Here is a 56,115-nt window from a genome sequence, read left to right as displayed (position 1 = left end):
CCCTTGATGGAGGCTGGGGCAGCGGCAAATCCGTGTTTTTGAAATGCTGGGTCGGCGAACATCTCAAAACCCACCCCGACCAAGCGACCACGCTCTATTTCGACGCGTATGAGCATGACTATCTAGATGGTCCACTGATTGCACTGACAGGGGCGCTGGCAGATAGGTTAGACGAAGAAGAAACTTCCCCGGCCCTCTTGGCGGGGTTACGAAAAGCAGCGTATAAGCTGCTACCAATGATGGCCCGTGCTGGGCTTGCCGTCGTAACCGCAGGAAGCACCAAAATCGCAGACGAGTTAACCGCTGCGCTCATCAATCAATCCTCCGAAAACGTTGAAAAAGCTGCCGAAGCCTATTGGAAACAAGAAGACGGGCGCCGCGCTGCAATGGAAGAATTCCGCGTCGCCCTCACGGCACTCACAAAGCCAAACGAAAAAGACGAGCCACAACAAAAACTAGTCATCGTCATCGACGAACTCGACCGCTGCCGCCCCGATTACGCGCTACAAATGCTCGAAGTCATCAAACACTTCTTCGCCACCCCCGGCGTCCACTTTGTGCTGGGCACCAACATGCAAGAATTGGCGAATAGTGTGAGGGCAACGTATGGGGCAGGGATAGATGCGGATCGGTATCTGCATAAGTTTGTACGGGTACGAATGCCTATGCCCGCTGGTTCGGATCGCAGGCCGTCACACGGTTATGCGGTAGAACACTTTGGGACCATCGCCGAAAAACTTGCGATCCCCCAAGACGCTTGGCGCGTATTTAACAGCTACTTGTGTGCGCTTAATCAGGCCATACCGCTAACGCTCCGCGACGTTGAACAACTGACAACGCTAATCGCTGTAACGCCATGTCAACATTTTGAAGATAGTCCAGAATATCAGATTTTTGCGGGGCTGCTGATCATCAAGGTTCTCAAACCGGCTTGGATTGGTCTCGCGCGTACAAACCAACTGGAGTACGATAACCTCGATTCGATGTTCAGGATGCAAGAATTGCACGGAGGAAACACCCTCGTGCCAGACCCGCAAATGTGCTGGCAAGCCTGCCTAAATCACCTAGCCATTGCGGGGAATCAAGAAGTAAAAACTTCACTGGGCGACCATTTTATGAACAGGACCCGAAAAACAATTATCCCGGACCTTTCCACCCAATCCCTTGACGCCTTCGAACTCCCGTCTGATTAACCCTCCCCTTGCCTACGCCGCGCGCACCTTTTAAGTGGGGAACAAGCTTTATCAAAAGGAACCGCCGAGCATGGCCAGCAATCAATTTGTCTATTTCATGGACGGCGTGTCCAAGACCTATCCCGGTGGGAAAAAGGTATTTGAAAACATCCGCTTGAACTTCCTCCCCGGTGTGAAAATCGGTGTGGTCGGTGTGAACGGCACCGGTAAATCGACCCTGATGCGGATCATGGCGGGCCAAGACAAAGACTTCGTCGGCGAAGCATGGGCGGCTGAGGGCGCACGCGTGGGCTATCTGCCACAGGAACCCGAGCTTGACCCGAACCTGACCGTGCGTGAAAACGTGATGCTGGGCGTCGCTGACAAAAAGGCGATCCTTGATCGCTACAACGAAGTTGCGATGAACTATTCCGAAGAAACCGCCGATGAAATGGCGCAGCTTCAAGACCAGATCGACGCGCAGAACCTCTGGGACCTTGACGCACAAATCGACATCTCGATGGAGGCCCTGCGCTGCCCCCCCGACGATGCAGATGTGACCACACTTTCGGGCGGTGAAAAACGCCGGGTGGCCCTGTGCCAACTGCTGCTCGATGCGCCAGATATGCTGCTGCTCGATGAGCCGACCAACCACCTTGACGCCGAAACCATCGCATGGCTGCAACAGCACCTAATTGATTACAAAGGCACAATCCTGATCGTCACCCACGACCGGTATTTCCTTGACGCGATCACCGGCTGGATTTTGGAGCTGGACCGCGGGTCTGGCATCCCGCACGAAGGCAATTATTCAAGCTGGCTTGAAGCCAAAGCAAAGCGGCTTGAGCGCGAGGCAAAAGACGACAAATCCAAACAGCGCACGTTGCAGCGCGAATTGGACTGGATGCGCCAAGGCGCCAAAGCCCGCCAAGCGAAATCAAAGGCGCGGATCGCGTCCTATAACGAAATGGCCAGCCAATCTGAAAAAGAGAAAGTCGGCCGCGCCCAGATCATCATCCCCAACGGCCCGCGTCTTGGGAACAAGGTGATCGAAGTCGAAAACCTGAAAAAAGCCATGGGTGATAAATTGCTGGTCGAAGGGCTGTCATTTGATCTGCCACCGGGCGGTATTGTTGGCGTGATCGGGCCAAACGGTGCGGGTAAATCCACGCTCTTTGGGATGTTGACCGGGCAGGTTGAGCCCGACGAAGGGTCTGTGACCTTCGGTGAAACCGTGAAACTTTCTTACGTTGATCAGTCGCGCGATGCGCTGGCTGATGACACCACCGTATGGGAAGAAATCAGCGGCGGTGCGGAAATTATTGAGCTTGGCGACGCGTCTATGAACTCGCGCGCCTATTGCTCGGCCTTCAACTTTAAGGGCGGCGATCAGCAGAAAAAAGTCAGCCTGCTGTCGGGTGGTGAACGCAACCGCGTGCACATGGCGAAACTGCTCAAATCCGGTGGCAACGTGCTGCTGCTCGATGAGCCGACCAACGATCTCGACGTTGAAACGCTCCGCGCGCTCGAAGACGCATTGGTCGATTTCGCAGGCTGCGCCGTGGTCATCTCGCACGATCGTTTCTTCCTCGACCGGATTTGCACACACATCCTAGCTTTCGAAGGCGACGCCCACGTCGAATGGTTCCAAGGCGCATTTTCCGACTACGAAGAAGACAAAATATCACGCCTCGGCGCAGACGCGCTGGAACCAAAGCGGATGAAACATAAGAAGTTCGTAAGGTAGCCAGCTAAACAACGCCTATGGTTGGGCCAGCTTTGAAACGAATCAAGAAGGGTAGCACCTAGACTACCCTTCTTGGTTACAGGCCGCGTTAGCGAAGCTGCGCAATTGGTATTTGCTCAGCTAAAGAGCAGCTTTAGGGCTTACCAAACGTACATCGCTTGCAAGAAGCAACCTAGAGCGGTGCAAGCGTGTTCGGATAGCACCATTGTTACGTAATACTTCAGTTACTTTCGAGATCACCTCGACGGTCCTACGTGCGAAGCGGTAACCTTGAAGCAGGCATGATGGTAAGAGATTTGCATAGCTACCATTGCACCCAAAAGTATTTGGTCTATTTTTTACAACAGGACACACGAACAATGAAATTCACAGCTTTAGCAATCGCGACACTTTTAGTTGGCGCAACTACAGCGCATGCGCAATCCGCCCCCGCATACTATGCCGGTATCGCCTATTCATCGTTTGGCGGAGAAAACGATTATATCGACTACGACGCACAATACGACCTGATCGGAGATGTCGCCGAAGTATTCTTTGGCATCGACTATGAGATGAACGGCTATATCTTGGGCGGTGAACTCGCGCTTACGACTGATGCCGTCTACGAAGATGGTTATGAAGACGAGTGGGAATATACATCCATTGTCGACCTCAAAGGACGTGTTGGCTATCAAGTTGGCTCGTTTTTACCTTATGGTGTTATGGGGCTTTCGGTAAGCGAATTTTATGACGACGGTGATAAAACAACTCAATCTGGGTTGATTGTCGGCATAGGTACCGAATACAGCATCAACGAACAATTCAAAGTCGGCGTAGAATTTGCGAGACGCTCATACGATTTCGCTGCTGACGGAAGTGATCTTGAGGGCACAGTTGACAGCGGGTCGCTCCGTGCGGCCTACACCTTCTGATCAAGCGCAAGATTCAAGTGACAACGCGTCATAAAACCGCGTTGTCACATTTGCCCGTTATTCTGAAACCTCAATTTAATACAATTTTTACTTGATTTATTAGGTCTAAGGTCCCACATGGGGATTGCAGACGTTATCCAACTCGACCCGCTGTTTTCCAATACGGCTACAGTCTATCGATCTTGCACTGACTAAGCCAAGCTATCGCAATTCTGCGGATAGCATTGATAAATAAAGGAAAACACGATGGCTACTGGCACCGTGAAATGGTTCAACACAACTAAAGGCTTCGGCTTTATCGCTCCTGATGGTGGTTCTAAGGACGTATTCGTTCACATCTCCGCTGTTGAGCGTTCAGGCCTGACAGGTCTGCGCGACGATCAGAAAGTTACTTTCGACATCGAAGCTGGCCGTGACGGTCGCGAATCTGCGGTTAACCTCGCACTCGCATAAGCGTCTCAAAGAATTATGTGGCACGCGGTTGACGCGTGTCACAGCCCCGGCATGCGGTTTTGCGCTGCCCTTTGCTTCCCCTTCCCAAAATTGTTGATTTTGTCGCGCAGTCTGCCATGATTGACACGCGACGTTAAATTATCGACCGCTGTCTGCTTTTTCGGCCCAGTCCATCGATCTAACTTTGACTGCGCCAAACCGCTGCAGTTCCGCGAGCGGATGATATTGAAGGAAGACAAGGACATGGCTTCAGGCACTGTCAAATGGTTCAACACCACAAAAGGCTACGGCTTTATCGCGCCCGATGGCGGCGCTAAGGACGTATTCGTTCACATTTCTGCGGTCGAGCGCTCGGGCCTAACGGGTTTGCGCGACGATCAAAAAGTTAATTTTGATATTGAAGCAGGCCGTGATGGGCGCGAGAGCGCAATTAACCTCACCGTCGCTGACTAAAGACATAAGACCACAAAATTCAAAAGGGCGCCGCAATGATCTTCGCGGCGCTCTTTGCTAGTGCCTAGGCAACGCTGCGCCCGGCGGCCCAGACCGACTGTACAAGCGGCAGGTCGTTCACCACGGCAAAACGCATCACATCCGCGCGTTTTCCAATCGCCAACACCCCACGATCTTCAAGATGTACCTTCTGCGCTGGGCTTGATGTCACGGTAGCTATACCGCGCGCCCAGTCGTCCCAGATTTGCGCAACCTGCACAGCACCAAGAAGCAGCGCAGCCGGAACGTAATCGGATGAAAGAATGTCCAACCGGTCCAAACGCGCCAGCTCATGCGCCGCCACATTGCCAGAGTGTGACCCGCCCCGTACAAGGTTCGGCGCCCCCATGATTGTTGCAATCCCAGCATCGTAGCAGGCATTTGCGGCCTCAACAGTCGTTGGGAATTCAGCCAATGTGATGCCATGCGCGTGGCTGGTGGCCACCTGTACTGCTGTTGTATCATCATGGCTGGCCAAAGTCGCACCATAGCGCTGTGCGGCGGCAACGGCAGCTTCTTCATGATCTGCCCCCAAACGCGCTTGCAAGGTCGTCAAAAATTCCACATAGGCCGGAAACTCTGCCCGATCCATACCATGTTTCCCGCACACATAGTCTTCGTATTTTTGGATGTCGCTGAATTGGCGCTGTCCGGGGGTGTGGTCCATCAAAGACACGATCCCGATCCGGTCAGCCTCACCAAATTCGGCCAGCTCATCAACAAGCGTTTCAGAACAGACTTCGGCGCGCAGGTGGATATGGTGGCTGATTTTGAGCGCCCCAAGGTCGCGCATTTGGAGGATTTCATCGGCCATCTGCCGCGCGTATTTTCCATAGCGTTTGCCATTCCCCGACACGATGGATCCAACGCGGATCGCGTCAAACACAGTGGTAATCCCGCAGCCAGCCAATTCTCGGTCATGCGCCACAATGGCGGCGCGGTGCGGCCAGTCGACCTTTGGCCTTGGGCTTATGTGGCGTTCAAGATTATCCGTATGCAGTTCGATCATGCCAGGACTTATAAAATCGCCGTCGCAATCGATTGCCCCGTTGGGCACCTGCGCACCCTGCGCAATATCCGTGATGGTACCGCCCTGCATTTTCAGGCTTCCGGTGATCACCTCTTCTGCAAGAATGATCTGGGCATTGGCGAGGATTGTTTCATCTGTCATGGATCTGTCACGCTACCTTGGCAAAGAGTGGAATATGTTTGAACGATACGCAATTTTCTACACCCCACCGCCCGGCCCATTCGCTGATTTCTGTTCTGCATGGCTGGGTTGGGATAATCGGGCGGGGCGCGCTTGCCCCCATCCGCAAATCGCTGATTTTGATGTGGCTGCGCTGACGCAAACGCCGCGCAAATACGGCATCCATGCAACTCTGAAAGCGCCGTTTCGGCTGGCGACAGGTTGTAGCCCAGACGATCTGGAAGATGCGACGGCAGCCTTGGGCGCGACCCTGCCCGCCTTCAACTTGACAGGTCTTGCGCTGAAGCATCACCGCGGGTTCTTGGCATTGCGCCCACGCGGTGACGTCACCGTGCTGAACGCATTCACGCAAGCGATCGTTGAGACCCTCGATCCGTTCCGCGCCCCTGCGCCACCCGAAGAGCTGGCCCGTCGTCGCAAGGCGAACCTGACCGAGCGGCAAGAGGCGAACCTGATGACTTGGGGCTACCCCTACGTTGACGCCGATTTTCATTTCCACCTGACCCTGTCGGGACGCATTGACCCCGGTCTTGGCGCAGATGTGACCGACGCGCTGGCGCCGCATCTGCTGCCGCTGGTGCCGCGCCCGTTTCCGATCAATCAAATCTCGCTGATGGGTGAGGATGGCGCTGGTATGTTCCATGAAATCCACCGCTACGACCTATCGGGGTAAAGCAGGTTCAAGGCCGCGTTGACTGTAACATCGAGCGTCCCACTATTGTCGATCTCATGCGCGTGGATGCCATCGGGCAGTGCAAAACTTGCGCGGTCCAATCGCCGGGCTACTTGTTCTACTGTCTCGCGGCCACGCGCCAAAAGCCGCTTTTCCAACACGTCGCGCGATGCCGTCAGCGCAATAAATTCGGTATTCGCGAACCGCCCCTGTGCGGCGGCCAACTGCGCACGTGACAGATTCGCCAGCACGTCTTGCCCAGATGCAAGCACATCATCTACGCCCACAGGGATGCCATAGCGCAACCCATGTGCTGGCCATGACAAGGCAAATTTACCAGCGGCTTCCATCGCCGAAAACTGCGTCTCGGTCACACCGTCAAAATCTTCGCCACCTGCTTCACTGGGCCGCGTGATCACACGGCGCACCGGTACAAGCCGGGGTTCAGCCGCGGCCATGGCGTGCATGACACTGTCTTTGCCAACCCCCGATGGGCCAACAACGCAGATAAAGCGCGCGGTCACGCCGCCGCCTTTGGGGTAAAGCCCGTCACGTCAATCTCGCGGTCACACACGCGGTCTCGTGCAGCTTCGTCATGGAAAATCCCGATAATTGCAGCGCCGCGCGCCTTGGCCTCTTCGATCATCGTCATCACGACTTCACGATTTTTGCCGTCAAGGCTCGCGGTCGGCTCATCCAGCAATAAGGCTGGATAGTTATAAGCAAACCCACGCGCAATATTCACGCGTTGCTGTTCGCCGCCAGAAAACGTTGTCGGGCTAAGTGCCCAAAGCCGTTCGGGGATATTCAGATTTTCAAGCAAGACCTGCGCACGCGCCAAGGCCGCACCGCGTTCAACCCCGGTTGCCAACAAAGGATCAGCCACAACCTCGACCGTCGGGACACGCGGCACGACACGCAAAAACTGACTGACATAACCCAATGTATAACGGCGCAACTGCAATATTTCGCGCGGCGCGGCAGAGGCGACATCCACTTCATCGATCATGATCCGGCCAGCCGCGGACAAATAGTTTCCGTAAATCATCCGCATCAGCGTTGATTTGCCCGAACCAGATTGCCCGACAAGGGCCACGCATTCGCCCGGTGCCACCTGTAATGACGCGCCATCCATGACCGGGATCGTCGCGGCACCTTGATTATGCAGGGTGAACGACTTTGATACGTTTTCGATACTGATCATCGTATAATCCTTATTCAAACCTGCAACACCGACGACACCAACAGCTGGGTATAGCCGTGCTGTGGATCATCAAGCACCTGATCGGTTAGCCCGGTTTCAACCACATGCCCGTCTTTCATCACCATCAATCGATCGGCAAGCAGGCGGACAACAGCCAAATCATGGGTGACGATAATTGCGCTCAGGTTCATTTCGCGCACCAATCCGCGCAATAGATCCAGCAAACGTGCCTGCACAGACACATCCAAGCCACCCGTTGGTTCATCCATGAACACCAAGCGCGGCCCGGTCACTAAGTTCCGCGCAATCTGCAACCTCTGCTGCATGCCGCCCGAAAATGCTGTGGGGCGGTCATCAACGCGGTCGGCGTTAATCTCAACCCGGCCAAGCCAATCAGTCGCCTGGTCGCGGATGTCGCCATAGTGACGCGCACCAACAGCCATCAGCCGTTCGCCGACGTTGCCGCCAGCACTTACATTCATGCGCAGCCCATCGCGCGCATGTTGATGCACGAAGGCCCAATCCGTGCGCGACAGCATCCGCCGTTCTGGTTCAGACATCGTGACCGTGTCACGCATGCCATCCACGCGCGTGTCAAAATTCACCGCGCCCCTGTCCGGCGCGAGATGCCCCGCGAGACAATTCAATAGGGTCGATTTACCTGATCCGCTTTCGCCAACGATACCCATAACCTCACCGGGATACAGATCAAACGATACATCCTTGCAGCCAATTCGGTGGCCGTAGAACTTTGAAATTCCACCAACATTCAACAGCGGGTTCATGCTGCATCCTCCGCATAAGGGACACCTTGCGCACCGATATGGCCAGCCTTACGCCGCGAACAGCAATAATCCGTGTCTGAACACATAAACATCCGTTTACCTGAATCGTCGACGATCAGCTCATCAAGATAGCTGTCAGTGGCGCCGCATAGATCACAGGCGTGATCGGCTTTGCTGGCCTCAAACGGGTAGTCTTCGAAATCAAGGCTGACAACATCCGTATAGGGCGGCACCGCATATATGCGTTGTTCGCGACCCGCGCCAAACAGCTGGATGCCCGCCATATTGAGTTTTGGATTATCAAACTTAGGGATCGGCGACGGGTCCATGACATAGCGGCCTTCAACCTTCACCGGGTACGCATAGGACGTCGCAATCGCGCCGTGCTGCGAAATATCTTCATAAAGCTTCACATGCATCAGCCCGTATTCTTCAAGCGCATGCATCTTGCGGGTTTCGACCTCGGATGGCTCTAAGAACCGAAGCGGCTCTGGGATGGGCACCTGATAGACCAAAATCTGATCGGCGCGCAGGTCTTGCTCTGGGATACGGTGGCGGGTCTGGATGACGCTGGCCTCGCCCGTGGCTTCTGTCACGGCAACATCTGCGGTCTTTTCAAAAAACCGGCGGATCGACACGGCGTTCGTCGTATCATCGGCCCCTTGGTCAATCACCTTAAAGGTATCGTCGGGCGTCAAAACAGCCGCTGACACCTGCACGCCACCCGTGCCCCAACCATAAGGCATCGGCATTTCGCGGCTCGCAAATGGGACCTGATACCCCGGAATCGCCAACCCCTTAAGGATCGCGCGGCGGATCATCCGTTTCGTTTGTTCGTCCAAATACGCAAAGTTATAGTCAGACATGCGCAGCACCCCATATCATCTTGCTAAAAATACTCTCGCCGAAGGCGTTGGCGCTTGCGCCAAAACAAATACTCACTCTGCCGCCTCCTGTACCGCTTGCGCTTCGCGGCGCAATTTCCGGATCAGTTCCAGCTCGGATTGGAAATCGACGTAATGCGGCAGTTTAATATGCTCCAAGAACCCGGTGGCTTGGATATTGTCCGCGTGATACAGCACAAATTCTTCGTCTTGCGCAGGCGCCCCGACATTGTCTTCTCCCAACTCTTTCCAGCGCAGTGCGCGGTCAACCAAAGCCATCGAAATCGCCTTACGTTCCGTCATGCCGAACACCAGCCCGTAACCACGGGTGAATTGCGGCGGCTCTGTTTTGGACCCTTGGAATTGGTTAACGGTCTCACATTCGGTCAATGTGACCTCGCCGATATCAACTGCAAATCCCAGTTCAGGGATGTCCATTTCAACGGGCACAGCACCGATCCGCAATTCCGCGACAAAGGCGTGGTTGCGCGCGTAGCCGCGTTGCGTCGAATAGGCCATGCCAAGGATGAACCCTTCGTCGCCGCGTGTCAGCGCTTGCAAACGCAGCGCACGGCTCGCGGGCAGTTCAAGCGGGGCGCGGGTCAGATCGTCGGGCACTTTAGGGCCGGCAGGTTCATCTTGGATCAGATTTTCACGATCCAAGAACGACATGATATGTGGCGTCTCAGCGGGTGGCGCATCTGTCATTGGCGCTTGCGGGGCCTCACCATCGGCGGCGAGCTTGAAATCAAGCAGACGGTGCGTGTAGTCAAACGTCGGCCCAAGCACCTGCCCACCCGGCGCGTCCTTAAACGTCGCAGAAACACGCCGATCACATGCCATTTTTTCGGTATCGACGGGTTCGGACCCGCCAAACCGCGGCAACGTCGTGCGGTAGGCGCGGATCAAAAAGATCGCTTCGATCAGATCGCCGCGCGACTGTTTGATCGCAAGTGCCGCCAAATCAGGATCATAAAGCGATCCTTCCGCCATCACCCGATTCACTGCCAAGGCCAATTGTTCGCGAATTTGGGCGACCGATAATTCAGCGACGGATGTATCCCCACGCCGTTCTTCTGCAAGCCACGCATGGGCGTTATCAATCGCCTTTTCGCCGCCCTTTACTGCAACATACATCTAAGAAACCTTTGTCGTCCGTGGCAAAGCGGCAAGATCGCTTTGGCAGGTGAATATGAAATCAAGCCCCAATGGGAACAGCAGCGCATTGTTCCGAAAGGCCGCAACATCAGGCAATGAAAGCGTCGCCTTGTCCTTAATCCCTGGCCCGCGCAACGTCGCACCTGTGACACTCAAGTGATCTGTTTCTACAATCAATGTGGCCGACCGATCTGGGTATTCAGACGTGCCAATCGCAAAGTCATGCAACGGCAGATCATCCCATGCGCCCACGGCAAAGGCGGCGTTGTTGGCCTCCGCAAATGGTGCACCTGTATGAAAAGTGATCCACGCCCGCACTTCGTCTGTGTCAAATTTAGGCGTCAGAAACACGGGCGTTTCGGGGTCGCACATCGTCAACAAGACAACCCCCGTTGCAACAGAAAGCGGCGCCGGCGGCTGTGCACCTACTACCGTGTTAATCGTGCCAGGCTGTGCCATCGCGGTCATGATTTGGCGAAACGCGCGGGCTGAATCGGTGGGGGCCTCGACGAACCCTCCCTCTAGAATTTTGGCCTGCATCAATCTTCTCCTCGAACCATGGTAAAGAAATCGACCTTTGTTGCAGCAGCTTTAGCAGCGCGGGTTTGCTTGGCCGTTTCGGCGATCTTGCGCAGCGGTGCCAAAACGGCAGCCTCCACTTGTGCGGCCAAATCGGTTTGCATCAACGCATCAATCTGCGCCGCAACTTCGGCCTTTTTCTTATCGCGACCCTGCACATAGGCGTGACCAACGGCCCCGCTGTTCAGCGTCACGGAACAGCGCGTCACCGTCATTTCGCCTAAGTTAAATGCAGCACCAACGGCACCCGCCCGCCCGCGCACCATCACGCCGCCAATCTCGGGGGCGCGCAGAAACCGGAAGTCTGGCGCGATATCAGCCTTGTCCCAAATCTGAGACAAAACGCCCGCATCGGATTTTGCCAGAAGGCTCATCCATGTTTTGCGAGCAGCGTTTGGATCGTTCTCTTTTGTCATCTAGACACCTTGTGTGTTTGTCTAAATTAATATACAACTAGACAAATATTAGGCTATGTCATTCGTGACTGGCAATCCCCTATGATGTGAAACTTTTGTAACGCTATGGCTCGCACTGCAATCTGGACGTCGATCAGCGCCGCGCTGACAAATGATATCGCCGAAGGGCGCTATGCCCCGGGTGACAAACTCCCGACGGAGGCCGCGCTATCGGCGCGTTTTGGTGTGAACCGTCATACGGTGCGTCGCGCACTTGCCGCGATGGCAGACGAAGGTCTGGTCCATGCGCGACGCGGCGCCGGGGTGTTTGTGGCGCTGACGCCAACAGATTACCCGATTGGCCGCCGCGTTCGGTTTCACCAAAACCTGACTGCGGCTGGCCGCGCACCAGCCAAACAAGTCCTCGCACTTGAAACCCGTGCAGCAGATGCCCGCGAGGCCGAAGCGCTTTCCCTTCACGCGGGCGACCCGGTGCATGTCTATGACGGGTTATCTTTGGCCGATGACCAACCCATCGCGCTGTTTCGCAGCATTTTCCCAGCGTCGCGATTTCCAGACCTATGTGACCATATCGCCGAGACCAACTCTGTGACCGCAGCGCTTAAACGGCAAGGCATCTCTGACTACACCCGCGCCACGACCCGGTTGACCGCAAAACAGGCCAACGCGACCCAAGCCCTTCATCTACGTATAACAGAGGGTGCACCGATCCTGCGCTCAGTCGGCATAAACGTCGACACTGATGATACCCCGATCGAATTTGGTCACACATGGTTTGCTGGCGACCGTGTGACCCTAACTGTTAACAATTCATAAATAAAACTGTCATACGGGCGATACATCGCCGCTTCATAGTAGGGCAAAACAACCTACAGGCGATACGTTTATGACACCCCCGATTGCATTCTTGTCCATGACTGGCGCGCAGATTTTGCGCGGTGGCCGCATTGAAACCGGCAATATATCGGTGCGTGAAGGTTTCATGCGCGATGACCCAATTGGTGGCGGCCCGAGCATCAACCTCGCGGGATACTATATCCTTCCGGGCATTATTGACCTGCACGGCGACGCGTTTGAACACCACCTTGCCCCGCGCCCAACAGCACCGTTTCCGATGGCATTTGGGCTTGCGGGCACAGACCGCGACGCCGCAGCGAATGGTGTCACCACGGCCTGGATGGCGCAAAGCTGGTCATGGGAAGGCGGCGGGCGTGGTCCTGACTTTGCCGAGGACTTTATGCAGGCGCATGCAGATTTCCGCGATCAGATGTTGACTGATCTACGAATCCAAGTCCGCTGCGAAACCCACACGGTCGACACGCAAGACCGGCTGATTGCCGCGATTGAAAACTATGGCATCGATTACGTGATCTTTAACAATCACCTCGATGAGGCGCTTGAAATCGCGAAAACCCATCCCGACCGGATTGCAGCATGGGCGGCCCGCGCCGGACGCACAGCAGCCGAACATGTCGCATTGGTCGAAGCAACCCGCGATCAAAGCGAACAGGTTCCGCGCTACCTGTGTAACCTTGCAGCGGCCTTTGACCGGCTCGCTGTGCGCTATGGTAGCCATGATGACCCCGACGGGCATACCCGCGAATACTATTCCATGATCGGCGCGAAGGTTTGTGAGTTCCCAACCCAACGCGCCGCTGCCGCACTGGCGAATACATGGGCTGACCCAGTGATTATGGGCGCGCCGAATGTGGTGCGCGGCGGGTCCCAATCGGGTAATATTGCCGCCGTCACATTGATCTGCGATGGGCTTTGTGATGCGCTCGTGTCTGATTACCACTACCCAACTTTAGCACAATCCGCCTTTGCGCTTGACGACGCAGGGATCCTCGATTTGGCCAAAGCATGGGCGATGATTTCAACCCGCCCAGCCCGCATTATGGGTCTTGGCGATCGCGGCACGATCGCTGACGGAAAACGTGCTGATCTGGCCATTGTCAACTCCACAACCCGCCAGATCGAGGGTACAATGGCCGCGGGCCGTTGGTCGCACCTGTCGGCGGGCCTTGCACATCGGTTGACCCAAGCGGCCCCAAGGTTGCGTGTCGCTGCCGAATAGTCAGGCGTATTTCTCAAGAAACGCTTCGGCCTTGAGCCCGCGAAAATCGTCCAGCGCTGCGCGTAACCGGTCATGCGGCCAGTCCCACCACGCAAGCGCCATCATCCGGTCTGCAATACCATCCGTGAACCGCGCGCGTAGCGGCACCGCGGGGATACCCGCGACGATCATATAGGGCGGCACATCTTTGGTCACGATGGCGCCGCCTGCAACAACGCAGCCATGCCCAAGGGTGACCTCTGGTCGGATCTGTGCACCGTGCCCGATCCAAGTATCATGGCCAATCACCGCGCGCCGGGACTTGCGGTGCGCGAACCAATCTTCATCATGCGTCGCATCATCAAAATAGTCGGCAGAGCGATAGTGGAAATGATGCAGGCTTGCCTTATCCATCGGGTGGTCCGTCGCGCCTATGCGCACGTAGCTTGCGATGTTCGCGAACATACCAATTTCAGCGTTCGCAATATCGGCAAAGCGGTCGCAGTAAGAATAGTCGCCCATATAGCTATGCGCCATCCGGGTGCCGCGCCCGACCTCCGTGTAGCGGCCAAATGTCGTGTCCGCGATTTCGCAATCGGGGTGGATGAATGGCGTGTCCGCCGTTAGCCGCGCCATGTCAAAACTCTCGCTCTGAACCGTTCCACTTGAAGAATTTGCCAGTGTCCGCCAACGTCAACCGCGTGGCCAGCGCCCAAATGCCACTTGCGACCTCCGTCGGGGCAAGATCAGCATCTGCGCCCCCCATATCGGTCCGCACCCAGCCCGGATCAACAAGCGCCACCGCGATCCCGCGCGGCTGTAAATCTGTGGCAAGCCCCTGCATCACCTTATTCACCGCAGCCTTTGAGGCGCGGTAGGCGATGCGGTCTGACTTTGCATATCCCATCCATGCCATCTGGCTTGAAACGGTCAAGATGCGGGGAGCGTTGCTTTGGCCCAGCTGTGCAAGACAGGCGTTGCTGACGGCAAGTGGCCCAGCGACATTCACGGCAAATGTTTCTGCCATCCCGGCATAATCCATATCCGTTGTCGATTGTCTGTTTGGACCGATGATCCCCGCGTTATTGATAACAATATCGATTGGGCCTGCGACCTGCCTGACCGCTGCGGTCACCGTTTCAGGATCCGTGACATCAAAAACGATGTCGCCTCCGCGCCCCGGGCGCGTGGCACGGATCACATCCGCACCGGCCTCTGCCGCTACCATGCAAAGCGCAGCCCCTATGCCGCGGTTTGCACCCGTAATCAGAACGCGCGTCAATGCCCGCCCTCGTCACCTTTGATCAGTTTACTGCGCAACCAGCCCGAGAATGTATCCATCATCATGACCATCACGATAATCAGCACGATGTAATATGTCACCTCTTCCCAGTCTTTTTGGGTGCTGATGGCTTGGGTCAACAAGAGCCCAATCCCACCACCAGTGATCGCGCCGATAATCGTGGCCGACCGTGTATTGGATTCGAGATAGTAAAGAACCTGGCTGAGCAAGACAGGCGTGATCTGTGGGATCACCCCGAAACGGTAACGCTGTAACGGCTTGGCCCCTGTCGAAGTGATGCCTTCAATTTGCTTGCCATCGACGTTTTCGAGCGCCTCAGAGAACATTTTCCCAAACGATCCGGTGTCTGTCAGCAAGATCGCCAGCGACCCCGTCATTGGCCCCGGCCCAAAGGCGCGCGACAGTACAATCGTCCAGATCAACCCGTCCACGCCGCGTAAAAAATCAAACACGCGTCGCGCCGCAAACCGCACCCCACCCAGTGGGGTAAAGTTTTTGGCAGCGAGGAACCCAAGAGGCAGCGCGATGATCGCGGCCCCAAAGGTGCCCAAGAAGGCCATCAAAATAGTTTCGAACAACGCCCAAGCGACATCTGCGTGACGCCACATCTTGTTCGCCCAAAAGTCAGACCAGATTGCCCCCGCCTCGCCATTCGCAGCGTGGCTCAGCAAAGTGCCAAACCCCATGCCGTGGTACGGGCTGTCGAGCGTGAAGAAGAACAGCTCCCACCCCATCGCGTAACGGAAAACCTCGGAACGGTTGCGCGTCACGGTCAAGCGCCCCGCATCCGTTGTGATTGACACGCGGTTCTTTGATGCGTTGATCCATTCGGGGATTTCATCCGTCGGGAAGGTCGCGTTGACGCCCGTGCGGCCCGGTTCGGTGACGATCATCCCGTAGCCGGGGATGTCATAAGTAACTTGGGTTTCACCAAAAGTCACGATGTGATCATCACCCAAATCAACCAAAGTTTCAGTGCCCAAGGCAACCCATTCTGGGGCTGTGCCTTCGGCGTAGCGGCCCTTGCGTTCACCCTCAATCGCGATGCTGACACCGCCGTCTCGGTTATCGCGGGTCACGTGGGTCTTGTAGCTATAGGCGTCCGATACCAACGTGCGTGTATTTTCAATGCTGACCCGCTCTGCCAAGCCGCTCATGTCGAAAACGACAAAGATATAGGCGAAATAAATCAAGATAACCGCAGGTACGGTAAAGCCCATCAGACGTTTACGTTGGAAATTTGTGGCCGTAGAAGCCTGAAGCGATGCCATGCTCATGCGTGGATCTCCCCTTTTGCGGACCCGTGGGTCAGGCGGTTACGCAGATAGCTTGATGACTGATCGACAACGACAATTGTAAAGAACAACAGCAAGAAGATGGCAGCGGCCTCATCGAATTTACCCTGCCCCCAGCTCATGGTGTTACGCAGATCGTAGCCGATCCCGCCAGCGCCCACGAACCCAAGGATCGCAGAGGCGCGGATGTTAATTTCAAAGCGTAACAGGCCGTAGCTCAGATAGTTCGGGGCCACCTGTGGGATCACACCGAGCCACATACGCTGGGTCCAGCCTGCGCCGACAGACTCGAGCCCTTCAACAGGCTTGAGAGAGGCGTTTTCATTAACTTCGGAAAACAATTTACCCAATGCACCAACCGTGTGCAGCGCAATCGCAATCATCGCGGGCACCGGCCCACCGCCCAACAAAAAGATCAGCACAAGCGCGATCACGATTTCAGGCACCGCGCGCAGCACGTCCAAGACGCGGCGCAGCGGACCAATCAACCACGGCACAGGCGCAAGACCGCGTGTCACCAGCAGCGACATCACAAGCCCCAAAAGACCACCAAGCAAGGTCGACGCCGCGGCGATATTGATTGTTTCAATAAGTGAGGGGAAATATTTTACAAAATATCCCGGCAGCAGTTCTGCCCGCGAATAGGCCTCGCTGATCACATCAGCGGGAAAATCCAACAGCATCGGCAGCCCATTCCAGAACCCACCCGCGTTCCGGTCGTTTGCCGTAGCAAAACCACCCAGCATCAATGCGATAAAAACGACCAACAGGATCGTATTCATGATCCGTTTTTGTCGGACCTGCGCCATATAATCGGTCTGGATCGCCGATGTCGAAAGCTCTGCCATGAGGGGGGACCTTGCTGATAAAATTACAGGCCCCAGCAAGATGCCGGGGCCTGCAGATCTTCATGAAATGCGCTTAGTTCGATTTCGCGAGACGGGCTGCGACGATCGACGTGTATGCGTCATGCGTAATTGGGTCGAAGCCAAGGCTTTCGCCGGCTGCAACGCCATATGCACAATCTGGGTCAACATCATGCAGCGCATCAACGAGCGCAGTCATCTTGTCTTTGACGTCCTGTGGCAGTTCAGAACGCAGAACAATTGGGCCTTCCGGGATCGGCGCCGAACGCCAGATTTCAACCAGATCGTTCATGTCGATCAGGCCAGCATCAACCGCTTTGCGCAGCGCGCCAGAGTTGTAGCCGTCTTCCCATTCGCCTTGGCCGTCTGCCCAAGTCACACCACCGTCAACGTCGCCGTTGTTCACAGCAACGATTGTCTGCTCGTGGCCGCCAGTGAATTTCACTTCACCAAAGTAATCGCCGGATTCCATTGTCGCGCCAGTTTGCTGAGGAATCTCAATGGATGGGATCAGGTAGCCAGAAGTTGAGTTTGGATCACCAAAGCCAAATGTGCGGCCCTGCATGTCTTCAAGCGATGTGATGCCGCTATCTGCGCGTGCAAAACCGATTGAGTGGTAGCCGTAAGAGCCATCAAGGTTGATCTTGACCAGCACTGGCTCAACAGCAGTTTCGTCTTGGATGTAGATCGCAGCATATGAAGACGCACCCATCCAAGCCATGTCCAATGTACCGCCCAGCAGGCCTTGGATAACGCCGTTATAATCCGCAGGTGCGAACAGTTTTGTTTCGACGCCCAGCTCTTCTTCAGTGTAAGCGCGCAGACACTCGTATGAGTTCATACGGTCTTGTGCGTTTTCGCCGCCCAAGATACCGATACGGAATTCGCTAATAGTGTCTTGCGCAAATGCAGCACCAGTCAAAGATGTTGTCGCAAGCGCGGCAGCAATCAATTTTTTCATTGGTCTTCTCTCTTCGTGAAACGCCCCGAACAGCCGGGGCTTTGGGGGGTTAATAGTTACGATCAGACGCTTTCAGCGATATCCGCGAGCTTTGCGACTTCTTCGTTCAGTGTCTCGATCTGCGTTGATGTCGCCGCCTCCGAGAATGTCTCATCCGCGCCGTAAATGTCGCGAGCGGCACCAGTGGTGAGCTGATCTGGCGTGCCATCAAACACGATCCGGCCTGCATGCATCCCGATCACCCGGTCGCAATAGCGGCGCGCGGTATCAAGCGTGTGCAAATTGGCGATGACCATACGGCCGTCTTGTTCATGAATGTCACGCAACGATTGCATCACCACCTGCGCATTCATCGGATCAAGCGAGGCAATCGGCTCATCCGCCAGAATGATTTTGGGGTCCTGCATCAGGGCACGCGCAATGGCGACACGCTGCTGCTGCCCACCCGATAGGGCCTCTGCGCGCTTGGGCGCGTGTTCGGCAATGCCAAGCCGATCAAGGATTTCAATCGCACGATGGATATCTTCGGTCGGGTAAAGGTTAAACATCGTGGTAAAGGTGGAGCGCCGGTTCAACGTGCCGTGCAATACGTTGGATACAACATCCATACGCGGCACCAGATTAAACTGCTGAAAGATCATCGCACATTGCGATTGCCAATTGCGCTTGGCGGAACCACGCAACTGCGTCACGTCCTGACCATCAAACATAATGGCGCCAGATGTTGCATCTGTCAGACGGTTCAACATGCGTAAAAGGGTTGATTTCCCAGCGCCGGATCGCCCGATAATTCCGATCATTGCGGGCTTATCAACGACGATATTAGCCGTATCCACGGCTTTATTTTGGCCAAAGGCCTTCGTCAGGTTTTCAATTTGCAGCATCAAGGCTCTCCAAAGTCTTGGGCTGTGTGAACCTGCCGCTTTGCAGATTTGTTAAGAATTAGTGAAAGTTTTGTAACGGGGCGGGCAAAACCGCGGTTAGGAACAGTGCAGCCACACTCGCTAGCTATTCTAGCCGCCTATGGTAGACACAACACGCAACCGATAGCATTCCTGCAAAAGCAAATGATGATTGAGCAAAAGATGCTTCGCAAAATAGTTATACGCGCTTCACTGGGACTCTTCTTGGTCTTATTCTTGGCATATATATTTGGGCCATCGAAAGTCATCGAGATTTCGCCAGACCAAATTGACCAAGCCCTCAAAGAAAACATTCCATATGAAGTCGACAGTTTAGCGACCACGGTGACAGTTCATGAAGCAAAGGTTTACCTTACCGACAACGGCCAAATCCAGTTGCACGCGCAATTTGAAGCCCGTGGATTTACACTCGAAGGCATCGGCAGCGCTCAGGTTAACTCTGCTGTGCGCTACGAGCGCGGGAAGTTCTATCTTACGGACCTAAAGCGTGACCACATTCAGTTTGAGCTGTCAGAAAACAGTACGGAAACGGTATCAGATGTTCGCGCAACGCTTGACGGGATATTGCGTCGCGAAACCGAAGAGGCCAACGAAAGCGGTGACCCCGAGCGAATTGCTGCTATAGAACGCCGCAGAAATTACATCGAGACAGAGATGGAGGCCGACGCATTGGCGGCGCTGGATACGTTTTTAGGCACCTTCCCGGTTTACAATCTTCAGCGGGCAGGTGGCGCACTCACATTGGCCGCGCTCGCGATCGATACGGTTGAGATCACGCATGACAAAATCTTTGTAACCCTGTCACTTCAAACTCTGATTTTAAGGGTCGCCGGAGGTTTGGCGACCACGTTTTTCTTGCTTGTAGTGGCATTTGGGCAATTGGCTTTGGGCCGCAGAAAACCTACGTAATGTAACCTCGCCCTCGGAGCCGCAAAGCCCTCTACGCTGGCTTATGACACACAGCTTCGATATTGTTGCCGTCTGGATCTAAAACAAAGGCACCATAATAGTTGTCGTGATAATGCGGGCGTAGTCCCGGTTTTCCGTTGTCTTTGCCGCCAGCTGCGATTGCCGCAGCGTAGAATGCATCGACCTCTGCGCGGGTTTCAGCAGTAAAGGCGAAGTGTAGCGGCGGGGTTTGTGCCGCCCCTTCGCTTAGCCAGAAACGGGGGCGGTCTTTGCCGAACCCACCAACCTTGACCCCATCCGTGTGTTCCGACGGGACCATATAAAGAAGCGACGCACCTAAAGGTGCCAATGCGCGTTCGTAAAACGCTGCCGCCAAATCGAAATTCGAAACACTTATTCCTGAATGATCAATCATGCGTTTACCTTGCTTTGGGATGACATCTGCAGCTTTACAAACAAAAAGGCCCCGCGCAACGCACGAGGCCTTACCGAATAGATCAATGTGGCCTGCTAGACTTCTTCCGGCAGGACAAGGTTCAGCAAAATTGACAATAGCGCAACTGGGGCGACCGCTGATGTCGCTAAGACCCGCAGCGTATCAGGCAGGTACTGTACTGCAGTTGGCACAAGGTTCAGACCCAAGCCAAATGTCAGCGAAACCGCAATGATGATCATCGTACGACGTGTCATTTTTTCTTCGGCCAGTACATTCAGACCGGCCGCTGCAACCATGCCAAACATCACGATCACACCACCACCCAAAACAGGCAAAGGCATAGACGCAATGAGCGCGCCGACTTTGGGCACCAACCCGCAAAGGATCAACACCAGACCGCCAATTGTCACAACATGGCGGGACATGATCCCGGTCATACCAACAATGCCAACATTTTGGCTAAAGGAAGTGTTTGGCAGACCGCCAAAGATGCCAGCAACTGCCGTACCCAAACCATCGGCATAAGTGGCGCCCGCGATTTCGGCATCTGTGGCATCGCGGCCTGCACCTGCTTTGGCTGTGGCAGAGGCGTCACCCACGGTTTCAATCGCAGAGACGATTGACACAAGGGTAACAGCAATCACTGCGCCCAAGTTAAATTCAAACCCATATGGCAGCGGCTTGATTGGCGTAATCCAACCCGCATTGCCTACGGCACCAAAGTTCACCATGCCCAGCACAAACGCGAGCGCATAGCCTGCCAAGAGGCCAATCAAAATAGCCGCGTTAGACAGCCCGCCTTTGGTGAAAAATTTGAGCACCAATGAAACAACAATCACAGTCAACGCAACGGACCAGTGCTTGAGCGAGCCAAAACTTTCTGCTTCCATTTGGAATGTGGCCGCGCCGCCGGCGGCGTATTTAATCGCGACGGGAATGAGGTACAGACCAATCGACAAGATCACCAAGCCGGTGATCAGCGGCGGAAACAACCAGCGTAGATGTTGAATAACGGCGCCAAGGCAGAAGTGGATCACACCACCGATGATACAGGCGGTGAGCGCGACGCTCATACCCATGGTCGCCGCGATCCCGGCCAACACGCCAACAAAGGCAAAGCTGGTGCCCTGCATGATCGGCAGCCGTGACCCGATTGGGCCCATGCCAACAGTTTGGAACAGTGTCGCGATCCCCGCGAACAGCATCGCCATTTGCACAAGGTAGACGAGGTCAGGCGACCCAAAGGCCATCCCGGCTGCGCCGCCAACAATAATCGAAGGGGTCACGTTCGAGGCGAACATCGCCAAGACGTGTTGAAATCCAAGCGGGATCGCCTGCGCCAGTGGCGGCGTCACATTTGGATCTGAATAATTTGTATCTGTCATCGTTTTTGTCCCTGAAGGATTGCCGATCTTAGCGCCGGTCAATCGTTAAAAATTCACGCTGTAAGGCGTGTCGAATGTATGTTCCTCTAAGTTAGCGCCCACACCAATCCGGTCGATGACGGCGAACAGGCCGGGGCCGGACAGCGGCGTCAAAACCCCATGCCACGTCCCGCGATGAAAATTGATGCCCTCTCCGGGGGCGGTGACAAAGGCATGTGGCTGTAAATCCGCATCCGCAACGATGACCAAAAACGGGTCCATGCTCATCGGGATAAACGCCTGCGATCCGGCCGGATGCCGTTCGATAAGATCAAGCTGATAGGGCAGTGCGCGCAGTTCAGACCTGAACAGGCTGATCCCAACATTTCCGTCAGTCACATCGACCCGCGCCCGGTCATGAAACCGCCCGCAAAGCCCTGCATTAATCATCTTATCTGGGTCGCCATCGCAATTCAGCACATCGCCGTAAGGTGCAAACGCGGCCTGCGTTAGCGGGGATATGATGATTTCACGGGTCATCTGGGCAGCATATCGGTCAATCGGTGCAGAGCAATCCGTTCAACTTGATAGCAAGCCTGCGCAAATTCGGTTTCTTCATCATTGTGCAGCCGCTCTTGCATCGCCGCGGATATGGACGCTTTGTCATGATCCCGGACAGCGATGATGAAGGGAAATCCAAATTTTTTAGTATAGGCCGCGTTTCCGGTCTCAAAAACTGCGCGCTCTGCATCGGTCAACGCGTCCAGCCCTGCGCTGGCTTGCTCGGCTGTGCTTTCTGCCGTCAGCCGTTTGGCCGCAGCCAATTTACCTGCCAAATCCGGGTGCGCAGTCAGAACGCCCAACCGTTCGTCCTGGCTTGCGGATCGGAATGCGCGCGCCATCGCATTCTGCAACCCGACCGCTGTGTCATGTGCAGGCCCAAGCTCCAGATCAAATGCGCGTTCTGCAACCCAAGGCGAATGTTCAAACACACTGCCATAGCTCTGCACAAATTCATCGCGGCCCATCTGGAACGGGCGCGCAAACCGTTGATGCGGGTGTTGCGTAGCCCAATGATCAGCGATCTGTTCGCGGGTGGCGAACCAGACATCATCATGGCCTTGCACATATTCGATAAATTGGCGTAGTGCCTCGACCCGGCCGGGCCGCCCAATCAGGCGGCAGTGCAGCCCAATCGACAGCATCCGCCCGCCTTCTCGGTAAAGCGCATCAAAGCTGGATTTTAGGTAGTCAAAGAACTGCGCCCCGCTATTGAAACCTTGCGGCGTCGCAAACCGCATATCATTCGCATCAAGCGTATAGGGCACGATCAACTGGTCGGTTTTGCCAAACTCTGACCAATAGGGCACGTCATCGGCATAGGTATCCGCCACATAGGCGAATTGCCCGGTCTCCGCGGCCAAGCGCACGGTATTTTCAGAACATCGCCCTGTGTACCAACCACGTGGTGGCGTACCGACAACTTCGGTATGCAGGCGGATCGCCTCGGCCATATCTGCACGTTCAACGTCTTCGGGGGCGTCTTTATATTCGATCCATTTGAGCCCGTGACTCGCGATTTCCCAATTTGCATCTTTCATCGCCGCGACCTGTTCAGGGCTGCGGGCAAGCGCGGTTGCCACGCCGTAAACAGTTACGGGCAAGTCAGCCATCAACCGGTGTAGCCGCCAGAACCCGGCGCGGCTGCCGTATTCATAGATGCTTTCCATATTCCAATGGCGTTGGCCCGGCCATTGCGCGGCCCCGACGATTTCAGACAAAAACGCCTCTGACGCGGCATCGCCGTGCAGCACGTTGTTTTCGCCGCCCTCTTCGTAATTTAAAACAATTTGCACAGCGACGCGCGCGCCGTTCGGCCAGTTTGCCGCCGGTGGGTGCGCCCCATAGCCGATCATGTCACGCGGATATCTTTGCACCGATGTCTCCTACTTCGTTTCTATGTTTATCTGATATAATTCAGAAATTTATCAAATTATTTATGAAAGACCTTCGGCAGCCCGTATAACATCTCCGATCCGGTCGGTCATAAACGCCATGAACAGCCGGGTCTTTGGGTCTTGGTGGCGGCGATGCGTGTAGTGGCACGACATCTGCACGGGAACTGGGGGCGTGCTCTGCGCGACCTGAACCAAAGCACCAGAGGCCAGATGTTCCGCCACTTCGAACAGCGGTTTCATCGCAACCCCCTGCCCGGCCAACGCCCAATCTGTCAGCACATCGCCATCGTCGCTTTCAAGCCGGCCGCTGATCCGGAACCGTTCTGGCCCGTTTTCTGTCTGTAATTGCCATTGAAATTCTGGCGCACCGGGGAACCGCAGATTTAGACAGTCATGTTTGTCATTCACCAAAGCCACGCCATCGGCAGGGTGACCGCGCGCCGCGATATAGGCGGGCGATGCCACCAAAACCCGCGCGACATCCGCAATCTTGCGTTGGCGCAGATTGCTATCGGCTGCTTGGCCCAAATGAAACGCAAGATCCAACCCTTCGGCGGTCATGTCTACGGTGCGATCTGTCATCCGCAAACGCACGTCAATCAGCGGATACTGCGCGGTGAATTCAGGCACATGTGGCGCAATCAAACGGCGTCCGACGCCCAAAGGTGCGGCAACATGCAACAATCCTTTTGGGTTTTCGGTCAAATCAGACACTTGCGCTTCGGCATAGGCAACCGCATCCAACACCGAACAGGCACCACCGTAGAACGCCTTGCCCTGTGCTGTTGGGGTTAGGCTGCGCGTGGTCCGCTGAAACAGGCGCACAGACAGGTGATCCTCCAACTGCGAAATCCGCGCAGAGGTCACCGCAGGCGAAATCCGTAAGTCACGCCCCGCAGCCGACATCGACCCCAGTTCATAGACACGCACAAAAGTTCGGATATTCTCAAGATAGGACATTATTCTGCAATTTTTGATAGAGCTTGGCAGTATCAGGGAATACAAGAAAGCCAACGGTTTGGCTAGACTGCCCAAAAAACGAGGGACCACGCATGTACGATATCGCTATTCTTTGGGACTGGCTGGCCTTTGCCGTGCGCTGGCTACATGTGATCACGGCAATTGCTTGGATCGGGTCAAGCTTCTATTTCATCGCGCTTGATCTGTCCTTGAACCGCGATATCGACGGCGCTGCTGATGGCGAAGAATGGCAGGTCCATGGGGGCGGGTTTTATCACATCCAAAAGTATCTGGTCGCCCCCACCGAGATGCCAGAACACCTGACATGGTTCAAATGGGAAAGCTACGCGACTTGGCTGTCCGGGGCCGCGATGCTGGCCGTCGTCTATTGGGTTGGGGCCGAGCTATACCTCATCGATCCGGCCAAGGCTGACCTTGCCGTCTGGCAGGCTGTGTTTATCTCGGCCGCGTCCCTAGCCGCGGGATGGGTGATTTATGATTACCTGTGCAAATCACCACTTGGGAACACACCGACCGCGCTGATGGTGCTGCTGTTTGTGCTGCTGGTGGCGATGTCTTGGGGGTATAATCAAATCTTTACGGGCCGCGCGGCACTGCTGCATTTGGGGGCATTCACCGCGACGATTATGACCGCCAATGTGTTTGTGATCATCATGCCCAACCAGCGGATCGTTGTCGCCGACTTAAAAGCCGGGCGCACGCCAGACCCCAAATACGGCAAAATCGCAAAGCTCCGGTCAACACATAACAACTATCTGACCCTGCCAGTGATCTTCTTAATGCTGTCCAACCATTACCCGCTGGCTTTTGGCACACAATACGCGTGGATCATCGCTGCATTGGTATTTTTGATGGGGGTCACAATCCGCCACTATTTCAACTCCATGCACGCACGCAAAGGTAAACCAAGCTGGACATGGGCGGTCACGGTGATCTTGTTTATCATCATTGCGTGGCTCTCGACCCAGCGCGGCCATGACACCTATGAAGAAGCAGAGGCCCGTGATCTCACGGCCTACGAACAGCGATTTGCAAGCGTCGCAGGCTATGACGACGTGCATGACATCGTGCTTGGCCGCTGTTCCATGTGCCACGCGCGTGAACCGTTCTGGGGCAATATGCAAACCGCGCCCAAAGGCGTGTTTTTAGAAACCACGGGCGACATCACCAAACACGCGCGCCAAATCTATCTGCAAGCAGGTGTGAGCCACGCAATGCCGCCTGCTAATATCACGCAAATCACAATCGAGGACCGTGAAGCACTGATCGCGTGGTATCGCGCGGGATCGTAGGGTGGATCTTGATCCACCTGCCCCTCAATAGGTGATCTCAAACACCGCACCAGTCCCCGCGCATAGCGTAATTTCAGCCCCCTGCGTTTCCAGCATCCGCCGCACAATCGCCAACCCCATGCCTGTCCCGCCATCATCGCGACGCGTGGTAAAAAACGGGTCAAATATGCGGCTCCGATTGCCTTGCGAAATACCTGGCCCATTGTCGCTGACCCTGATTTGATCAGGGCCAGCAGCGATATCTATCTGCGTCGCGCCATGTGCATGGGCGTTGCCGATGAGATGGGTCATCACCACTGCGAGCAGCTCTGCCGAAAAGGGAACCTGTGCATCTTGTGTGACGACCACACCGCGCCCCGCAACCACGTCAGACAGGCGACAACTGCCACGCGGCATCGGGTCTTGCGCTTGGGCGAGCGCACGCTGCCCATCAAGCAAAGCCTGCATCCGGTCGACGGCAGCCACGATATTACCGAGCATCTTCGCCCTGTCTGCAGGGGCAAGGGCCGGATCGTCCAGCAGTTCCGCCGCGCCGCGCACCACCGTCAACGGCGACTTGAATTCATGCGTGACGTGATCTGCATAAGACCGCAACACCGCCTCGCGCCCTTGTAAGGTCTGTGTCATCGCAATGACGGATTGACCCAATTGAGAGAACTCAGGCGTCCCAAAATGTACGGGGACATCTGCGGCCCCTTCAGCTCGTGCGTAATCGGTGATCGCGCGCACAGGGCGTAGCACCAGCCGCCACAAAAGAAACCCTAAAATGGCGGTCGCCGCAAAGGCCATCCACCCAATCATCCATGCGGTTTCGGCCCAGCCAAGCACGCCGCCTGCAATCCGAAAATAGCCAATGCCAATCAACGGCAAAAAAAATACTGCGGCCAATGGCCCGCCCAACACAAAGGCGAGCGACGGACGCCATTTTGCATTCACACGCCGCGACATGCGCCCATCCGAATTCCAACGCCGTGCACGGTTTCAATCGCATCAGCACAGCCTGCTGCTGTCAGCTTGGCACGTAAATTCCGAAGATGGCTGTCCATCGTGCGATCAGACACATGCACATTGGTCCCGTAGATTTGATCCACCAATTGCGGGCGCGACAGCACGTTGTCAGGGCGGCGCATCAGATGCAGCGCAAGCTCCATCTCTCGCGCGGTCAATGTCACTGGCGCATCATTGACGTGGCAAAGGTGCCGCTTTGGATCGAGGCTGAGCAAACCGCGCCGCATAACCGCCTGCGCTGGCGCGTGAGTACCACTGCGTTTGACAATCGCCCGTACCCGCGCCACCAATTCACGCGGTGAAAACGGTTTGGACACATAGTCATCCGCGCCCAATTCAAGCCCGACCACCCGGTCGATCTCATCCGCTTGGGCCGTCAAGAACAGCACAGGGACTTGCGAAGTTTTGCGCAATTCGCGGCACACCGACAGCCCGTCCATTTCCGGCATGCCAATATCAAGCACGATCAATTCTGGCTTCAGGCTATGGGCCGCTTCCAATGCGGCGCGGCCATGAGCGGCCTCAGCGACGGCAAATCCCGCCTGCCCCAAAGCAATGCGCAAAACATCACGGATCTGCGCGTCATCATCTGCGATCAAGATCATTCTCTGCTCTCCTTGCATCCGAAACTACGCAATGTGCGTCGCTTGCGATAGGCTATTCATCATCAAGCCACCACGCGTCTTTGGAAAGCTTTCTGGGGATGCCGCGAATAATCATGTCCTGCCTCTTTTTCTCTGCTTTGATGCAGGTCTAAAAAGGCTGGGTGCATATGATCCCGGTGGTTTGTGCAGATTTCGTGCAGGGATTAGCCTGCGCAAGCACCCCGAATGGCGCGGATATTCTCGCCATATGGTGCAGGGTTTGTGACGCTCCCGCCGCGGAACACGGCAGAACCCGCAACCAGCACATCAGCACCAGCGGCCGCCACAAGTGGCGCAGTCGTTGGGTCCACCCCACCGTCGATTTCAATGTGGATGGGCCGATCGCCAATCATCGCACGCAGTTGGCGCACCTTTTCCACTTGGGAATGAATGAATTTTTGTCCACCAAAGCCGGGGTTCACCGTCATCACGCAGACCAAGTCCACCATATCGAGCAGGTATTCTACCGCGCTTGCTGGCGTGCCGGGGTTCAAGGCGACCCCAGCCTTTGCGCCGGCGGCGCGGATTGCCTGCAAGGTGCGGTGGATATGCGGACCTGCTTCAACATGGGCCGTGATCACATCTGCGCCAGCCTGCGCGAAGGCGTCGATATAGGGGTCAACAGGTGCAATCATCAAATGCACATCCATCACGCCCTGAATATGCGGACGGATCGCTGCGCAGGTTGCTGGCCCAAAGGTAATATTGGGCACAAAATGCCCATCCATCACGTCCACATGGACCCAATCCGCGCCCTGCGCTTCGATTGCGGCACATTCCATGCCAAAATTCGCAAAATCAGCCGACAAGATCGACGGTGCGATTTTCAAAGAACGATCGAATGACATGTGGTTACCTCGCGTTGATGATTTGCCCGCAGATAACGTGCGCCGCACCAATTGTCACGCCACGAAGATATATGCTGCAACGCAGCAAAACCTGTGCTATCCGGAGATATGGCCAATGTTTTGCGGTACAAAGATATTCTCCACGACGGGGCGCAGATTCACCTGACGCGCGCCACTTTGACGTCACAACGCCCCAAGTCGCTCCATGCGCACGATTTTTTTGAAGCGTTTTGGGTTCAAAATGGCCAGGTGCGCCACCACACGCCCGATAGAATCACGACCTTGCACGAAGGTGACCTTTGCTGTTTGCAGCCCGGTCAGACCCATGCGCTACAGGGTCGCGGTGAACATGCGCTGGTCGTATCGCTTTGCATCCATCCTGCCGTGATCACCGCATTGGCAGACCGCCACCCAGACCTGAACGGTCATCTTTTTTGGGCGGATGCACCGCTGGTCCAGCATCACCGTGATATTCGTCAGTTGGCGACGCTCAACCACGCTGCAGTGGCGCTGGAACGAAGTGACCGCAGCGCCTTGCAGGCCGAAGCATTTTTACTGCCGCTTTGCGCGGAACTCACAGCGGATCAGGGGCCAAAATCCGCGCCGGGATGGCTTAATGATGCCTGCCTCGCCGCCAAAGATCCCGATGTATTCCGCGGTGGCGCCGCGGGGTTCGTGGCCCTTACCGGAAAAGCACACCCGCATGTCAGCCGCACGATGCGCAAATACTACGGTCAGACCCCATCAGATTTTGTGAACAGCTTGCGCATGGCCCACGCCGCGCGCGCATTGATCACCGATAGCGACCCGATCAGCGTAATTGCCGCTGATGTCGGCATTCCGAATATGTCGCATTTTCATAAATTGTTTCGGGAGACCCATGACCTCACCCCGCTGCAGTACCGCCAAAGCTTTCAGCGCCAGTTGGTGCAACCGCAAATCTAGCTGCCGGTAAATCGTTTTGACCAACTGATCAAAACTTGCCATTTTGGGGCCGAACTGTCAATCTTAGATGGCAATGCAGGAGGCCCCCTTGCAATCTACTTATTCCAATACCTTGCACCAACTTCCACAGGTGCAAGAACAACGTAACGACGGCATGCCGCTTGACCTTGATTGGGTCATGGCTGTGCAGGCAAACACATCCGCGATTGAACGGCGCGCCAAGACCCTTCCGGGGCGGCGCAGCGTCAAAAAGGATTACCAAGCGGCATGGCTGTGCAAAGCAATCAGCCTCATTGATCTGACCACCCTATCGGGTGACGATAGCGAAGGGCGGGTGCGCAGGCTTTGCGCCAAAGCCCGTCAGCCTGTAAGGGCTGATATCCTTGAACAGTTGGGTATGACCGGGCTGACCACCGGGGCGGTTTGCGTTTACCACGATATGGTCGAAACGGCTGTTGCGGCGCTGGATGGGTCCGGAATTCCGGTTGCGGCCGTGTCTACCGGGTTTCCTGCGGGCCTGTCTCCGTTTCACCTGCGGATCGCGGAAATTGGCGAAAGCGTCAAAGTAGGTGCTGCGGAAATCGACATCGTGATTTCACGCCGCCACGTGCTGACGGGCAATTGGCAAGCTCTTTACGATGAGATGAAAGCGATGCGCGAAGCCTGCGGCGACGCCCATGTCAAAGCCATCCTTGCTACGGGCGAGTTGGGCACATTGCGCAACGTCGCCCGTGCATCATTGGTCTGCATGATGGCAGGGGCGGATTTCATTAAGACCTCAACTGGCAAAGAACCCGTGAACGCCACCCTGCCCGTCACCCTAACCATGATCCGTGCGATCCGCGACTATCAAGAGCGCACCGGGATCAAAGTTGGCTACAAACCTGCGGGCGGCATTTCCAAAGCCAAAGACGCGTTGGTCTATTTGTCGATGATGAAAGACGAACTGGGCGACCGCTGGCTACAACCTGATCTTTTTCGTTTCGGTGCCTCGTCCCTGCTGGGCGACATTGAACGGCAACTCGAACATCACGTCACGGGTGCATACTCCGCATCTTGGCGCCACGCGATTGGTTAGGGCAAAATTTTGAGTATTTTTGGCAAGATGATGAGAAAGTCAGGGCAATGACCATTAAAGAGATCTTTGAGACCATGGAATACGGCCCTGCCCCAGAGAGCGCATCGGACGCGCTGCAATGGATTGCAGATCGTGGCGGCATTGCCGGCCACTATATTGACGGCAAGTGGGGTGCGTTGCGCGATGATTTTGCGTCCAACAACCCTGCCACTGGCGAAAAGCTGGCGGGCGTGACCAAAGGCACGACTGATGAGGTCGACGCCGCTGTCAAAGCCGCGCGTGAGGCGCAGCCTGCTTGGGCCAAGTCAGGCCATAAACGTGCGCGTGTGCTCTATGCGATTGCCCGGCTTTTGCAGAAACACAGCCGTCTGTTGGCTGTGATGGAAACGCTGGATAACGGCAAACCGATCCGCGAAAGCCGCGATATTGATGTGCCCTTGGCGATCCGGCATTTTTATCACCACGCGGGCTTTGCCCAGTTGATGGATGACGAACTGCCCGACCGGGAGGCCTTGGGCGTCTGCGGCCAAATCATCCCGTGGAACTTCCCGCTGCTCATGCTGGCGTGGAAAATCGCGCCTGCGCTGGCGATGGGCAATACCGTTGTTCTCAAACCTGCCGAATACACATCACTGACCGCGATGGTGTTTGCTGAAATCTGCACCCAAGCAGGCGTACCGCCCGGCGTTGTGAATATCGTGACGGGCGATGGTGATACCGGGGCTGCTTTGGTTAACGCCGCTGTCGACAAAATTGCCTTTACCGGTTCAACCGAAGTCGGCCGCAAAATCCGCGAAACCACCGCCGGATCAGGCAAGGCGCTGTCATTGGAATTGGGCGGTAAATCCCCCTACATCGTGTTTGACGACGCCGATATCGACAGCGCGGTCGAAGGGCTGGTTGACGCGATTTGGTTTAACCAAGGCCAAGTCTGCTGCGCCGGATCGCGGCTATTGGTGCAAGAAGGCATCGCTAATCGGTTCTATGCCAAACTTAAATCGCGGATGAATGGGCTGCGCATCGGTAATCCGCTTGATAAATGCATCGACGTGGGCGCGATTGTGGACCCGGTCCAACATGCACAGATCAGCGCGATGGTCGACGCAAATACCGAAGGCGAAATCTATCAGGTAGCAGCCCCCGAGGGTTGTTTTTATCCGCCCACATTGGTCACCGGATTGTCATCGGCGTCCGCGCTCATGCAAGAAGAAATCTTTGGCCCCGTGCTGGCGGCAACGACCTTCCGCACCCCCACAGAGGCCGTCGAGATTGCCAATAATACGCGGTACGGGCTGGCTGCTTCGGTCTGGTCTGAAAACATCAACCTCGCACTTGATATCGCGCCAAAACTGGTGTCCGGCATCGTCTGGATCAATGGCACCAATATGATGGATGCAGCCGCCGGGTTCGGCGGTGTGCGCGAAAGCGGGTTCGGTCGTGAAGGCGGCTGGGAAGGGCTGGCAGGGTATACCAAACCCAAAGCGACGGCCAAGCCGATCATACCCGCGACACCTTTTTCAGGCACGGATGGCGCGACGGCTGACCCGTTAGACCGCACCGCAAAATTCTACATCGGCGGCAAACAAGCCCGCCCTGACGGCGGTTATTCTAAACCCATCTACGGGGCCAAAGGTGCATTGCTTGGCCACGTCGGGATCGGCAACCGCAAGGATGTTCGCAACGCGGTTGAGGCCTGTAACGCCGCCAAAGGCTGGTCCAAAACCACCGGGCATCTGCGGGCGCAAATCCTTTATTATATTGCTGAAAACCTATCAGCTCGCAGCGCGGAATTCAGCGCACGGATCGACAATCTGACGGGCAGCAAATCCGGCACGGCAGAGGTAGAAGCCGCCATTCAGACCTTGTTCACCTATGCTGCCTGGGCGGACAAATACGACGGGCAGGCGCACGGCGTGCCGATCCGAGGCGTCGCTTTGGCGATGAAAGAATCCGTCGGGAACATTGGCATCCTATGCGGTGATGCGCCGTTATCTGGGCTGATCAGCGCCGTGGCCCCCGCTATCGCAATGGGCAACCGCACGGTTGTGATCCCAAGTGCCGCCTACCCTCTTGCGGCGACAGATTTCTATCAGGTCTTAGAAACGTCCGATGTGCCCGCAGGCGTGGTGAATATCATCACAGGCGACCATGCTGAGCTGGCCCCAACGCTGGCGGGTCACATGGACTTGGATGCCGTCTGGTCATTCTCAAGCAGTGACGTCAGCGCCGCAATTGAACAGGCAAGCGCTGGCAATCTGAAACGGACTTGGGTGAACAACGGGTTGGCAATCACCCCAAGCGCCCAAGACTATCTTCAGGCTGTAACAGAAGTGAAAAACATCTGGATTCCTTACGGCGAATAACGCCGTAGGGACCTGTTACTTTTTACTGCGCCACGTATCCAACCAACGTGAAATGCGACCTTTGCGGGCGGCAACACCTGCTTGGACTTCGTCCACGCGGTGGCCAGCGCTATCCATCAACGGGTCAACCGCGCGCTCACGGAACTGGCGCCACATGGCGCGGATGAACGCAAGACCGACGATCAAGAAGATAAAGAACGCGATGTTGAACCATGGGATGATGGTCACATCCGGGCCAGAGACCGTGCGCACGCCCACGGCATTAGGATAGACTGACGCCCAGCGAATACGCCAACCATAATGGGTGACCACGGCCCATTCATCGCCGCGCGCGCTATTCGCGGCTTCGGCCTGCAAGTCGGAGCTGTCGAATTTGAAATATGGCGGCCAAATCCAGCCCGTGTCCTCATTCCGGTAGACCATCACACCGGTCGTGTCGCGCGGAATAAACCCCAACAGAAACGTCTTTTTCTTATTGGTGTTGATGAGGCGCAAATCACGGGTTGGCTGTTCAACGGACCCTGAATCTGCCTGCGCATAAAACAGACGGTTGTAAGAACTGAAATCGGTACGAATAACCTCGGTCGAGGTCACCTGCACCACGTCGTGCTGCGGCAGAACATAGTGAAATATTGCCCCAAAAATCAGGAATACGGCGACACGAAAGGCGATCTTAATACGGTGCATGATATTTCCTTAGTTCGCGTTCATGACGTAGACCATCGTGACAATCACGATCGTTGGCACGACATAGACCAGTCCAATCAGCTTGGGCCGCAATGAATTATTGTATGCTGTCATGCCTGCCTCGACATAGGCATCGCGCGCGGACTGATCAATATTGCCAGCGTTATCCGCGTCATATTCTTTCTCAAGCCGTTCGCGCCGCACAGACCGCGAATAGAGCGCAATCATCCAATACAGCACCGTCATGGCAAAAAGGCCAAATACGATCAGTCTGACAAAAGCCATTAGCTTCTCCTTCCCACGGCCCCCCAGGGGCCAACACGGGTAATCAAATCGGGTTGCCGTTTGGCGCGCGGCTCCTCCATCGGGGCCTCGTGACCAAACAATGCTTCTCGGGTGCCAGCTTTATCGACTTGGTATTCGCGATCAAGGAAATCAGCGACATAGGCGCGCTTTTCATCGGCCCATGTGGCGTAGGCGCGATAAAACACCTCCTTGTGGCAGATAAATAGCTGACGAATGTCCAGCGGGGTGAGCTCTGCCAAAAGCATATTGACCAGATCCGCATCCGCATGCGGCTTTGCGCGCAGGGTGTAGAAATAGGCGGGATGCTCCGATGTAATCTTAGGCCACGGACCGTCTTCTTCGGCCCAGCGGACAAGTGCCGCCAACCCCTGCCACGCTTCTGGCAACAGCGCCGCATATTGACGCCCGAGCCTGCGCAGGTCGCGCCGGGTCGCCCCCGTGAGGTTCTCACCCATGGTTGCCGCGACTTCCATCACGATGAAATCCATCTTTTGATGCAAGATCGCTGCGGCATCGACACCGCGCGCATCAATGATCGGTTCGACCAGATTGTTCAGGCTCAGAAACTTTGCAATCGCCGAGCGGTCCTTCAAGTCAAAGGTAAAATCGATTGGCAGCTTCCCCAGATCATCCTTATCGGACGCCGCAATCGCCGCCGGGTGTTCAACACCGCGAAACAAGTAGATGCCGCCAAACAGATCGGTCCAAAAGTTGTCTTGGTCAAATTCCATCTGCCGCAAACGCACCGGGTTGCGCATGACATCCCCAGTTTGCTTGGCCATGCCGATCATCTCGGCAATCAAAACATCATCAAACCACGCATCTTGTTCGGTCTTAAATTGGTCGATCTTTTTACCTAGTTTATCAGCCATCGCAACAGTGCCCGAGGTTGTATCGGCCTCGATCTTAACCTTGCGAATATCGAACAGCCGGGCAGGATTGTCGGCTAAATAGACCGAGTTCACCAATTCCCCCGCGACGGCATCGCGCGTTGTCAGCGCAAATAGCTCTGCCCGGTTTTCAGTGATGAATTGCTTGAGGATGCCGCGCGCGGTCGAAAACTTTGCGTTCAGCAAAGGAGCCCCAGCCTGCTCCGTCGTCAGGAGAATAAACTGACGATTCACACCTGCATGGTTCAGGTAAAGCGGGTCGTCCAGTTCGTCACCGATCTCAGGGCTGTAACCAGAAATATCAATATGAAACGCATCTTGCTTTGTTTGTTTGCCTGTAAGATGCTTTAGCGCACGATTATAGCGTTCCACCAATACCAGGCTATCCACCCGGATCAGGTTCCCAAACATCAGGCCTTTTTCAATCAGTCGGTGCATATTAGCGCCTTACCTACCATGTTTTATTTACCCATCTGCGCGGAAGTGCCGCCACCGAAAGCACCATAATCGGCCCCCAGATGATCACCGACATCAGCCCAAGCCGTCCAAAGAAGGTGACGTTTTTTGTCCAGCCTTCTGACATGACCTCTGCAAATGGCGCGCCCTGCCAGATGTAGAGCCCAACAAAGAAGCATCCCGCAATCACGAATAACAAAACCGACGACAAAAATGCATTGATCAGCAGCGGCATAACGCCCTCGGGCAACACCTGCGCCAATAGACGCGGTACAGCAAACCCCATCACAGCAATCAACATTGCCGGAAAAAATAAGCTTTCGGCGAGAATATCACCCATGGTCACGGGTCCAATTCACGATTTACCCCCTAGATAGCGTTTTTTTGCCTCTTCTTGGCGACCAAAGTCGCGGACCATGTTTTCGATTGCAACCTCGTCAGATTTATCGGCATAGCGGAATTCACTATCGGCATAACGGTTGATTTCTTGCACGACCATATCGACCGTGATCGGCACGCGCAGGTCTGAAATCATTGCCTTTTTGGCGTCGTAATCTTTGAACATGAACAGATCTGGGTCTTCCATCCATTCATCCGGCAATTCAAAGTCCATCGCGCGCACCTTCACCGCGTCAGTAATGTTCTTGATTGCGCGGCCAGTGAAGCGCGGGTCAGCCTCTTGGATGGCTTTCAGATAGGTGCCCATTTTGGCAATAGTATCCAACGCGCCGATCTCAGACGACACCTGATCATAGACGTTCAACAGGCCAATTTCCTTAGGCCGGGCGTGGCCTTCAAACGATGCTGCAACGGCTTTCTTAATCTCTTGCGCGCTAAAGACCTCATGCGCGCCGACGGGGATGTCGTGGTTTTTGCCCATCAGCAGATAAAGGATGTCGATATAATCGTCGCGCGTCTGCGGCCCGTCCACGAGGAAGCGCGCACCCGCACGTTGGCGTAGCGCATCATCGACGTTTTCGGGGTAGTTTGAGAACATCCCAAAGGTACAGTTCCCCCGCACAACGGTGTTGGCACCAGCAAAGCTTTCCATCAGCACTGCGGTAATTTCCAATTGTCCGGCGGATGACTGACGGTCGCCGCGTTTGCCTGCTAGCTGGTCGATGTCGTCGATTGTGCCAAAGCCGATTACATTCGGATCCAGCACGTTGTTGATGAACGCCTTCGCGTTCTGGCCCGATTTCCCCTGATAGCTGTCGATATTATCGGTCGACAGGTTTTGATAGCGGAACGGATAGCCTGCGGCTTGACAGTAATCATTCACCAAACCGGCCATCATCTGAATCAGCGTGGTTTTCCCCGTCCCCGGTTTTCCGTCCCCCATAAAGGTAAAGATAAATCCGCCGAGTTCCGCAAACGGGTTCAGTTTGCGATCAAAATCATAGGCCATGACCATCTTGGCCAGCTTCATCGCCTGATATTTCGCGATGTGGTTACCGACCACTTCGTTCGGTTTTTTGAAGGTCATGGTCAAGGCCGACCCTTTGGCCTTGCGGGCCGGGGTAAAGCCTTGGATCGTGAAATCATCCGCTTCGACGTGCCAACTGGCAGCATTGAACGACGCCATATGCGCGGCAGTGCTCGCACGCTGCGCAACCCGGTCCATCAACTGTTCGCAATAGGCAAGCATCGTCGCGATCATTGTGGGCTCGTCTTTGGCGAATTGACCCAGCTTTTGATCAAGTTCCCAAATCGCACCGTGCAGCGCCAAGGGCACGTTATCGGTCAGAACCTCATCAACTGCGCCAACATCAACGCTGGCCTCCGTGCCGTGGCTAGCCAAAAGGAACGAGGTCGCATTGGCAAATGTATACAGCGCGATCAGGCTCTCAGAAGCCAAATATTCTGTGAATTCTACTGAGCGTTCCGTGGGCAAACGCCCTTCAAGATTGATCCGTTTCAATTCCGTCAGCGGGGTTTGATCGGAATAGGCATCCGCAACGGTCAAGGCAATCGACATCGCACGGCGCAGCGCATGCGCGACAGAGGCCTGTGCGGGCGACGTCAGCGGATCATCATCATCGGTTTCCGCCAAACGGTCCAACAATCGCACCCCACCCGAAGGGGTTGAAGTACGCGAAAGCAAACCGGGCGTTGTCGACCGGAACCGCCGCCGCGTCGCGGCAACATCGGGAGATTTCTCAGGCGCTTCGAGCGACAGCCGCGCCTTGGCCAAACGTGGGCTATGATCCAAATGCATCAGCATTTCGGCCACGGGGATATAGTGCTTGCGAATGTCGTCTTCGCGCAGTTCCATCTGATCGCTTGGCTGGCTCATAATTCTAATTCCAATTCGTTGCGTTCTAAAATTTACCGATAGCTCAACACGCGGCCGCTATCGCTGACCACAAATTTGCGGACGTCGTGAAACCCCGGCGGATTGCGTTCAGCCAGCGCCTGATACGGGCGTTCGGGCATGATCAATGACCGCTCCATATTCGTCGCGCCAAGGTTGGACCCACCCTGTTCAAACACATCACGCGCGAAAATTTGGCGTTCAACCGATCCAAACCAGCCTGATTTCACGTGTTCAACACGTTCGGCGACCAGTTCTTCTTCGGTCCAGACCAGTGCCCAATCTTCACCAACAGGCGCATTCGCGGCCTCAAGCACTTCGCGCAGCGGGCCTGACTGGCGCGTAAAGGCGTTGCTATACATCGGGCCGATATGGAATCGGCGCAACCGCGTTGGGTGCAGGTCGTCGAAATCTTCGTCAAAACCCTTGGCGATGGTCAGCAGCTTTAACCCGGCCACCGATTGCGCCATAAGGTGTGCTTGGGCCTCTGGCCAGCGGCGTTCATCCTTGGGTAGCCCCGTGCGGCCCGTGTCCTCTAGATCCATCAGGTAGATCGTCGGTAGGTTAATCTGGCTGTCATAGACGGCCCAATGCACCTGAAAGACGCGGCGGTCGCCCTTGTTTTTCACCCAGACGGCCTGCGGATCATTGCGCGCCCAAAACTGATCACCACGCGCCAGTTCATCATAATACAGCCGTTGTGACAGCGCATATTGCAGCTTTGTCGGGATTTTTTGTTCGCCCAAAATCACCCGCACCATCTGATCCTTCAGATCATCAGTGCTTGGCATGGACGCAAGGTGGCGTTCCGCCTGCAGCGCGTCATTCGCCATTTCCAACAGCTCTTGATAGACCGGAAATCCGCTATCGACGCGGTCGAACGTCAGCTTGCCCGCATGGGCAAACCGCCCCGAGAAATGATATTTATGCGCCAGCGCCGTGAAGGTCCAATTCAGACCCACAAGGTAATGCGCCAAAGCTTCGATATCGCGGCGCGAAAACCGCCCTTCGGCCTCCATCGTCGCGGCGACCTTGGTGAGGTAGCCGGTGATCCGCTGAAACTTACCAAAATACCGCCGCGTGACGCGGATATCTTCGAGCTTGATGTGATCGGCTTGGAGGTTCGTTTGGTTCATTCCACCTCAACTAAAAATGTTTCGGGTGTTACAATTTGCGTTAGAAAGCGTTGATGCTAGAATCATTTATCACCTCGAACGGCGCGCACTACTCTTTCACGTAACTGCAACTGCCGCCCTTTTTCTGTTCTCCCAGCAGCCACGTGAAGAATGTAGTACTTAAACACAATCATAAGCACCCCAATCACAACCAAAACTGGGATCGCAACCGCTTCAGGGATCACGACATTATCTAACTTTGTGCTGAGACCTATCAGTAGGAGCATAAGCAACAGCCCAATCGGCCAGACAGGTGCGTTACCTTTTTTCACGCCCTATTCAGCCCCATATTGATTGCTGTCGTGCTTTTCGACAATGGTTTGGAAACGGCGCATGAACCGTTCATCCGCTTTCGCTTTTTGCTCTAGCACTTCGCGCGCGAAGACCATGTGGTCTTCGTGGGCTTCCATCATGTCGGCCATGCGGCCCGTTGTGGCGGCGCCGATGGCGGCCATCGCGGTTTGGGCTTCTTGGTCGGTTTTCACCCCAATTTCGTTGATCTTATGCGCCACGTCTTGTTGCTGCGCCGTTTTCAACGATTTGGAGAGGGCATCATACAGCACAACACGCTGTTTGGTGTCCGTTTGCAATTTGTTGATCAGCACCATCTGCGTCGCCGCTTGGTTCTGCAAACTGTCGATCCAGGTCTTGCCCTTTTCGATATAGCGCTCGAGCGTCTGAGAGTTCGCCAGCTTCACTTGCTCGGCTTGCACCATTTCATTGTATTTCGCGTTCAGGCCTGCCAGTTCGGTTTCCAACTTGGTCCGCGCGGCTGCGTCTTGTTCAACAGAAATTTTGCCTTCGAGCGTGATGATCTGCGGATCAATCGCGAGGATATCAGCGCGGACAGCTTCAAGCTCACCCACAACGGCTTCGCGCTCATCCAACGTGCCCGCAAGGTTGCGTTCAACGCTGACCTTTTGTTCATTCAACACTGTCAGCTGCCCTTCAAGCAGCTTCATAATGACGTCAGATTTGCTGATCAAATCTTGCAGTTTGTCATCGATTGACGCGGTGCGCATCCGTTCTTGGCGCATGCTTTCAGACTTGCCTTTGCTGAAAATGCCAATGAACGATTCCATGCCGGTTTTATTGCGCATTTCTTCAAAGTCTTTGGAAAACGCAGAGGTGACATCATCCAGCCCCATAATCAGTTCCGCGATATTCGCGTTCATCAGGTCGGTATGGGCGTGTACGTCTTCGAGGCTCGCGTTTTCGATATCAACGGCAATATCCGTCCCCTCGGCCATCTTGGTGCGTGCTGTTTCAATCCGGCTGGTCAATTCTGAAATCTTACTTTGCGCGGCGGCGACCTGCGCTTGCGATTCTTGAATTTGGGTCTGGAAATCGGCCATTAAAATATCCTTCGTTTATTATGCGTTAACAGTTACATATGTACGCCAACGTCAATTTTCAAATGCGCACCCGGCGGCGCGGATCTTTTCAATGTCAATTCTTACAAGACCCGCGCGTAAAATAAAGCGCTTATGCGTCGTCAAAAACTGGCGGGTGGTCGCGCGCTTCGGCTTCTGGGCTTAGCAATTCCTCAGCCGCGATAATCTTAGGCGGCAATTCAATACCACGCTCATAATTTTCTGGGTCAACCCGCATCGATTCGTCGGCCCCTCTGATGTGGACCCTCATCGGCACCTCAATCTGATCATAAAGGTGGATGATGTCTTGGTTAAACATCCGAATACAGCCTGCAGAGCCAGAGTTCCCAATGGATTCAAGGTCGTTTGTCCCGTGGATACGGTAATAGGTGTCCCGCGACCCCCGGAACAAATAAAGCGCGCGCGCGCCCAGCGGGCTGCGTAGCCCCCCCGGAATGCCCGCCGCCAGATCGCCATATACTTCGGGTTCTGTGCGCAGCATGTTCGCGGTTGGTGTCCAGCCGGGCCATTGCCGCTTAATACGGATGGTCGCATTCCCCCGGATCGATTTTCCGGCGCGGCCCACGCCGACAGGGTAGCGTGTTGTCGTGCCGTCTTCGCGCACGTGGTACAAGAATTTCGCGTATGGATCCACGTCGAGCGTATTGCCAGGCTGTTCCCCGTTATAGGTCCCTGACACCCGGCGGTTCACCCCTTGCAGATACTCTGACGGGATGCCCGGCAAGCGGTATCCGGCGTCTTCGATAGGACCGTAACCGTCGATGAAGTCTTCGGGCTGGGGTACCATATCTTCTTCAGATAATTGCGGTGAACAGGCCGCGGCGGTGCTGGCCAACATCATCGCACCAAATGCGCGGCGTGAAAGAATCGTCAAGGGTTGCATGTAATCACCTAGTATTTCGCTTCACCCGTCTTAACACTCTGTTCAAGGAAGACAAAATAGCCGCAATCAATTTCTCGCGATAGGATGATAAATCGTGACAATCGCGCAATGTCTGGGCGATACCGTGTGTGTCGGCAATGCGTTATTTTTTTTGCAACGCAAATCCGAAGCAAACAATAGCATCTGTAGTATATGTATCGGCGGCTTTTGATGCATTCTCCGCCGATACTGCAAACTGGTCACCGAACGGTGCTATCCGACAACGTTAAAATCCGGGCCAAACGGATATTGCGTGATGTCCTCGTTCCCTTGATCGGTGATGAATAAGATATCATGCTCGCGGTAGCCGCCTGCGCCCGGTGCACCTTCGGGAATGGTCAACATCGGCTCCATAGAAATAACCATGCCGGGTTCCAGCACCGTGTCGATATCCTCACGGAGCTCAAGCCCCGCTTCGCGCCCATAGTAGTGCGACAGCACACCAAATGAATGCCCATATCCAAAGGTCCGATATTGCAGCAAATCGCGTTCTTCAAAAAAGGTGTTGATCTTTTGCGTGACCTCCGCGCAAGAGGCGCCGGGAACCAGTAATGACATCCCGTATTCGTGGGCGGCGACATTGGCCTCCCAGATGGCGCGGCTGGCGTCATCGACTTCGCCGACGAACAACGTCCGTTCCAATGCAGTATAGTAACCCGAAATCATCGGGAATGTGTTCAACGATAGAATATCCCCGCGCTGCAACACCCGCGAGGTGACCGGGTTATGCGCGCCGTCGGTGTTGATCCCGGATTGGAACCAAACCCATGTATCGCGGTATTCTGCATCCGGGAATTGCTTGGCGATTTCCATTTCCATCGCGTCACGACCCGCCATCGCGACATCAATTTCGCGGGTGCCCGGCTTGATCGCATCGCGGATCGCAAAGCCGCCAACATCCGCCACTGCCGCACCTGCGCGGATCAAATCGAGCTCGGCCTGCGATTTATGCATGCGCTGGAGCATTGTCGCGGGCGCAATATCTGTCAGGGCGGATGGGGCCATAAAAGAAGTAAGCTTGCCATGCTGCAGCATACTCAAATGATCGGCCTCAAAACCGACATGGCGGCCAGTACCCGTGACCGACAGAATAGCGCGCCAATAATTGTCGCGCTCCCAATCGGTATAGGTGATGTTATCGCCATAGCAGCGCCGCCAAGGCTGCGCGGCATCAATCCCTGCGCTGATCGTGACGCAATCAGCAGCGGTTACGACCAAACCGTAGGGGCGGCCAAAGGCACAATAGAGAAAACCCGAATAATAGGCGATATTGTGCATTGATGTGAAAACGGCGGCTTCGACGCCAAGCGCTGTCATCGTTCGACGCAAACCTGCAAGGCGCGCTTCATACTCGGCCAAGGCAAAAGGCAGCACTTCGGCACCTTGGTGGAAACGGTAAAATTGGGGACGTGTCGTCATGTCAGACCCTCGTGAAAAGGTCCCGGCGTTCAGGACATCAAAATAGAATCACAACGACGCCATCGTTGTCGATGAATCGGTAAGGGTGCAGCCCTGACAAATCAATAAATATCACTGTCAGGGGCATATTCAGCGTAAATTACGTAATTAAAAACTTTGTTACGGTCTTTTTTTTGTCAAATTGTCACCGTATCGACTACAACTTAAGCATCATTGGTAGATTGTCTGCATCTCGCGGCGCTCGGGCTTGAGATGCAGGAGCAAGAACAAAGACAGAAGGTAGAAGTTAGTTTCATGAACTATTTATCCACATGCACACAGCGTCTGATGGCATCGTCCATCCTGGCAATCGCCACTTTGGCGACCCCAACATTGGCCATCGCAGAAGAGGTCACACTGACGTCGCGCGACGGCGCCATCAATATCACCGGCGAACTGCTCGAATTCCAAGACGGAAACTATGTTATTGAATCAGGCTTCGGCCCAATTCGGGTCGCAGCCGATCAGGTAGATTGCGTCGGCGACGCCTGCCCAGGCGCTGAAGTAGGTCCTGTAACATGGGACGTTTCAGTTTGGGGACGCCGCCGCGCCTTCACTGAAAACGTCGAAAAGCTCGCGGAACTGGTTTCCGAAAAAACGGGCGGCGAATTCACATTGAACGTCGATTACGGCGGGCTGGCCCAAAGTAACCGTAACCTGGATGGGATCGCCGCAGGCGACTTTGAAATGGCGCAGTTTTGCGCGGGTTATCACCCCGAAAAGAACCCATCCCTTATGGTACTCGAATTGCCATTTCTTGGCGTCGAAACGCTTGAGCAAGAGGTAGCCGTTTCGTTGGCCGTTTACGACCATCCTGCCGTAAAAGAAGATCTCGCGCGCTGGAACGCCACTATTCTCATGCCGACACCGTTGCCTCAGCAGAATTTGATCGGCGCAGGCTTTCCGCCAACGTCGCTTGCCAGCTTTGAAGGTATGAATATCCGTGCAACAGGTGGTATCGGTGACACGATCGCGTCTCTCGGTGGCATCGTTGCAAACATTCCAGCTCCCGAAGTAGCGCGCGCAATGGAAACCGGCTACGTTGATGCTGTGAGCTTTGCACCGCACGCGCATATGGCATTTGGCACCGTCGATAATGCCACTTGGTGGACAACAAACCTGAACCCCGGCACCGTTAACTGTCCAGTGGTTGTCAACACAGATGCGCTAAACAGCCTCAGCCCTGCATACCGTGACGCGCTGCTGTCGTCTGTTGATGGCGCCATCGACCACTACCTTGCCAGCTATAACGGCCGGACAATGGACGCTTGGCTGCCCGCATTGCGTGAGCGCGGGATTATGGAACTGACCATTAACCAAGAAATCATGTCGTCGATCATTGCGAATGTTGCTGAACCCACGGCGGCCAAATGGATCGCGGATAGCACTGCCGCAGGCCTGCCTGCGCAAGAAATCTACGATCTGGTGCAAGACACGATTACGCAAACGAACTAAAAATAAAGGTCTGCGGGGGCATTAGGTTTCCCGCAGACCGCTTTGATGACTGGGACCTACCGCCCGTCTGGATATTCAGCGGGTCCTTTGATCTCTAGCTTATTGCCAAACGGATCAAAGATATAAAATGAATGCCCGACCCCACGCGCGCCACCATGCTGTGCTTCGCGGTCAATCTTGACCCCATGTGCGGCCAAATGCGCGCGCATTTCAGCCGGGGCAAATGGCGATGTCGCAATACACACATGATCCACATTGCGACCACCGGCCACTGGCGGCACCGCGCTTAATGCGCCCGGATGCGTCATATCCCACAAAACGATCAACGCGGCACCCGCCCAGACCTGTTCCATCCCCATCGCTGGATAGGAATAGCCGGGCACACAGCCCAGCACGTCGTGATAGAACGCAAGCGCCTTGGGCATATCATCAACGATGAAAACAACATGATCGATCCCGACCAGTGAAAATGGTGGCGTGCTCATGTGAAATCCTCCCGCTCGCCACGAAACTATATCGATTACGAAGCGCAATCCAAGCCTTGAAGTGGCGATCAGCCTAAGCGCGCACCCAAATCAAGACCCCGCAGCACGTCTTGCGCAGACATCGGCTTTTTTCCCTGGCGTTGGGCGCGGGTCACAGTGACTGCACCCGTCCCGCAGGCAATGGTAAACCCATCAAGAACGGCACCGGGGGCCGCATCACCAGCCGCGCAGGTGCTCGCCAATAGCTTCACCCGTTCACCTGCGACCTCGCACCACGCGCCGGGAAACGGCGACAGGCCACGGATCAAACGATCGATATCCCCGGCGGATTTTGTCCAGTCGACACGCGCCTCGGCCTTGTCGATCTTGGCCGCGTAGGTCACGCCTTCGTCGGGTTGAATTTGTGGGGTAAGCTGATCCAATTGATCAAGCGCCTTAACAATTGACGCGGCCCCCAGTTCCGACAGGCGGTCATGCAATGCACCTGTCGTTTCGTGCGCACCGATATCAGTCGTTTCACGTAGCAATACGGGGCCAGTATCCAACCCGGCTTCCATCTGCATAATACAAACGCCTGTCTGTGCGTCCCCCGCCATGATCGCCCGGTGAATGGGCGCGGCCCCGCGCCAACGCGGCAAGAGCGAAGCATGAATATTCAAGCACCCAAGGCGCGGCGCATCCAAGATCACCTGCGGCAGAATAAGCCCGTAGGCCACAACGACAGCAATATCAGCGTTCAACGCCGCAAAGGCAGCCTGTTCTTCCTTAGATTTGAGCGAGACAGGGTACCGCACCTCAAGCCCCAGTGCCTCTGCCTTGTTTTGCACCGGGCTTGGGCGGTCTTTCTTGCCGCGTCCCGCCGGGCGCGGCGGCTGGCAATAGACGGCAACAATTTCATGACCAGCAGCGACCAAAGCATCCAGCACTGGCACGGAAAAATCCGGCGTTCCCATAAAGATAATTTTCATTGCGCAGCCCTGTCTGTCTTTGTGTCAGAGCTACGCCACTTCATGATCAGCTGCAAATAGCAAAGCGATCTTACTGGGATAAGATCATTCCGCCTTGCTCAACCACACCATCGACACCCGTGTGGGTTATCGTCACCGCGCCAACGATGTGCTCACCGTTTGGTCCAACGATCAGGCCTGTATAGGTGCCTGCGCTCGCCACCAAACCGCCGGTATTTAAATCGCCTCCGGTCGTGGTTCCTTCAAAGGCACCATCGATCAAATCGGTTAAGTCCAGCGCAATATCATTCGCGGCAATCGTTTCATCTAATACCCTGTTTGTAATAGAGCCCGAGACAGCATAGTCCCCAAAATCAACCTCAATTTCGACAAGGCCAGAGACCGTACTCGGATTCATATCACGTGCGCCTTCGACAACGATGCCACCGTAGGTTCCACCGTAAGTGACCGCTCCGGTTTCGCTCCCGACGGGCAAAATGGTTGTGCCCGTGCGTGTCAACTGGGCACCGTTGTCGACGATGATCACCTCGCCGCCGTCAATCGTGCCGCGCAACAGATACCCTTCTGTCGCCTGCAAGTACACGTTGAATTCTGCGGGAACACCAGCAAGCGTATCGGGGTAATAAAACCACCCGGCATTGGGGACCAAGCGCAGAACACGGTCCGGTGTCCCCGATGTCGGCTGATAGATGTATTCGTAATTCGCTGCATCCCCGGTGCGCATTGTCACGCTTCCGACCTCTTGTTGCGCCGGAGGTTCTGTCGTGGTGCTACATGCACTCAGACTGGCAGCACACAGACCAGTCGCCACTGATAGACGTAAAAATTGCATCAATTTTAATCCCAAAACTGCTGTTACAATGGATTTGCGCCCTTTTGGGTACGCGCAATGCTAAAACACCGCTGACGTAACGTTAATCAATTAATCTAAGAATTCAATCTCGAAGCTAAGTCGCCCAATTAGTGCCGGTTCAGCTTGCGCGCCTTCTTTATCAACATATCGCGCTTCATCTTGGTCAGACGGTCAAAAAACATCTTGCCTGCCAGGTGGTCAATCTGATGCTGCACAGATGTAGCCCAAAGCCCGACAAAATCACGGTCTTCAGACACGCCATGTTCATTCAAGAACCGCACTGTGACGGCACGCGGGCGCGAAATTTTAGCCCAGACACCCGGCAAATTGGGCGAGCCTTCTTCGTGATCACGCAGCTCTACGCTCGCATGTAATATCTCTGGGTTCGCCATGCGGACGGCCTGCCCGCGTGTCTCTGACGCATCGACGACAGCCAGCGCTTGTCCGATGCCAAGCTGTGGTGCTGCCAACCCGACGCCGGGCATCGTGTCCATTGCCAAAATCATCTCATCCCAGATCGCGCGGGTTTCATCTGAGATCTCAGTCACTGGCTGGGCCGTTGTGCGCAAAGCGACATTTGGCCAAGCTACATAAGGGCGGTGTATCATGTTTCTAGCCCTGATTGCGTGATCAGCACGCCGTTGAGATGATCCAGCTCGTGACAGGCACAAATCGCCTGCATGCCGTCAAATCTTGCTGTGTTTTCAGCGCCATCAATATCTTGCCATTTCATGTCAATCCACACAGGGCGCGGGACATCAAAGCGACGATCAGGGATGGAAAGACACCCTTCTGGGCCGATCTTGGTCTCGTCTGATTGCGCCGTGATCTGCGGGTTCACGAACACCAACGGGGTCGGCTCTGCCTCTTTCCAGCTCACATCTGTTACAAATATGCGCTGGCTGATCCCCACTTGCGGGGCGGCCAATCCGCGCCCAGTCGCTGAATACATCGTGTCCAACATATCATCGGCAAGACTTGCCAGCGCTGCATCAAAATCGGCAACGGGCGCGGCCGTTGCGGATAAGATGTCATCGCCCAGAAACCGCAGGTCTAGCACGGCCATTACCCTAGCCCCGCGCCATTTCGCGTTTCAGCTTTTGCATCTTACGGGTGATCATCTGGCGTTTGAGCGGTTTGAGGTAATCAATAAACAGCTTGCCGTCCAAATGGTCGATTTCATGTTGCACGCATGTCGCCCAGAGCCCGTCAAACTTTTCACGTTGGGTTTTCCCGTCAAGGGTCATCCATTCGACTTCAACCTCAGCCGGGCGTTCGACCTCGGCATATTGGTCCGGGATCGACAGGCAGCCTTCGTCATAGACACTGCGGTCTTCTGACGACCAAACGACTTGCGGATTGATCAAAACCATCGGCGCGGGTGTCGCATCTTCTTCTTTTTCGCAATCCATCACGATCATGCGCAGCATCTTGGCGACCTGCGGCGCGGCCAAACCAATGCCGGGCGCATCATACATGGTTTCCAACATGTCATCGGCCAAACGCCGAATGTCATCGGACACCGAAGCGACGGGATCTGTCACCTTCTTGAGCCGCGGATCAGGGTGAATAAGGATATTTCTAACTGTCATGCCGGTGATCTAATCTGTCTGCCGTTGTATCGCAAGCAAAGGGTACAATATCGCCCTTGCAACAGGTCGCTCATCTGCGCCAACTTGCAGCAAAAGCAAAAGGACAGCCCCATGACATTTGACACCCCCATTGATCGCCGCAACACCCACTGTGTCAAATGGGATGCGATGGAAAGCATCTATGGAGTTTCCCCAGACGAAGGGATTGCGATGTGGGTTGCTGACATGGAATTTCGTGCGGCAGACCCGATTAAGCAGGCTGTGCAGGACATGGTGGATCATGGGGTCTACGGCTACTTTGGCGACGAAAGCAAGTATCGCGGTGCGATCCAGTGGTGGATGCAAGAACGTCATGGATGGTCAATTGAAACGGACTGGATTTTCACCACGCACGGTCTGGTTAACGGCACAGCACTTTGCATTGATGCGTTCACGCAGCCCGGCGATGGCGTTGTCTTGTTCACCCCCGTGTATCACGCCTTTGCCCGCGTTATTCATGCGGCCAACCGACAAGTTGTTGAATGCGCGTTGGTCAATAAAGACGGCCGATACGAGATGGACTTTGACGCCTATGATGCGCAAATGCTCGGCAACGAAAGAATGTTGATCCTATGTTCACCGCATAACCCGGGTGGTCGGGTTTGGACCAAGGAAGAACTTGAAGCCGTCGCCGCGTTTGCCAAGCGCCACGACCTGATCATTGTGTCCGATGAAATCCACCATGATCTGACCATGCCCGGTCAAACCCATATCCCGATGCCATTGATCGATGGAATCGCGGACCGTTTGGTGATGATGACCGCCACGACCAAAACCTTTAACATCGCGGGCAGCCATGCCGGTAACGTGATTATTGCTGATCCTGATCTGCGGGCAAAGTTTGGCGGGCGCATGGCCGCACTTGGCATTTCGCCCAACAGCTTTGGCCTGCACATGGCGACAGCGGCCTATTCACCCGAGGGTGCGGCTTGGGTTGATGCATTGCGGGATTACCTGAACGAAAACCGCAAAATCTTTGACGCCGGCATCAATGCGATCCCCGGCCTGCGGTCGATGGGGCTCGAATCAACGTATTTGGCTTGGGTCGATTTCAAGGATACAGGTATGAGCCGCGAAGAATTCACAGCGCGTGTTGAAAAGACTGCCAAGATCGCCGCGAACCATGGGCCAAGCTTCGGCGCGGGCGGCGATAGCTTTTTGCGCTTCAATCTTGGGGCGCCGCGCGCGCAAATCGAGGAAGCCGTCGGGCGGATGCAAAAGGCGTTTGAAGACCTACAATAAGGAAAAGACTAGCGCTCCAACAGACCTGCTGGGGCGAATTCTGGCATCACATAATCCGCAGCGGGCCCATCCGTGACAGGCCGCAACCATTTGAATTCAAACACGCGTTCATTGTCTTCGGCCACCGAAGACACCACCAGACATTGGTACAGATGTTTTGGGCCGTCATAGATATCAACATGCCCGCGCAGCCGATCGGACCCGGCCAAATCCAAGGCAAACCCGCCGTCCCAAAAACGGCGAATACGGTAGGTATCGTCACCATCATGAACCGACAAGCGATCCTTGCGCTTTAGCGCTGCTTTGCGTGCTTCCTCGAGACCGTGGCGCACCGCCTCTGGCAAAAACTCGTACATAGTAATCCCCCATCTGCGGACCTAGCATGCCCAGAGAATGGTAAACATCAAGTGACGATTTATAAAAATCGATATTTTTTACGCGATCACTTTTTGCGTTTTGGGCGCAGCACATGCGGTTTGGCAGCGTCATAGAGCGCGGAATCCGGGAACCCGTGCGAATCCGACAATGCAGGGCCAACCAATATCAGCGCGGTGCGCGTGATCTTGGCCGCGCGCACTTTTTCACGCACATCCATCAATGTACCCCGGATAATCATCTGATCAGGCCAACCGACGCGGTAGACCACTGCGACAGGGCAATCCGCACCATAATGGGGGGCCAATTGCCGCTCAATTTCACGCAGGGCGCGGATGCCCAAATGGATCGCCAATGTGGCCCCGGTGCGCGCGAAATTCTCAAGTGTCTCGCCCGCTGGCATCCCCGTGGATTTCATCGACATGCGGGTCAGGATGATTGATTGGGCGACTTCCGGCACGGTCAACTCTGTGCCCAATGCCGCCGCGGCTGCGGCATAGGCTGGCACGCCCGGAATGATTTGGTAGTCGATGCCCTCAACCTTGAGCCGACGAATTTGTTCGGCAATCGCACCATAAAGCGACGGATCACCCGAATGGACCCGCGCCACATTTTGCCCTCGGGCATGGGCAGCAACAATTTGCGCGTGCGTTTCATCAAGGTTCATCGGGGCCGTGTCCATCACCAACGCGCCTTCAGGCGCGCATGCGACAACCGCTTCTGGCACCAGTGACCCGGCATAAAGACAAACCGGGCATTCACCGATCAATCGCGCAGCTTTGAGCGTCAGAAGCTCAGGATCACCCGGACCTGCACCAATAAAATAAACTGTCATCTCATCTCCTTGGGATGGCGGGTGGGGCGCATTTCGCGATCGCGAAAAAGCGTCACTTCGCCAGATCACCATCAATTTTACGCGCATAACCACGCGGGGTGTACATGCGAAGGCCAGTGCCCGTCTGCGCGAGTTTCGAATGCGACGATCCGATCAACACGACGGTCAACATATCGACCTCATCGACCTGCAATTCATCCAAACGTCGATAGCGCACGTGTTCCTCCGGCCGCCCCAATGACGACGCAAGCATCACAGGCGTATCCGCCGGACGGTGTTCCAGCAAAATATCGCGCGCCTCGGCCAGCAAGGTCCGGCGGCGCATCGACACCGGGTTATAAAACGCGATGACAAAATCGCCTTCGGCTGCGGCTTTCAACCGCTTCACAATATCTTCGCGCGGGGTCAGCAGATCGGACAATGAAATCGCACAAAAATCATGGCCCAAAGGTGCGCCCGCACGCGCAGCGGCGCCTTGCAAAGCGCTGACGCCCGGCGAACATTGCACCTCAACCCGGCGGGCTGCGTCGGACACACCCATCTGTTCTGGACTGCGATCAAGCAATTCAAACACCAGCGCACCCATCGCATAAATCCCCGCATCGCCCGAACAGACCAAGGCGACATTCTTGCCTTTGCCCGCCTGTTCCAACGCATAGCGGCAGCGGTCTTCCTCGCCACCAAGCGGAAAATCAGAGCGTTCCTTGCCAATCGCCAATGGCCCAAGCAGATCAATATAAAGCCCGTAGCCAACCAGTTCTTCAGCGTCAGACACGAGCTTGGACACTTCGGGCGTACGCCATGTCGCCTGCCCCGGTCCGATGCCGACGATTGACAATTTGCCACGCGCCCGGCCCTGCATCTGCGTGATCGGCTCTTCTGCGCGGGCCACGGCGCAGGTGGTGTTTGCGGTCTTGCTTTTTGCGACAGACAATTCCGCGCCCGCCCCCGCTGCGGCCAGCGCCGCACCTTCGGACACCCCGTGGCAGCCAACCTCGGCAAAAACGACATCAGATGGGTTGGCAAGGCGAGGGGCTTCGGCCTCTAACTCTGCCGCTGTGAACACGCGTAACGGCACACCCAATCGCGCTGCCACGTCGATAATCGCCGGTTCATCCGCCTTCAGATCAATTGACGCCACACATGCAATCGCACCGGGGGCCACATCTGCCGCGTCAAGCGCCCCTAAAACATGGTCCCACATTTCTTGCGGGTCCGCATTGCGCGCACAGCCAAGCCCCAACGCAAACCGCTGCGGATGGTAGACGAGCTTTGCCGGGCCGCCAGTGCTGGCCGCTTCCGTTACAAGAATTTCAATCGCGCCACCTTCGGGCAGGGCCACGTCAAACAGCTCTTCGTCGGTAAAGGTCACACCGCCGCCGCCCAGCAAGGACGCCATCACCGGTTTCGCGTCTTGCGGGTTGTGTAGACGGTAGCCTGCGGGCGGCTCGTCCAAGGCCACGCCAAGCGCGACATCCCCCGCAGTGGTCACAGCGGCCTCGCCACCCAAAGCATCGGCAATTTGGCGCGCCAAACGGTTCGCGCCACGGTGCCCTCCCAGCAATGGCACAACAACACTGCCATCGTCAGAAACAGACACAACGGGCGGTTCAGCGGTTTTATCCGCCAGCAGCGGGGCGACGCCGCGGATCAAAATACCCGACGCACAAACCCCAATGATCGGCACCCCAGCTGCGAAAAGATCGCGGGCGTGATCAAGTGCATTTGGAAAGAAAGCGTCAGCCTTTGTGACACGATCCGCACGCCCGTGAACTTGCGCGCCGATGGCGGCGGCCACGCGGTGCGCGGTGGCTTCACCGGATTGGGATAAGGCTAAAACGACAGGTTTCAAAGCCATGGATCGGCCCCTTTTGTAAGCAAAATCATAGAAAAATACGGGGCCTTTTCTGGGGCCTGTGCCAATGGCAGCACAATTTCTTGCGGCAATGTCGCGCGTTCAACATAAACGGCATGATCGGTCAGCCCAAGATCATCAATCACATCGCGAATTTTGGTCAAATGCCGCCCGACTTTCATGATCACGACACTTTCGGCGCCCGCGATACGGCTGCGCAATTCATCAGATGGCAACGGGCCGGGCAACACAGTCAGCCGTTCATTACGCGCAGCCAATGGCATGCCCGCACGCGCGGCACATGCGGTGATAGAGGTCACGCCCGGCACGACTTCGACCTGATACCGGTTCGACAGGCGAGCATAAAGGTACATAAAAGAGCCGTAAAAAAACGGGTCGCCCTCGCATAGGCAGACGACATCATGGCCAGCATCAAGTGCAGCCGCGATCTGTGCCGCCCCTTGATCATAGGCCGTTTGCGCGGGGGCGCGTTCAACCGTCATTGGCACATCCATGACGATCTCTTGCGCGTCAGGTGCGATCAGGTCACCGGCGATTGCACGGGCAAAACTATCGCCACCCGCCAGTGACGGGTATGCAATCACGCCCGCGTTTTCGATCAGCCGCGCGGCGCGCAATGTCATCAAATCTGCTGCGCCGGGACCAAGCCCGACACCATACAAGGTCCCTGTCATCGTTTTACGAGGCTCCATTGCGTGACGGTCATTGCGGGGCGCCAGCCCGTCAGTCGTCCGACAGGCTCCGCCCGGTGCGTCGCGATTTTCACCAAATCACCGCCGTATTCTTTGTGGAGCGCAATCAACACGGCTTCGCTTTCAAGCGTCACGGCATTCGCCACCAAACGCCCCAACGGGCGCAGCGCAGCCCAAGCGGCTGTGAAGGTTTCTACGCTGAGCCCACCGCCGATAAAGATCGCATCTGGGGCATCAAGGCCAGCCAGCGCGTCTGGCACAGTGCCGTCTACGAGCGCCAATTTGGGCGCCCCAAGCGCCAGTGCATTTGCCGCCGCCATGCTGCGCCGATCTGCGCGTGGTTCAATCCCGATCGCACGGGCATACCGCGCCGCACGCATCCATTCGATGGCAACGGACCCGCAGCCAGTACCGATATCCCACAAAAGCGCGCCGCGCATAGGCATCAGTTTTGCGACAGTGGCGGCCCGCACCTCTTGTTTGGTCATCGTGCCGTCAGATTGGAACAAATTGTCCGCAAGCCCCGGCACCCGCGGCAAAAGCGCCGCATCAGGGGCGGCGACACATTCGACGGCCAATGTATTAAACGCAGGCACCGTGTGGTCCCAGTCTTCGGCCAGCCCATCAAACCGGGCCTCGTCTTTGCCGCCCATCGCGGCCAGCACAGACATGCGTGATTTGCCAAAGCCACGTTCAGTCAAAAACGCTGCGATTTGCGCAGGGGTCTCGGCCCCCGTTGTCAACACCAACAGCCGGGCGTCTGGTTGGATAAAGGCGACCATCTGCTCAACCGGGCGTCCGTGGACCGTCAGCGTTTCAACATCCGGCAAAGACCACCCCATCCGGGCTGCGGCCAATTGGAATGCAGAGAGTTGCGGATGATAAATGATTTCAGACGGGTCAATCGCCTGCCCTATGCGCGCGCCGACCGAAAACCACAGCGGATCGCCGGTGACCAAAACCACAACACGTCGTCCGCGCAGCCCATCGATTGTCTCGAGCATGGCATCAAAAGGCGAAGGCCACGCTAGCCTTTCAGCCTGTGCCGCCCCAACAAGCGCATGGTGGCGATTACCGCCGATAATTACTTCGGCGGCTTCGACGACCGCACGGGTAGCCGGGGTCAACCCGTCCAAACCATCTTCGCCAATGCCAATAATATGCAGCCATGGATCAGCCATCTTCGGGTAACCCTGCTGCCAGCGCATTCACCGCTGCCGAGGCAATCGCAGACCCACCACGCCGCCCACGCAGCGCAACAAAGTCACAGCCGCGTGGATTTGCAGCCAATTCAGCCTTACTTTCAGCGGCCCCGACAAACCCCACGGGAAACCCAAGGATAACAGCAGGTTTTGGCCAGCCAGCATCCAGTAATTCAAGCAAATGAAACAAGGCCGTTGGCGCATTTCCAATGGCGACAACCGCGCTTTCAAGATGCTCTTGCCACAGCTCAACCGCCGCCGCTGACCGCGTATTGCCGATGTCGGCAGCACGGGCGGGCACGCCGTCACGGTTCAAGGTCACAATGACATCATTATTTGCGGGCAGATAGCGACGGATAATGCCCGCCCCAACCATTTCGCAATCGCACAGGATCGGCGCGCCCGCCTGCAAAGCCGCGTGACCAGCGGCATAGGCATCCGCAGAAAATGCCAAACGGTCTGCAACCTCAACCATGCCGCAGGCGTGAATGACCCGCGTGATCAAGGGGCGCATTTCAGGCGTAAAACGTTCCAACCGCGCCTCTGCACGCACAGTCGCAAAGCTTTGCGCGTAAATCGCGGTCGGGTCTTTTTCGTAAGGGCGCATCTTCAGGATTTCACTGGCGTCTTGCGCGCGCTTTCGGGGCCATGCGGATGGTCTGCATGCGGATAGACCGCATGGTGATGATCGTGGTCGTGATGGTGGTGGTGTGTATGATCATGGTCGTGATCGTGGTGATGGTGATGGTGATCATGCGCCGCCTCTAACCGACACATCCCAGTGCAAAAGCTATCGCACATCCGACAATCAGCCACGTTTGAACCGGGCGCATTGGCGCCTTGGCCTTCGACGTGGTGGTGATGACTTTCTTGGACGGCGCCGACCTCGGCCTCAAAGCCAAGCACTTGGGTCCGGTATTTGCACAAAACGCAAGTAGGGGGGGGCACCGCACCAAACGCAGGGTGACTGCGGTCTTCGACAGAGATCGCGTGGTTCTTGCCGTCTTCAAGCGCAAGCACCTGACTGCGATAGCCACAAATTCCGCAATTGGGCGGCGGCGTGTCGCTGTTTTGTTCCATAATGCGTTCGGCAAAGGTCTCGAGCACCTTTGGGTGATCCCCTAAATAGCCAGCTTTGATGAAATCAATACCCGGATTTTGGGCGGCGACCTGATCAGTGAAACCGTAAATCCGGTCGATCAAAATACCTGAGAACAAGAAATAGGGGAACACAATGACACGTTTGTAAGGCAACATCGCAACATGTGTCAGGCAAGGTTCAACCAGCGGGAAGGTGACACCGGAATAGCCGACTTCGCACCAGCCAAAGCCCATGCCTTCTTGCAGCATGCGCGCGACTTTGGACACGTTGCCGTTGGCGTCGGGGTCAGAGGCCCCACGCCCGATCACCACCAAGCAGGTTTCGGTCAGCGGTAGCGCGCCGTGATCGGTATTGGCTTGATCGACGGCCTCTTGGATGCGGCCAGCGGCGGCGGCAATCATTTTGGGATCGACCCCCAATTCGCGGCCATAGCTGACCTTGACGCCATGTTTCGTCGCATAGGTATTGAGAACAGTGGGGATATCGTTCTTCGCGTGCATCGCCGCAAATAGCATCCCCGGCACCGCCAAAATTTGTTCGCAGCCTGCCTCACGCAGCCGGTCCAACCCGTCGCGGATCACAGGGTTCGCAAATTCCAAATAGCCATAGTCTGTCAACCAATCGTCAGGCAGATAGGCCGGCAATTTTTCAGCGAGCGTCGCAAATTCATCAACGGCGGATTGGCTGCGCGACCCGTGGCCGCAAATCATAACCCCGGTTTTCATGCAGCTTCGCCTTCGGGCTCTTCTTCACCCTCGTCGACGTTTTCTTTTTCTTTCTTGCCCTTTGCGGCACCCAAAAGTGCCGCCAAACCAGCCAACCCAATCGCGATGCCTGCGGCCCAATGATCGTGGCCAGCGGCTTCGGCCCAATGGCCGGGATG

The 56,115-nt window shown here is 55.7% G+C and carries 61 protein-coding genes (2 of these 61 cut by a window edge); 15 read left to right on the top strand and 46 right to left on the bottom strand.

What is annotated here, in order from left to right; genetic code table 11:
- The 5 genes from Yoon_RS13660 to Yoon_RS13640 form a co-directional block, all read left to right on the top strand.
- Positions 1-1,193, top strand: the 3' portion of a protein-coding gene (locus Yoon_RS13660) for a P-loop NTPase fold protein (protein ID WP_238112890.1). 136 nt of this gene lie to the left of the window's left edge; only the last 1,193 of its 1,329 coding nucleotides appear in the window; the start codon falls outside the window, past its left edge; its stop codon occupies positions 1,191-1,193.
- A 70-nt stretch (positions 1,194-1,263) separates the two neighbouring features.
- Positions 1,264-2,919, top strand: a complete 1,656-nt coding sequence (gene ettA, locus Yoon_RS13655) for an energy-dependent translational throttle protein EttA (protein WP_238112887.1) — start codon at positions 1,264-1,266, stop codon at positions 2,917-2,919.
- Positions 2,920-3,278: 359 nt separating this feature from the next.
- Positions 3,279-3,830, top strand: a complete 552-nt coding sequence (locus tag Yoon_RS13650; protein ID WP_238112885.1) for an outer membrane beta-barrel protein — start codon at positions 3,279-3,281, stop codon at positions 3,828-3,830.
- Between the two features lie 246 nt (positions 3,831-4,076).
- A complete protein-coding gene (locus Yoon_RS13645; RefSeq protein ID WP_090195363.1) occupies positions 4,077-4,283 on the top strand; it encodes a cold-shock protein in 207 nt (68 codons plus the stop codon).
- Between the two features lie 243 nt (positions 4,284-4,526).
- Positions 4,527-4,736, top strand: a complete 210-nt coding sequence (locus Yoon_RS13640; protein ID WP_113778070.1) for a cold-shock protein — start codon at positions 4,527-4,529, stop codon at positions 4,734-4,736.
- A 64-nt stretch (positions 4,737-4,800) separates the two neighbouring features.
- Here the strand turns inward: Yoon_RS13640 and Yoon_RS13635 are convergent, their stop codons facing one another.
- Positions 4,801-5,946, bottom strand: coding sequence for an alpha-D-ribose 1-methylphosphonate 5-triphosphate diphosphatase (locus Yoon_RS13635; RefSeq protein WP_238112883.1), 1,146 nt, complete (start codon positions 5,944-5,946; stop codon positions 4,801-4,803).
- Between the two features lie 34 nt (positions 5,947-5,980).
- Between Yoon_RS13635 and Yoon_RS13630 the strand changes: the two genes are divergently transcribed.
- Positions 5,981-6,658: a DUF1045 domain-containing protein gene (locus Yoon_RS13630; RefSeq protein ID WP_238112881.1), complete on the top strand. Its 678-nt coding sequence runs from the start codon at positions 5,981-5,983 to the stop codon at positions 6,656-6,658.
- On the opposite strand, the gene phnN is transcribed toward Yoon_RS13630, so the two are convergent.
- The 7 genes from phnN to phnG form a co-directional block, all read right to left on the bottom strand.
- Complete coding sequence (phnN, locus tag Yoon_RS13625; protein WP_238112879.1) at positions 6,640-7,182, bottom strand: phosphonate metabolism protein/1,5-bisphosphokinase (PRPP-forming) PhnN; 543 nt, start codon at positions 7,180-7,182, stop codon at positions 6,640-6,642. The two genes, Yoon_RS13630 and phnN, sit on opposite strands and share 19 nt — an antisense overlap.
- Positions 7,179-7,862, bottom strand: coding sequence for a phosphonate C-P lyase system protein PhnL (gene phnL, locus Yoon_RS13620; protein WP_238112877.1), 684 nt, complete (start codon positions 7,860-7,862; stop codon positions 7,179-7,181). Before phnL ends, phnN begins: the two co-directional genes overlap by 4 nt.
- A 14-nt stretch (positions 7,863-7,876) precedes the next feature.
- Complete coding sequence (phnK, locus tag Yoon_RS13615) at positions 7,877-8,647, bottom strand: phosphonate C-P lyase system protein PhnK (RefSeq protein ID WP_238112874.1); 771 nt, start codon at positions 8,645-8,647, stop codon at positions 7,877-7,879.
- The gene (locus Yoon_RS13610; RefSeq protein ID WP_255698863.1) at positions 8,644-9,513 is read right to left on the bottom strand and encodes an alpha-D-ribose 1-methylphosphonate 5-phosphate C-P-lyase PhnJ; all 870 of its coding nucleotides are present in this window, start codon (positions 9,511-9,513) and stop codon (positions 8,644-8,646) included. The genes phnK and Yoon_RS13610 overlap by 4 nt, the downstream gene beginning before the upstream one ends.
- A gap of 72 nt (positions 9,514-9,585) precedes the next feature.
- Positions 9,586-10,668, bottom strand: a complete 1,083-nt coding sequence (locus Yoon_RS13605) for a carbon-phosphorus lyase complex subunit PhnI (RefSeq protein WP_238112871.1) — start codon at positions 10,666-10,668, stop codon at positions 9,586-9,588.
- Entirely contained in the window at positions 10,669-11,229 is a 561-nt protein-coding gene (phnH, locus tag Yoon_RS13600) for a phosphonate C-P lyase system protein PhnH (protein WP_238112870.1), read from the bottom strand.
- Positions 11,229-11,684: a phosphonate C-P lyase system protein PhnG gene (gene phnG, locus Yoon_RS13595; protein ID WP_238112869.1), complete on the bottom strand. Its 456-nt coding sequence runs from the start codon at positions 11,682-11,684 to the stop codon at positions 11,229-11,231. The genes phnH and phnG overlap by 1 nt, the downstream gene beginning before the upstream one ends.
- 105 nt (positions 11,685-11,789) lie before the next feature.
- Here phnG and phnF point away from each other — a divergent pair, with 105 nt between their 5' ends.
- Together phnF and Yoon_RS13585 are read left to right on the top strand one after the other, a co-directional pair.
- Complete coding sequence (gene phnF, locus Yoon_RS13590) at positions 11,790-12,500, top strand: phosphonate metabolism transcriptional regulator PhnF (protein WP_238112867.1); 711 nt, start codon at positions 11,790-11,792, stop codon at positions 12,498-12,500.
- Between the two features lie 70 nt (positions 12,501-12,570).
- The gene (locus Yoon_RS13585) at positions 12,571-13,761 is read left to right on the top strand and encodes an alpha-D-ribose 1-methylphosphonate 5-triphosphate diphosphatase (RefSeq protein WP_238112866.1); all 1,191 of its coding nucleotides are present in this window, start codon (positions 12,571-12,573) and stop codon (positions 13,759-13,761) included.
- On the opposite strand, the gene Yoon_RS13580 is transcribed toward Yoon_RS13585, so the two are convergent.
- The 6 genes from Yoon_RS13580 to phnC all read right to left on the bottom strand — a co-directional run bounded on the left by Yoon_RS13580 (position 13,762) and on the right by phnC (position 19,049).
- Complete coding sequence (locus Yoon_RS13580; protein WP_238112865.1) at positions 13,762-14,376, bottom strand: chloramphenicol acetyltransferase; 615 nt, start codon at positions 14,374-14,376, stop codon at positions 13,762-13,764. It lies immediately after the preceding gene.
- A 1-nt stretch (position 14,377) separates the two neighbouring features.
- Positions 14,378-15,022, bottom strand: a complete 645-nt coding sequence (locus tag Yoon_RS13575) for an SDR family NAD(P)-dependent oxidoreductase (protein WP_238112864.1) — start codon at positions 15,020-15,022, stop codon at positions 14,378-14,380.
- Positions 15,019-16,320 (bottom strand): phosphonate ABC transporter, permease protein PhnE, encoded by a 1,302-nt coding sequence (phnE, locus tag Yoon_RS13570; RefSeq protein WP_238112863.1) that lies wholly within the window; start codon positions 16,318-16,320, stop codon positions 15,019-15,021. The genes Yoon_RS13575 and phnE (Yoon_RS13570) overlap by 4 nt, the downstream gene beginning before the upstream one ends.
- Entirely contained in the window at positions 16,317-17,186 is an 870-nt protein-coding gene (gene phnE, locus Yoon_RS13565) for a phosphonate ABC transporter, permease protein PhnE (RefSeq protein ID WP_238112861.1), read from the bottom strand. Before phnE (Yoon_RS13565) ends, phnE (Yoon_RS13570) begins: the two co-directional genes overlap by 4 nt.
- Before the next feature lie 73 nt (positions 17,187-17,259).
- Positions 17,260-18,165: a phosphonate ABC transporter substrate-binding protein gene (gene phnD / locus Yoon_RS13560; protein ID WP_238112859.1), complete on the bottom strand. Its 906-nt coding sequence runs from the start codon at positions 18,163-18,165 to the stop codon at positions 17,260-17,262.
- A 62-nt stretch (positions 18,166-18,227) separates the two neighbouring features.
- Positions 18,228-19,049 (bottom strand): phosphonate ABC transporter ATP-binding protein, encoded by an 822-nt coding sequence (gene phnC / locus Yoon_RS13555; RefSeq protein ID WP_238112858.1) that lies wholly within the window; start codon positions 19,047-19,049, stop codon positions 18,228-18,230.
- Positions 19,050-19,304: 255 nt separating this feature from the next.
- On the opposite strand from phnC, the gene Yoon_RS13550 reads away from it, so the two are divergent.
- Positions 19,305-19,997: a hypothetical protein gene (locus Yoon_RS13550; protein ID WP_238112857.1), complete on the top strand. Its 693-nt coding sequence runs from the start codon at positions 19,305-19,307 to the stop codon at positions 19,995-19,997.
- Between the two features lie 31 nt (positions 19,998-20,028).
- Here Yoon_RS13550 and Yoon_RS13545 read toward each other — a convergent pair whose 3' ends face one another.
- The 5 genes from Yoon_RS13545 to Yoon_RS13525 form a co-directional block, all read right to left on the bottom strand.
- On the bottom strand, positions 20,029-20,412 hold the full coding sequence (locus Yoon_RS13545; RefSeq protein WP_238112856.1) for a VOC family protein: 384 nt from the start codon (positions 20,410-20,412) through the stop codon (positions 20,029-20,031).
- Between the two features lie 95 nt (positions 20,413-20,507).
- On the bottom strand, positions 20,508-21,818 hold the full coding sequence (locus tag Yoon_RS13540; RefSeq protein ID WP_238112855.1) for a uracil-xanthine permease family protein: 1,311 nt from the start codon (positions 21,816-21,818) through the stop codon (positions 20,508-20,510).
- A 45-nt stretch (positions 21,819-21,863) separates the two neighbouring features.
- Positions 21,864-22,337, bottom strand: a complete 474-nt coding sequence (locus tag Yoon_RS13535; protein WP_238112854.1) for an ureidoglycolate lyase — start codon at positions 22,335-22,337, stop codon at positions 21,864-21,866.
- Entirely contained in the window at positions 22,334-23,734 is a 1,401-nt protein-coding gene (gene puuE / locus Yoon_RS13530) for an allantoinase PuuE (RefSeq protein WP_370642177.1), read from the bottom strand. Before puuE ends, Yoon_RS13535 begins: the two co-directional genes overlap by 4 nt.
- A gap of 60 nt (positions 23,735-23,794) precedes the next feature.
- The gene (locus Yoon_RS13525) at positions 23,795-24,715 is read right to left on the bottom strand and encodes a LysR family transcriptional regulator (protein WP_238112853.1); all 921 of its coding nucleotides are present in this window, start codon (positions 24,713-24,715) and stop codon (positions 23,795-23,797) included.
- 92 nt (positions 24,716-24,807) lie between these two features.
- Between Yoon_RS13525 and Yoon_RS13520 the strand changes: the two genes are divergently transcribed.
- Entirely contained in the window at positions 24,808-26,028 is a 1,221-nt protein-coding gene (locus Yoon_RS13520) for a urate hydroxylase PuuD (protein WP_238112852.1), read from the top strand.
- 24 nt (positions 26,029-26,052) lie between these two features.
- On the opposite strand, the gene Yoon_RS13515 is transcribed toward Yoon_RS13520, so the two are convergent.
- From Yoon_RS13515 to rpe, 3 genes are all read right to left on the bottom strand, one after another.
- Positions 26,053-26,976 (bottom strand): ATP-binding protein, encoded by a 924-nt coding sequence (locus Yoon_RS13515; protein WP_238112851.1) that lies wholly within the window; start codon positions 26,974-26,976, stop codon positions 26,053-26,055.
- A complete protein-coding gene (locus Yoon_RS13510) occupies positions 26,961-27,641 on the bottom strand; it encodes a response regulator transcription factor (protein ID WP_238112850.1) in 681 nt (226 codons plus the stop codon). Before Yoon_RS13510 ends, Yoon_RS13515 begins: the two co-directional genes overlap by 16 nt.
- A gap of 203 nt (positions 27,642-27,844) precedes the next feature.
- The gene (gene rpe / locus Yoon_RS13505; RefSeq protein ID WP_238112848.1) at positions 27,845-28,528 is read right to left on the bottom strand and encodes a ribulose-phosphate 3-epimerase; all 684 of its coding nucleotides are present in this window, start codon (positions 28,526-28,528) and stop codon (positions 27,845-27,847) included.
- A 108-nt stretch (positions 28,529-28,636) separates the two neighbouring features.
- Between rpe and Yoon_RS13500 the strand changes: the two genes are divergently transcribed.
- The 3 genes from Yoon_RS13500 (at position 28,637) to Yoon_RS13490 (ending at position 32,914) form a co-directional block, all read left to right on the top strand.
- On the top strand, positions 28,637-29,473 hold the full coding sequence (locus Yoon_RS13500; protein ID WP_238112847.1) for an AraC family transcriptional regulator: 837 nt from the start codon (positions 28,637-28,639) through the stop codon (positions 29,471-29,473).
- 73 nt (positions 29,474-29,546) lie between these two features.
- Positions 29,547-30,551 (top strand): deoxyribose-phosphate aldolase, encoded by a 1,005-nt coding sequence (gene deoC / locus Yoon_RS13495; protein ID WP_238112952.1) that lies wholly within the window; start codon positions 29,547-29,549, stop codon positions 30,549-30,551.
- A gap of 47 nt (positions 30,552-30,598) precedes the next feature.
- Positions 30,599-32,914 (top strand): aldehyde dehydrogenase family protein, encoded by a 2,316-nt coding sequence (locus Yoon_RS13490; protein WP_238112846.1) that lies wholly within the window; start codon positions 30,599-30,601, stop codon positions 32,912-32,914.
- Positions 32,915-32,929: 15 nt separating this feature from the next.
- On the opposite strand, the gene Yoon_RS13485 is transcribed toward Yoon_RS13490, so the two are convergent.
- The 10 genes from Yoon_RS13485 to Yoon_RS13440 all read right to left on the bottom strand — a co-directional run bounded on the left by Yoon_RS13485 (position 32,930) and on the right by Yoon_RS13440 (position 42,477).
- Positions 32,930-33,601 carry a DUF1523 family protein gene (locus Yoon_RS13485; RefSeq protein ID WP_238112845.1) on the bottom strand — a complete coding sequence of 224 codons (672 nt, stop codon included), beginning with the start codon at positions 33,599-33,601 and terminating at the stop codon, positions 32,930-32,932.
- A gap of 9 nt (positions 33,602-33,610) precedes the next feature.
- Positions 33,611-33,886: a hypothetical protein gene (locus Yoon_RS13480; RefSeq protein WP_238112844.1), complete on the bottom strand. Its 276-nt coding sequence runs from the start codon at positions 33,884-33,886 to the stop codon at positions 33,611-33,613.
- The gene (locus Yoon_RS13475; RefSeq protein ID WP_238112843.1) at positions 33,886-35,235 is read right to left on the bottom strand and encodes a DUF6638 family protein; all 1,350 of its coding nucleotides are present in this window, start codon (positions 35,233-35,235) and stop codon (positions 33,886-33,888) included. The genes Yoon_RS13480 and Yoon_RS13475 overlap by 1 nt, the downstream gene beginning before the upstream one ends.
- Before the next feature lie 13 nt (positions 35,236-35,248).
- A complete protein-coding gene (locus Yoon_RS13470) occupies positions 35,249-35,593 on the bottom strand; it encodes a hypothetical protein (protein ID WP_238112842.1) in 345 nt (114 codons plus the stop codon).
- A gap of 15 nt (positions 35,594-35,608) precedes the next feature.
- Positions 35,609-37,549: an ATP-binding protein gene (locus tag Yoon_RS13465; RefSeq protein WP_238112841.1), complete on the bottom strand. Its 1,941-nt coding sequence runs from the start codon at positions 37,547-37,549 to the stop codon at positions 35,609-35,611.
- 32 nt (positions 37,550-37,581) lie between these two features.
- Complete coding sequence (locus Yoon_RS13460; RefSeq protein ID WP_238112839.1) at positions 37,582-38,703, bottom strand: hypothetical protein; 1,122 nt, start codon at positions 38,701-38,703, stop codon at positions 37,582-37,584.
- Between the two features lie 62 nt (positions 38,704-38,765).
- Positions 38,766-39,014: a hypothetical protein gene (locus Yoon_RS13455; RefSeq protein ID WP_238112837.1), complete on the bottom strand. Its 249-nt coding sequence runs from the start codon at positions 39,012-39,014 to the stop codon at positions 38,766-38,768.
- A 3-nt stretch (positions 39,015-39,017) separates the two neighbouring features.
- Positions 39,018-40,097 (bottom strand): hypothetical protein, encoded by a 1,080-nt coding sequence (locus tag Yoon_RS13450; protein ID WP_238112835.1) that lies wholly within the window; start codon positions 40,095-40,097, stop codon positions 39,018-39,020.
- A 130-nt stretch (positions 40,098-40,227) separates the two neighbouring features.
- Positions 40,228-41,019 carry a L,D-transpeptidase gene (locus Yoon_RS13445; protein ID WP_238112834.1) on the bottom strand — a complete coding sequence of 264 codons (792 nt, stop codon included), beginning with the start codon at positions 41,017-41,019 and terminating at the stop codon, positions 40,228-40,230.
- A gap of 252 nt (positions 41,020-41,271) precedes the next feature.
- On the bottom strand, positions 41,272-42,477 hold the full coding sequence (locus Yoon_RS13440) for an aminopeptidase P family protein (protein ID WP_238112833.1): 1,206 nt from the start codon (positions 42,475-42,477) through the stop codon (positions 41,272-41,274).
- A gap of 294 nt (positions 42,478-42,771) precedes the next feature.
- Between Yoon_RS13440 and Yoon_RS13435 the strand changes: the two genes are divergently transcribed.
- Positions 42,772-43,971: a C4-dicarboxylate ABC transporter substrate-binding protein gene (locus Yoon_RS13435; protein WP_238112832.1), complete on the top strand. Its 1,200-nt coding sequence runs from the start codon at positions 42,772-42,774 to the stop codon at positions 43,969-43,971.
- A gap of 56 nt (positions 43,972-44,027) precedes the next feature.
- On the opposite strand, the gene Yoon_RS13430 is transcribed toward Yoon_RS13435, so the two are convergent.
- From Yoon_RS13430 to def (Yoon_RS13405), 6 genes are all read right to left on the bottom strand, one after another.
- Entirely contained in the window at positions 44,028-44,456 is a 429-nt protein-coding gene (locus Yoon_RS13430) for a VOC family protein (protein WP_238112831.1), read from the bottom strand.
- A gap of 68 nt (positions 44,457-44,524) precedes the next feature.
- On the bottom strand, positions 44,525-45,424 hold the full coding sequence (fmt, locus tag Yoon_RS13425) for a methionyl-tRNA formyltransferase (protein WP_238112830.1): 900 nt from the start codon (positions 45,422-45,424) through the stop codon (positions 44,525-44,527).
- A gap of 70 nt (positions 45,425-45,494) precedes the next feature.
- On the bottom strand, positions 45,495-46,256 hold the full coding sequence (locus tag Yoon_RS13420) for a hypothetical protein (RefSeq protein WP_238112829.1): 762 nt from the start codon (positions 46,254-46,256) through the stop codon (positions 45,495-45,497).
- A 128-nt stretch (positions 46,257-46,384) separates the two neighbouring features.
- A complete protein-coding gene (def, locus tag Yoon_RS13415) occupies positions 46,385-46,885 on the bottom strand; it encodes a peptide deformylase (RefSeq protein WP_238112828.1) in 501 nt (166 codons plus the stop codon).
- Entirely contained in the window at positions 46,882-47,343 is a 462-nt protein-coding gene (def, locus tag Yoon_RS13410; RefSeq protein WP_238112827.1) for a peptide deformylase, read from the bottom strand. Before def (Yoon_RS13410) ends, def (Yoon_RS13415) begins: the two co-directional genes overlap by 4 nt.
- Before the next feature lie 4 nt (positions 47,344-47,347).
- Complete coding sequence (gene def / locus Yoon_RS13405; RefSeq protein ID WP_238112825.1) at positions 47,348-47,869, bottom strand: peptide deformylase; 522 nt, start codon at positions 47,867-47,869, stop codon at positions 47,348-47,350.
- Positions 47,870-47,980: 111 nt separating this feature from the next.
- Here def (Yoon_RS13405) and Yoon_RS13400 point away from each other — a divergent pair, with 111 nt between their 5' ends.
- Positions 47,981-49,150, top strand: coding sequence for a MalY/PatB family protein (locus tag Yoon_RS13400; RefSeq protein ID WP_238112823.1), 1,170 nt, complete (start codon positions 47,981-47,983; stop codon positions 49,148-49,150).
- A gap of 8 nt (positions 49,151-49,158) precedes the next feature.
- On the opposite strand, the gene Yoon_RS13395 is transcribed toward Yoon_RS13400, so the two are convergent.
- The 8 genes from Yoon_RS13395 to Yoon_RS13360 all read right to left on the bottom strand — a co-directional run.
- Complete coding sequence (locus Yoon_RS13395; RefSeq protein ID WP_238112821.1) at positions 49,159-49,506, bottom strand: hypothetical protein; 348 nt, start codon at positions 49,504-49,506, stop codon at positions 49,159-49,161.
- 86 nt (positions 49,507-49,592) lie between these two features.
- Positions 49,593-50,360 carry a precorrin-4 C(11)-methyltransferase gene (gene cobM, locus Yoon_RS13390; RefSeq protein WP_238112819.1) on the bottom strand — a complete coding sequence of 256 codons (768 nt, stop codon included), beginning with the start codon at positions 50,358-50,360 and terminating at the stop codon, positions 49,593-49,595.
- 52 nt (positions 50,361-50,412) lie between these two features.
- Complete coding sequence (gene cobJ / locus Yoon_RS13385; RefSeq protein ID WP_238112817.1) at positions 50,413-52,218, bottom strand: precorrin-3B C(17)-methyltransferase; 1,806 nt, start codon at positions 52,216-52,218, stop codon at positions 50,413-50,415.
- Positions 52,209-52,910, bottom strand: coding sequence for a precorrin-2 C(20)-methyltransferase (cobI, locus tag Yoon_RS13380; protein WP_238112815.1), 702 nt, complete (start codon positions 52,908-52,910; stop codon positions 52,209-52,211). Before cobI ends, cobJ begins: the two co-directional genes overlap by 10 nt.
- On the bottom strand, positions 52,907-54,109 hold the full coding sequence (gene cbiE / locus Yoon_RS13375; protein WP_238112814.1) for a precorrin-6y C5,15-methyltransferase (decarboxylating) subunit CbiE: 1,203 nt from the start codon (positions 54,107-54,109) through the stop codon (positions 52,907-52,909). Before cbiE ends, cobI begins: the two co-directional genes overlap by 4 nt.
- Positions 54,102-54,737 (bottom strand): precorrin-8X methylmutase, encoded by a 636-nt coding sequence (locus tag Yoon_RS13370; protein ID WP_238112813.1) that lies wholly within the window; start codon positions 54,735-54,737, stop codon positions 54,102-54,104. The genes cbiE and Yoon_RS13370 overlap by 8 nt, the downstream gene beginning before the upstream one ends.
- A gap of 2 nt (positions 54,738-54,739) precedes the next feature.
- Entirely contained in the window at positions 54,740-55,957 is a 1,218-nt protein-coding gene (locus tag Yoon_RS13365; protein ID WP_238112812.1) for a sirohydrochlorin chelatase, read from the bottom strand.
- A protein-coding gene (locus Yoon_RS13360; protein WP_238112811.1) for a DUF6732 family protein crosses the window boundary here: on the bottom strand, positions 55,954-56,115 show its 3' portion. The gene runs 54 nt beyond the window's last position; 162 of the gene's 216 nt are visible here — the last part of the coding sequence; its start codon lies beyond the right edge, outside the window — the gene reads right to left on this strand; the stop codon is at positions 55,954-55,956. The genes Yoon_RS13365 and Yoon_RS13360 overlap by 4 nt, the downstream gene beginning before the upstream one ends.

The sequence above is a fragment of the Yoonia sp. I 8.24 genome, assembly GCF_022096995.1.
Lineage (GTDB): Bacteria > Pseudomonadota > Alphaproteobacteria > Rhodobacterales > Rhodobacteraceae > Yoonia.
The sequence above is the reverse complement of the archived record's forward strand: the minus strand, read 5'-3'. Positions and strand labels throughout refer to the sequence as shown.

What these genes read in the sequence shown, in the direction of transcription:
- Yoon_RS13585 (WP_238112866.1), top strand. Translation starts at nt 12,571, where the DNA reads ATGACACCCCCGATTGCATTCTTGTCCATGACTGGCGCGCAGATTTTG.
- ettA (WP_238112887.1), top strand. Translation starts at nt 1,264, where the DNA reads ATGGCCAGCAATCAATTTGTCTATTTCATGGACGGCGTGTCCAAGACC.
- phnE (WP_238112861.1), bottom strand. Translation starts at nt 17,186, where the DNA reads ATGGCAGAGCTTTCGACATCGGCGATCCAGACCGATTATATGGCGCAG.
- Yoon_RS13540 (WP_238112855.1), bottom strand. Translation starts at nt 21,818, where the DNA reads ATGACAGATACAAATTATTCAGATCCAAATGTGACGCCGCCACTGGCG.
- Yoon_RS13470 (WP_238112842.1), bottom strand. Translation starts at nt 35,593, where the DNA reads ATGGGTGATATTCTCGCCGAAAGCTTATTTTTTCCGGCAATGTTGATT.
- Yoon_RS13645 (WP_090195363.1), top strand. Translation starts at nt 4,077, where the DNA reads ATGGCTACTGGCACCGTGAAATGGTTCAACACAACTAAAGGCTTCGGC.
- rpe (WP_238112848.1), bottom strand. Translation starts at nt 28,528, where the DNA reads ATGTCATTCGATCGTTCTTTGAAAATCGCACCGTCGATCTTGTCGGCT.
- phnF (WP_238112867.1), top strand. Translation starts at nt 11,790, where the DNA reads ATGGCTCGCACTGCAATCTGGACGTCGATCAGCGCCGCGCTGACAAAT.
- Yoon_RS13500 (WP_238112847.1), top strand. Translation starts at nt 28,637, where the DNA reads ATGGCCAATGTTTTGCGGTACAAAGATATTCTCCACGACGGGGCGCAG.
- Yoon_RS13510 (WP_238112850.1), bottom strand. Translation starts at nt 27,641, where the DNA reads ATGATCTTGATCGCAGATGATGACGCGCAGATCCGTGATGTTTTGCGC.
- Yoon_RS13635 (WP_238112883.1), bottom strand. Translation starts at nt 5,946, where the DNA reads ATGACAGATGAAACAATCCTCGCCAATGCCCAGATCATTCTTGCAGAA.
- Yoon_RS13420 (WP_238112829.1), bottom strand. Translation starts at nt 46,256, where the DNA reads ATGCAATTTTTACGTCTATCAGTGGCGACTGGTCTGTGTGCTGCCAGT.
- phnL (WP_238112877.1), bottom strand. Translation starts at nt 7,862, where the DNA reads ATGATCAGTATCGAAAACGTATCAAAGTCGTTCACCCTGCATAATCAA.
- phnE (WP_238112863.1), bottom strand. Translation starts at nt 16,320, where the DNA reads ATGAGCATGGCATCGCTTCAGGCTTCTACGGCCACAAATTTCCAACGT.
- Yoon_RS13440 (WP_238112833.1), bottom strand. Translation starts at nt 42,477, where the DNA reads ATGACGACACGTCCCCAATTTTACCGTTTCCACCAAGGTGCCGAAGTG.
- Yoon_RS13370 (WP_238112813.1), bottom strand. Translation starts at nt 54,737, where the DNA reads ATGCGCCCTTACGAAAAAGACCCGACCGCGATTTACGCGCAAAGCTTT.
- Yoon_RS13445 (WP_238112834.1), bottom strand. Translation starts at nt 41,019, where the DNA reads ATGCAACCCTTGACGATTCTTTCACGCCGCGCATTTGGTGCGATGATG.
- phnD (WP_238112859.1), bottom strand. Translation starts at nt 18,165, where the DNA reads ATGAAAAAATTGATTGCTGCCGCGCTTGCGACAACATCTTTGACTGGT.
- phnK (WP_238112874.1), bottom strand. Translation starts at nt 8,647, where the DNA reads ATGAACCCGCTGTTGAATGTTGGTGGAATTTCAAAGTTCTACGGCCAC.
- Yoon_RS13475 (WP_238112843.1), bottom strand. Translation starts at nt 35,235, where the DNA reads ATGCACCGACTGATTGAAAAAGGCCTGATGTTTGGGAACCTGATCCGG.
- Yoon_RS13520 (WP_238112852.1), top strand. Translation starts at nt 24,808, where the DNA reads ATGTACGATATCGCTATTCTTTGGGACTGGCTGGCCTTTGCCGTGCGC.
- Yoon_RS13640 (WP_113778070.1), top strand. Translation starts at nt 4,527, where the DNA reads ATGGCTTCAGGCACTGTCAAATGGTTCAACACCACAAAAGGCTACGGC.
- Yoon_RS13610 (WP_255698863.1), bottom strand. Translation starts at nt 9,513, where the DNA reads ATGTCTGACTATAACTTTGCGTATTTGGACGAACAAACGAAACGGATG.
- def (WP_238112825.1), bottom strand. Translation starts at nt 47,869, where the DNA reads ATGACAGTTAGAAATATCCTTATTCACCCTGATCCGCGGCTCAAGAAG.
- fmt (WP_238112830.1), bottom strand. Translation starts at nt 45,424, where the DNA reads ATGAAAATTATCTTTATGGGAACGCCGGATTTTTCCGTGCCAGTGCTG.
- Yoon_RS13400 (WP_238112823.1), top strand. Translation starts at nt 47,981, where the DNA reads ATGACATTTGACACCCCCATTGATCGCCGCAACACCCACTGTGTCAAA.
- Yoon_RS13365 (WP_238112812.1), bottom strand. Translation starts at nt 55,957, where the DNA reads ATGAAAACCGGGGTTATGATTTGCGGCCACGGGTCGCGCAGCCAATCC.
- cbiE (WP_238112814.1), bottom strand. Translation starts at nt 54,109, where the DNA reads ATGGCTGATCCATGGCTGCATATTATTGGCATTGGCGAAGATGGTTTG.
- phnH (WP_238112870.1), bottom strand. Translation starts at nt 11,229, where the DNA reads ATGCAGGCCAAAATTCTAGAGGGAGGGTTCGTCGAGGCCCCCACCGAT.
- Yoon_RS13395 (WP_238112821.1), bottom strand. Translation starts at nt 49,506, where the DNA reads ATGTACGAGTTTTTGCCAGAGGCGGTGCGCCACGGTCTCGAGGAAGCA.
- Yoon_RS13580 (WP_238112865.1), bottom strand. Translation starts at nt 14,376, where the DNA reads ATGGCGCGGCTAACGGCGGACACGCCATTCATCCACCCCGATTGCGAA.
- Yoon_RS13430 (WP_238112831.1), bottom strand. Translation starts at nt 44,456, where the DNA reads ATGAGCACGCCACCATTTTCACTGGTCGGGATCGATCATGTTGTTTTC.
- Yoon_RS13545 (WP_238112856.1), bottom strand. Translation starts at nt 20,412, where the DNA reads ATGATTGATCATTCAGGAATAAGTGTTTCGAATTTCGATTTGGCGGCA.
- def (WP_238112827.1), bottom strand. Translation starts at nt 47,343, where the DNA reads ATGGCCGTGCTAGACCTGCGGTTTCTGGGCGATGACATCTTATCCGCA.
- Yoon_RS13485 (WP_238112845.1), bottom strand. Translation starts at nt 33,601, where the DNA reads ATGCACCGTATTAAGATCGCCTTTCGTGTCGCCGTATTCCTGATTTTT.
- Yoon_RS13480 (WP_238112844.1), bottom strand. Translation starts at nt 33,886, where the DNA reads ATGGCTTTTGTCAGACTGATCGTATTTGGCCTTTTTGCCATGACGGTG.
- def (WP_238112828.1), bottom strand. Translation starts at nt 46,885, where the DNA reads ATGATACACCGCCCTTATGTAGCTTGGCCAAATGTCGCTTTGCGCACA.
- Yoon_RS13535 (WP_238112854.1), bottom strand. Translation starts at nt 22,337, where the DNA reads ATGACCCGTGAAATCATCATATCCCCGCTAACGCAGGCCGCGTTTGCA.
- Yoon_RS13650 (WP_238112885.1), top strand. Translation starts at nt 3,279, where the DNA reads ATGAAATTCACAGCTTTAGCAATCGCGACACTTTTAGTTGGCGCAACT.
- Yoon_RS13490 (WP_238112846.1), top strand. Translation starts at nt 30,599, where the DNA reads ATGACCATTAAAGAGATCTTTGAGACCATGGAATACGGCCCTGCCCCA.
- Yoon_RS13460 (WP_238112839.1), bottom strand. Translation starts at nt 38,703, where the DNA reads ATGAACCAAACGAACCTCCAAGCCGATCACATCAAGCTCGAAGATATC.
- Yoon_RS13605 (WP_238112871.1), bottom strand. Translation starts at nt 10,668, where the DNA reads ATGTATGTTGCAGTAAAGGGCGGCGAAAAGGCGATTGATAACGCCCAT.
- Yoon_RS13525 (WP_238112853.1), bottom strand. Translation starts at nt 24,715, where the DNA reads ATGTCCTATCTTGAGAATATCCGAACTTTTGTGCGTGTCTATGAACTG.
- cobI (WP_238112815.1), bottom strand. Translation starts at nt 52,910, where the DNA reads ATGACAGGGACCTTGTATGGTGTCGGGCTTGGTCCCGGCGCAGCAGAT.
- phnG (WP_238112869.1), bottom strand. Translation starts at nt 11,684, where the DNA reads ATGACAAAAGAGAACGATCCAAACGCTGCTCGCAAAACATGGATGAGC.
- Yoon_RS13465 (WP_238112841.1), bottom strand. Translation starts at nt 37,549, where the DNA reads ATGAGCCAGCCAAGCGATCAGATGGAACTGCGCGAAGACGACATTCGC.
- phnC (WP_238112858.1), bottom strand. Translation starts at nt 19,049, where the DNA reads ATGCTGCAAATTGAAAACCTGACGAAGGCCTTTGGCCAAAATAAAGCC.
- deoC (WP_238112952.1), top strand. Translation starts at nt 29,547, where the DNA reads ATGCAGGAGGCCCCCTTGCAATCTACTTATTCCAATACCTTGCACCAA.
- cobM (WP_238112819.1), bottom strand. Translation starts at nt 50,360, where the DNA reads ATGACAGTTTATTTTATTGGTGCAGGTCCGGGTGATCCTGAGCTTCTG.
- Yoon_RS13515 (WP_238112851.1), bottom strand. Translation starts at nt 26,976, where the DNA reads ATGTCGCGGCGTGTGAATGCAAAATGGCGTCCGTCGCTCGCCTTTGTG.
- Yoon_RS13435 (WP_238112832.1), top strand. Translation starts at nt 42,772, where the DNA reads ATGAACTATTTATCCACATGCACACAGCGTCTGATGGCATCGTCCATC.
- Yoon_RS13630 (WP_238112881.1), top strand. Translation starts at nt 5,981, where the DNA reads ATGTTTGAACGATACGCAATTTTCTACACCCCACCGCCCGGCCCATTC.
- cobJ (WP_238112817.1), bottom strand. Translation starts at nt 52,218, where the DNA reads ATGGCTTTGAAACCTGTCGTTTTAGCCTTATCCCAATCCGGTGAAGCC.
- Yoon_RS13450 (WP_238112835.1), bottom strand. Translation starts at nt 40,097, where the DNA reads ATGGCCGATTTCCAGACCCAAATTCAAGAATCGCAAGCGCAGGTCGCC.